This window comes from Sunxiuqinia sp., assembly GCF_055140945.1.
This window is the reverse complement of sequence record NZ_JBSQYS010000035.1, coordinates 1-51,329: the sequence shown is the minus strand read 5'-3', so window position 1 is coordinate 51,329 and position 51,329 is coordinate 1. Positions and strand designations below refer to the sequence as shown.

The 51,329-nt window shown below is 42.2% G+C and carries 58 protein-coding genes; 7 read left to right on the top strand and 51 right to left on the bottom strand.

Annotated elements, in window-relative coordinates:
- Positions 1-202: 202 nt before the first annotated feature.
- The 38 genes from ACTB00_RS15265 to ACTB00_RS15080 form a co-directional block, all read right to left on the bottom strand.
- Positions 203-1,372, bottom strand: a complete 1,170-nt coding sequence (locus ACTB00_RS15265) for an ATP-binding protein (protein ID WP_463300782.1) — start codon at positions 1,370-1,372, stop codon at positions 203-205.
- A gap of 143 nt (positions 1,373-1,515) precedes the next feature.
- Positions 1,516-3,228, bottom strand: a complete 1,713-nt coding sequence (locus ACTB00_RS15260) for an SWIM zinc finger family protein (protein ID WP_463300781.1) — start codon at positions 3,226-3,228, stop codon at positions 1,516-1,518.
- A gap of 5 nt (positions 3,229-3,233) precedes the next feature.
- Complete coding sequence (locus tag ACTB00_RS15255) at positions 3,234-3,407, bottom strand: winged helix-turn-helix domain-containing protein (RefSeq protein ID WP_463300783.1); 174 nt, start codon at positions 3,405-3,407, stop codon at positions 3,234-3,236.
- The gene (locus ACTB00_RS15250) at positions 3,349-3,573 is read right to left on the bottom strand and encodes a hypothetical protein (protein ID WP_463300784.1); all 225 of its coding nucleotides are present in this window, start codon (positions 3,571-3,573) and stop codon (positions 3,349-3,351) included. The genes ACTB00_RS15255 and ACTB00_RS15250 overlap by 59 nt, the downstream gene beginning before the upstream one ends.
- 810 nt (positions 3,574-4,383) lie before the next feature.
- Positions 4,384-4,803 (bottom strand): DsrE family protein, encoded by a 420-nt coding sequence (locus tag ACTB00_RS15245; protein ID WP_463300780.1) that lies wholly within the window; start codon positions 4,801-4,803, stop codon positions 4,384-4,386.
- On the bottom strand, positions 4,800-5,423 hold the full coding sequence (locus tag ACTB00_RS15240; protein WP_463300779.1) for a peroxiredoxin-like family protein: 624 nt from the start codon (positions 5,421-5,423) through the stop codon (positions 4,800-4,802). Before ACTB00_RS15240 ends, ACTB00_RS15245 begins: the two co-directional genes overlap by 4 nt.
- A gap of 20 nt (positions 5,424-5,443) precedes the next feature.
- Positions 5,444-6,010: a carboxymuconolactone decarboxylase family protein gene (locus ACTB00_RS15235; protein WP_463300778.1), complete on the bottom strand. Its 567-nt coding sequence runs from the start codon at positions 6,008-6,010 to the stop codon at positions 5,444-5,446.
- Positions 6,011-6,060: 50 nt separating this feature from the next.
- Positions 6,061-6,639: a TetR/AcrR family transcriptional regulator gene (locus tag ACTB00_RS15230; protein WP_463300777.1), complete on the bottom strand. Its 579-nt coding sequence runs from the start codon at positions 6,637-6,639 to the stop codon at positions 6,061-6,063.
- Positions 6,640-6,877: 238 nt separating this feature from the next.
- On the bottom strand, positions 6,878-7,393 hold the full coding sequence (locus ACTB00_RS15225) for a hypothetical protein (RefSeq protein WP_463300776.1): 516 nt from the start codon (positions 7,391-7,393) through the stop codon (positions 6,878-6,880).
- A gap of 96 nt (positions 7,394-7,489) precedes the next feature.
- Positions 7,490-7,684 (bottom strand): GDCCVxC domain-containing (seleno)protein, encoded by a 195-nt coding sequence (locus ACTB00_RS15220; RefSeq protein ID WP_463300775.1) that lies wholly within the window; start codon positions 7,682-7,684, stop codon positions 7,490-7,492.
- Positions 7,685-7,835: 151 nt separating this feature from the next.
- Positions 7,836-9,449 (bottom strand): glutamate synthase-related protein, encoded by a 1,614-nt coding sequence (locus ACTB00_RS15215; protein ID WP_463300774.1) that lies wholly within the window; start codon positions 9,447-9,449, stop codon positions 7,836-7,838.
- Between the two features lie 201 nt (positions 9,450-9,650).
- Positions 9,651-10,517, bottom strand: a complete 867-nt coding sequence (locus ACTB00_RS15210; RefSeq protein WP_463300773.1) for a hypothetical protein — start codon at positions 10,515-10,517, stop codon at positions 9,651-9,653.
- A gap of 216 nt (positions 10,518-10,733) precedes the next feature.
- Entirely contained in the window at positions 10,734-11,696 is a 963-nt protein-coding gene (locus ACTB00_RS15205) for an L-histidine N(alpha)-methyltransferase (RefSeq protein WP_463300772.1), read from the bottom strand.
- 134 nt (positions 11,697-11,830) lie between these two features.
- Entirely contained in the window at positions 11,831-13,129 is a 1,299-nt protein-coding gene (locus ACTB00_RS15200) for a sulfurtransferase (protein ID WP_463300771.1), read from the bottom strand.
- A gap of 71 nt (positions 13,130-13,200) precedes the next feature.
- Entirely contained in the window at positions 13,201-13,485 is a 285-nt protein-coding gene (locus ACTB00_RS15195) for a DUF427 domain-containing protein (protein WP_463300770.1), read from the bottom strand.
- Between the two features lie 42 nt (positions 13,486-13,527).
- A complete protein-coding gene (locus tag ACTB00_RS15190; protein WP_463300769.1) occupies positions 13,528-14,103 on the bottom strand; it encodes a peroxiredoxin family protein in 576 nt (191 codons plus the stop codon).
- A 50-nt stretch (positions 14,104-14,153) separates the two neighbouring features.
- The gene (locus tag ACTB00_RS15185) at positions 14,154-14,765 is read right to left on the bottom strand and encodes a LysE family transporter (protein ID WP_463300768.1); all 612 of its coding nucleotides are present in this window, start codon (positions 14,763-14,765) and stop codon (positions 14,154-14,156) included.
- A 9-nt stretch (positions 14,766-14,774) separates the two neighbouring features.
- Positions 14,775-15,491, bottom strand: coding sequence for a thioredoxin domain-containing protein (locus tag ACTB00_RS15180; RefSeq protein ID WP_463300767.1), 717 nt, complete (start codon positions 15,489-15,491; stop codon positions 14,775-14,777).
- A 107-nt stretch (positions 15,492-15,598) separates the two neighbouring features.
- Positions 15,599-16,660, bottom strand: a complete 1,062-nt coding sequence (locus ACTB00_RS15175; RefSeq protein ID WP_463300766.1) for a DUF6695 family protein — start codon at positions 16,658-16,660, stop codon at positions 15,599-15,601.
- Complete coding sequence (locus ACTB00_RS15170) at positions 16,657-17,382, bottom strand: NRDE family protein (RefSeq protein WP_463300765.1); 726 nt, start codon at positions 17,380-17,382, stop codon at positions 16,657-16,659. Before ACTB00_RS15170 ends, ACTB00_RS15175 begins: the two co-directional genes overlap by 4 nt.
- Positions 17,382-17,876, bottom strand: coding sequence for a DinB family protein (locus ACTB00_RS15165; RefSeq protein WP_463300764.1), 495 nt, complete (start codon positions 17,874-17,876; stop codon positions 17,382-17,384). The genes ACTB00_RS15170 and ACTB00_RS15165 overlap by 1 nt, the downstream gene beginning before the upstream one ends.
- A gap of 10 nt (positions 17,877-17,886) precedes the next feature.
- On the bottom strand, positions 17,887-18,447 hold the full coding sequence (locus ACTB00_RS15160) for a YceI family protein (RefSeq protein ID WP_463300763.1): 561 nt from the start codon (positions 18,445-18,447) through the stop codon (positions 17,887-17,889).
- Positions 18,448-18,492: 45 nt separating this feature from the next.
- Positions 18,493-18,969, bottom strand: a complete 477-nt coding sequence (locus ACTB00_RS15155) for an OB-fold protein (protein WP_463300762.1) — start codon at positions 18,967-18,969, stop codon at positions 18,493-18,495.
- A 146-nt stretch (positions 18,970-19,115) separates the two neighbouring features.
- On the bottom strand, positions 19,116-19,523 hold the full coding sequence (locus ACTB00_RS15150) for a TlpA family protein disulfide reductase (RefSeq protein ID WP_463300761.1): 408 nt from the start codon (positions 19,521-19,523) through the stop codon (positions 19,116-19,118).
- Between the two features lie 100 nt (positions 19,524-19,623).
- Positions 19,624-19,851, bottom strand: coding sequence for a hypothetical protein (locus ACTB00_RS15145; RefSeq protein WP_463300760.1), 228 nt, complete (start codon positions 19,849-19,851; stop codon positions 19,624-19,626).
- A gap of 131 nt (positions 19,852-19,982) precedes the next feature.
- Entirely contained in the window at positions 19,983-20,411 is a 429-nt protein-coding gene (locus ACTB00_RS15140) for an OB-fold protein (protein ID WP_463300759.1), read from the bottom strand.
- Positions 20,412-20,413: 2 nt separating this feature from the next.
- Entirely contained in the window at positions 20,414-21,031 is a 618-nt protein-coding gene (locus tag ACTB00_RS15135; protein WP_463300758.1) for a YceI family protein, read from the bottom strand.
- Positions 21,032-21,047: 16 nt separating this feature from the next.
- On the bottom strand, positions 21,048-21,938 hold the full coding sequence (locus ACTB00_RS15130; RefSeq protein WP_463300757.1) for a DUF5777 family beta-barrel protein: 891 nt from the start codon (positions 21,936-21,938) through the stop codon (positions 21,048-21,050).
- A 10-nt stretch (positions 21,939-21,948) separates the two neighbouring features.
- Positions 21,949-22,329, bottom strand: coding sequence for a hypothetical protein (locus ACTB00_RS15125; RefSeq protein ID WP_463300756.1), 381 nt, complete (start codon positions 22,327-22,329; stop codon positions 21,949-21,951).
- Positions 22,330-22,428: 99 nt separating this feature from the next.
- Positions 22,429-22,956 carry a DUF4833 domain-containing protein gene (locus tag ACTB00_RS15120; RefSeq protein ID WP_463300755.1) on the bottom strand — a complete coding sequence of 176 codons (528 nt, stop codon included), beginning with the start codon at positions 22,954-22,956 and terminating at the stop codon, positions 22,429-22,431.
- Positions 22,957-22,967: 11 nt separating this feature from the next.
- Positions 22,968-24,035 carry a DUF3179 domain-containing protein gene (locus ACTB00_RS15115; protein WP_463300754.1) on the bottom strand — a complete coding sequence of 356 codons (1,068 nt, stop codon included), beginning with the start codon at positions 24,033-24,035 and terminating at the stop codon, positions 22,968-22,970.
- 11 nt (positions 24,036-24,046) lie between these two features.
- Positions 24,047-25,078 carry a transporter gene (locus ACTB00_RS15110; protein WP_463300753.1) on the bottom strand — a complete coding sequence of 344 codons (1,032 nt, stop codon included), beginning with the start codon at positions 25,076-25,078 and terminating at the stop codon, positions 24,047-24,049.
- Positions 25,079-25,081: 3 nt separating this feature from the next.
- Positions 25,082-25,534, bottom strand: a complete 453-nt coding sequence (locus tag ACTB00_RS15105) for a thioredoxin family protein (RefSeq protein ID WP_463300752.1) — start codon at positions 25,532-25,534, stop codon at positions 25,082-25,084.
- Between the two features lie 251 nt (positions 25,535-25,785).
- Positions 25,786-26,049 (bottom strand): hypothetical protein, encoded by a 264-nt coding sequence (locus ACTB00_RS15100; RefSeq protein WP_463300751.1) that lies wholly within the window; start codon positions 26,047-26,049, stop codon positions 25,786-25,788.
- Between the two features lie 21 nt (positions 26,050-26,070).
- Positions 26,071-26,337 (bottom strand): hypothetical protein, encoded by a 267-nt coding sequence (locus tag ACTB00_RS15095; protein WP_463300750.1) that lies wholly within the window; start codon positions 26,335-26,337, stop codon positions 26,071-26,073.
- Positions 26,338-26,346: 9 nt separating this feature from the next.
- Positions 26,347-26,910, bottom strand: coding sequence for a sigma-70 family RNA polymerase sigma factor (locus tag ACTB00_RS15090; protein ID WP_463300749.1), 564 nt, complete (start codon positions 26,908-26,910; stop codon positions 26,347-26,349).
- An 83-nt stretch (positions 26,911-26,993) separates the two neighbouring features.
- A complete protein-coding gene (locus ACTB00_RS15085) occupies positions 26,994-27,158 on the bottom strand; it encodes a hypothetical protein (protein WP_463300748.1) in 165 nt (54 codons plus the stop codon).
- On the bottom strand, positions 27,143-27,904 hold the full coding sequence (locus ACTB00_RS15080; RefSeq protein ID WP_463300747.1) for an acyl-[acyl-carrier-protein] thioesterase: 762 nt from the start codon (positions 27,902-27,904) through the stop codon (positions 27,143-27,145). Before ACTB00_RS15080 ends, ACTB00_RS15085 begins: the two co-directional genes overlap by 16 nt.
- A 214-nt stretch (positions 27,905-28,118) precedes the next feature.
- Between ACTB00_RS15080 and ACTB00_RS15075 the strand changes: the two genes are divergently transcribed.
- Both ACTB00_RS15075 and ACTB00_RS15070 read left to right on the top strand, forming a co-directional pair.
- On the top strand, positions 28,119-28,433 hold the full coding sequence (locus ACTB00_RS15075) for a hypothetical protein (protein WP_463300746.1): 315 nt from the start codon (positions 28,119-28,121) through the stop codon (positions 28,431-28,433).
- A 109-nt stretch (positions 28,434-28,542) separates the two neighbouring features.
- Complete coding sequence (locus ACTB00_RS15070) at positions 28,543-28,920, top strand: hypothetical protein (RefSeq protein WP_463300745.1); 378 nt, start codon at positions 28,543-28,545, stop codon at positions 28,918-28,920.
- A 136-nt stretch (positions 28,921-29,056) separates the two neighbouring features.
- On the opposite strand, the gene dnaK is transcribed toward ACTB00_RS15070, so the two are convergent.
- On the bottom strand, positions 29,057-30,985 hold the full coding sequence (gene dnaK, locus ACTB00_RS15065; protein ID WP_463300744.1) for a molecular chaperone DnaK: 1,929 nt from the start codon (positions 30,983-30,985) through the stop codon (positions 29,057-29,059).
- A 278-nt stretch (positions 30,986-31,263) separates the two neighbouring features.
- Here dnaK and panB point away from each other — a divergent pair, with 278 nt between their 5' ends.
- On the top strand, positions 31,264-32,082 hold the full coding sequence (gene panB / locus ACTB00_RS15060; RefSeq protein ID WP_463300743.1) for a 3-methyl-2-oxobutanoate hydroxymethyltransferase: 819 nt from the start codon (positions 31,264-31,266) through the stop codon (positions 32,080-32,082).
- A 70-nt stretch (positions 32,083-32,152) separates the two neighbouring features.
- A complete protein-coding gene (locus tag ACTB00_RS15055; RefSeq protein ID WP_463300742.1) occupies positions 32,153-32,851 on the top strand; it encodes an RluA family pseudouridine synthase in 699 nt (232 codons plus the stop codon).
- 3 nt (positions 32,852-32,854) lie between these two features.
- Here ACTB00_RS15055 and ACTB00_RS15050 read toward each other — a convergent pair whose 3' ends face one another.
- A complete protein-coding gene (locus tag ACTB00_RS15050) occupies positions 32,855-33,346 on the bottom strand; it encodes a cytidine deaminase (protein ID WP_463300741.1) in 492 nt (163 codons plus the stop codon).
- Between the two features lie 93 nt (positions 33,347-33,439).
- On the opposite strand from ACTB00_RS15050, the gene ACTB00_RS15045 reads away from it, so the two are divergent.
- Positions 33,440-34,381: a glucosaminidase domain-containing protein gene (locus ACTB00_RS15045; protein ID WP_463300740.1), complete on the top strand. Its 942-nt coding sequence runs from the start codon at positions 33,440-33,442 to the stop codon at positions 34,379-34,381.
- Between the two features lie 49 nt (positions 34,382-34,430).
- Here ACTB00_RS15045 and ACTB00_RS15040 read toward each other — a convergent pair whose 3' ends face one another.
- The 8 genes from ACTB00_RS15040 to ACTB00_RS15005 all read right to left on the bottom strand — a co-directional run bounded on the left by ACTB00_RS15040 (position 34,431) and on the right by ACTB00_RS15005 (position 46,318).
- Positions 34,431-35,378, bottom strand: coding sequence for a bifunctional methionine sulfoxide reductase B/A protein (locus ACTB00_RS15040; RefSeq protein WP_463300739.1), 948 nt, complete (start codon positions 35,376-35,378; stop codon positions 34,431-34,433).
- 241 nt (positions 35,379-35,619) lie between these two features.
- The gene (locus ACTB00_RS15035) at positions 35,620-37,098 is read right to left on the bottom strand and encodes a sensor histidine kinase (protein ID WP_463300738.1); all 1,479 of its coding nucleotides are present in this window, start codon (positions 37,096-37,098) and stop codon (positions 35,620-35,622) included.
- A 16-nt stretch (positions 37,099-37,114) separates the two neighbouring features.
- On the bottom strand, positions 37,115-37,810 hold the full coding sequence (locus tag ACTB00_RS15030; RefSeq protein WP_463300737.1) for a response regulator transcription factor: 696 nt from the start codon (positions 37,808-37,810) through the stop codon (positions 37,115-37,117).
- Between the two features lie 192 nt (positions 37,811-38,002).
- Positions 38,003-39,727 carry a hypothetical protein gene (locus ACTB00_RS15025; protein ID WP_463300736.1) on the bottom strand — a complete coding sequence of 575 codons (1,725 nt, stop codon included), beginning with the start codon at positions 39,725-39,727 and terminating at the stop codon, positions 38,003-38,005.
- Positions 39,728-39,729: 2 nt separating this feature from the next.
- Positions 39,730-40,896: a DUF4249 domain-containing protein gene (locus ACTB00_RS15020; protein ID WP_463300735.1), complete on the bottom strand. Its 1,167-nt coding sequence runs from the start codon at positions 40,894-40,896 to the stop codon at positions 39,730-39,732.
- Complete coding sequence (locus ACTB00_RS15015; protein ID WP_463300734.1) at positions 40,883-43,660, bottom strand: TonB-dependent receptor plug domain-containing protein; 2,778 nt, start codon at positions 43,658-43,660, stop codon at positions 40,883-40,885. Before ACTB00_RS15015 ends, ACTB00_RS15020 begins: the two co-directional genes overlap by 14 nt.
- 1 nt (position 43,661) lies before the next feature.
- The gene (locus tag ACTB00_RS15010; protein WP_463300733.1) at positions 43,662-44,369 is read right to left on the bottom strand and encodes a hypothetical protein; all 708 of its coding nucleotides are present in this window, start codon (positions 44,367-44,369) and stop codon (positions 43,662-43,664) included.
- A 299-nt stretch (positions 44,370-44,668) separates the two neighbouring features.
- Entirely contained in the window at positions 44,669-46,318 is a 1,650-nt protein-coding gene (locus tag ACTB00_RS15005; protein ID WP_463300732.1) for an AMP-binding protein, read from the bottom strand.
- Between the two features lie 239 nt (positions 46,319-46,557).
- Between ACTB00_RS15005 and ACTB00_RS15000 the strand changes: the two genes are divergently transcribed.
- Positions 46,558-47,205 (top strand): HD domain-containing protein, encoded by a 648-nt coding sequence (locus ACTB00_RS15000; RefSeq protein ID WP_463300731.1) that lies wholly within the window; start codon positions 46,558-46,560, stop codon positions 47,203-47,205.
- An 18-nt stretch (positions 47,206-47,223) separates the two neighbouring features.
- Entirely contained in the window at positions 47,224-47,613 is a 390-nt protein-coding gene (locus tag ACTB00_RS14995; RefSeq protein ID WP_463300730.1) for a VOC family protein, read from the top strand.
- A 17-nt stretch (positions 47,614-47,630) separates the two neighbouring features.
- Here the strand turns inward: ACTB00_RS14995 and ACTB00_RS14990 are convergent, their stop codons facing one another.
- The 3 genes from ACTB00_RS14990 to ACTB00_RS14980 form a co-directional block, all read right to left on the bottom strand.
- Positions 47,631-48,215, bottom strand: coding sequence for a DUF3109 family protein (locus tag ACTB00_RS14990; protein ID WP_463300729.1), 585 nt, complete (start codon positions 48,213-48,215; stop codon positions 47,631-47,633).
- A gap of 63 nt (positions 48,216-48,278) precedes the next feature.
- The gene (gpmI, locus tag ACTB00_RS14985; protein ID WP_463300728.1) at positions 48,279-49,811 is read right to left on the bottom strand and encodes a 2,3-bisphosphoglycerate-independent phosphoglycerate mutase; all 1,533 of its coding nucleotides are present in this window, start codon (positions 49,809-49,811) and stop codon (positions 48,279-48,281) included.
- A gap of 206 nt (positions 49,812-50,017) precedes the next feature.
- The coding region (locus tag ACTB00_RS14980) for a fructose-bisphosphatase class III (RefSeq protein WP_463300727.1) at positions 50,018-51,329 on the bottom strand (1,312 nt) is incomplete at its 5' end.

The window sequence follows — 51,329 nt, the reverse complement described above, 5'->3', positions numbered from 1 at the left end:
AACTTAATTGGCTTTGCGGCGTGTAATCAATCATATCTGCAGGGGTTTTGAACCCAATTTATATAAAACCGTACATTTACGCCAATCATCAGCCTTGAAAATATGAACAAATAAATGTTGATAATCAGTGTATTATATCTAAGATTTGAGAAAATCAGCAAACCCTACATTAAAGGATTATGGTACAAATAGGTTACAAATGTCAGTACGTTAAACCAAACTGCCAAAGCGGAATCGTGTTCAAATATCCCAGTTCAATGTCGTCTTTTACGACATAAGCTTTATCAATACCCTGGATTTGCTTTAATCCTTTATTTTTTCCACCTACTTCAAATGTGTAATCGTCAATGACAAAATCAGCGACTGGGGATTTGACTACGTCATACTTAACTCTAAGCTGATTCAGAAAAAACGTCTCCCTTATATTTCCTCTATTTGAATGATCGTTTGCCAAGCTGTATATCAAATTCGTATTGTCGAGATAAATTTTATCCACCTTACCCAACCCCCTTATTCCGCCGGTAGAATCCCTCAGTTGTGCGATCATTCCGGCTTCTTCAACAAACAGGCAATAATCAGTGATGTTATTCCGGCTGGCGGAAAGTGCAGTTGCGATACTTGACATATTGGGCTTAAACGGCACACTTTTAGCAATAATGGCCAGTAATTGCTTCAACTTTCGACCAGTGGACACATTCATGCCAGCATACAACGGGATATCGGTCTCCAAAGTCTGATTAACAACTTGTTGTAACCTCATATCAAAGTCTTCCTCCAATGCAAAAGGATAGTACCCTCTTTTTAGATAATCTTCAAAAAACGGTAGTGGATGTTTTACTTCCGGCAGTAAAGCTTTATGGCTCAGAATTTCTTCTAAAGAATACGCTGGGACAGCTATTTGATGAAACAATTGCAAATACTCCCTGAAAGACAAACCTTGCATGTGGTACATGACCGCTCTGCGGCTTAAATCCGAGACTCCTTTGTTGATATCCAATACCGAAGAACCGGTAAATACAAGATGAAGTTCGGGATGATAATCATAGATCAGTTTGAGTTCCTTAGCCCAGTCTTTGTATTTGTGAATTTCATCAATAAACAGGTATTTCCCGCCTTGTTTCACAAAACTACCAGCTAAATCAGTCAGCCTGTTGTCGGCAAAATAGAAATCCTCGGCAGTTACATAAAGCGTCTCAGCAGGATTCAGGTTCTTTTTAATATGCTGCAAAACCAGTGTAGTTTTTCCAACTCCCCTTGGGCCGGTAAGTCCAATCATACGACTTCTCCAGTTTATTTCGGCATAGCTGTAGCGGAAGAAACTGGTATCTGTCTCTCTTAGAAGCTTCTGAAACTGTTCATACAATTTGTCCATAGTCGTTTTATTTACTACAAAAGTAATCAATTTGCACTAACCAAGTGCAATTATTTACATAAAACGCACTATGGAAGTGCAAATCATGATGCAGCTCGATTCTTCATACTTCATTCATACTTTCTCATCTAATAGTAATAGCATTAATCCCAACTCAATTTTCTAAATTCTTCTTTCATGGCCGGACGATTTTTATATTTATCCAGCAAGGATTCTTTTAACCCATTGGCAGCAGGTAATCCACCTTTCAGTCTAGCCATTTGTTTCAAGTATTGCACCAACTCGACATAAACATTCCGCCCTGTACGTTCAGCCTGAATTTCAATCGCTGCTCTATAATATTCCACTAATTCAGCGGGATATTTCTCTTTAAGGTGGTTGGTATATCTCATAATGGTATGAATGCTATTTGAAGAACGGACGATTTCAAACAGTTCATCAATCATTTGTTCTTCAATATAAATCTGTGCTAAATCATCTAAGGATATTCCGCTGCAGTACCCTCGTTTTGTGTTTTTCAATTCAGCAATTAGCTTATTTCTCTTCCCTGGCCAACCCTCTTTGGGGCTTGTTTGCTTATAGATTTTAAAATAATTTATACTTGAGGTGTTTTCAACAAAGAGTTCCCTCGCCAATTTATGATATTTAAAGGTTTCTTTTTGTTGCCTGTACAGTTCAAGCAATTGGTCTTTCCATTGATGAACTGTGCCGGGAGCATCATCCTGTTGTGCTACTTTGATGCCATCAAGTATTAGCTTCTCTGCTTTGTCAGGATTGTTTTCCGACAATGCTTGCTGTACTCTAATTTGACGAAAATCTTCGAAGTGCAGGTAGGTGTCAATAATATTGTCCGCTTCTGCTGTTCTGCCTTCCGATTGTAAAAGGTCTATCTTGTGTCCAAGATAGCTTTGTAAATAATATTTTTTACTCCAACCATCTTCCTTGTCCAACTGAATAATTTGATCATCAATAAATTCGTAAGCAATATCCAGTTGTTTTAACGATGCAGCTGTTTCAAAAAATAATGGTTCCAAACGATCTCCAACACCATAATTTCTGTAGTCAGAATTTTGCACCTGTTCATGCAGCCAATCGAAAATTCGTTCCTTTAATTCATCTGATATTTTGTTGTTAAGAATATTTCCAATGACCTGGAACGACTCGTAGATAGCTCCACCACATTCACCGGAAGAATCATCCATCTGTTGAATGGCCTTTACACTTTCCATTGCAATAGCAGCCGAAATACAAAACGCTTCGTTCATATTACCTTTTGAGTAATAATCATCAGCCTTTATTTGAAATTGGGCAACATCGTTCATGGCTTTATAGCTGCTGCGATAATCAATAAAGCCTCGGTCATCATAATTGTCAAATATTCCATTTATCTGGCTTTGATAATATGGAATGTTATCGGAATTCTGAACCGAAACAGGTTTCGAAAAAGCAAGCTTAATTTGATGCCTGAAATCCTGATTTTTCATCCCATAATCGAGCATGAAATTTCTTAAGTCGTTGGACTTGGCATCCGTTATTAATTGTTCCCAACTTTCCTCCTGTGGTTTTTGGTCAGATGAAATGTAAATGCTGTTTTTCTCGCTTATAGCCAGAGCAACAGCCGCAATATGCTTACATATAGCACCATCATACGGACAATCACAATAATAATTAGTTACATTATTGTGATTGTCTGCTTTAAGCTCCACTTCATAGTTGCCGTAGTTGCCTTCAACTTCGGCGTACCAGCTTCCATTACTACCCTTGTTCAGCTGCAAAATATTTCCATCGTCGAAATAATTCTGTCCTCGTTGCAGTATTTTAGAGGGTATATGATTGATTAACTCCTGTATTGTCATTTTGTTCAATTACTTGCCAATGTCCACCTTTTGCAGGACCTATTCTTTTTAGTTTGCCTTCTTTTTTTTAGTTTGTTAAGGTTGTATTCTACGCCTCGCCTTGACAATTTGGTCACTTCTTCAATTTGTTTTGCTGTAATCTTGGGATTTTCTCTGATTAAAGAAATGATTTTCTCCACAGTTTCTTCCACAGTTTTCCCCGACACTTTCTTCGTCCGACATCTTAAAATCAACCACAACAGAATCAAATTCGATCTGGTATTCCGGCACCGTTGAATTATAAGCTCTCCAGTTCTCTTCTATTTTGTCAAAACCAAAACCTGCATTCTCAGCGAGTTTAACCATGCGGAACAATTTCCCAAACCGATTTGGGTAGCTCGCTTTTTGCAGCTTTTACTTCAAAATCTTCCCATTCGAGGGATGTGAGTTTTTGTATGAGTTCTTCTTTGGCCATCTACTTAAAGCCTTTTTCTTAATAAAATCTAGCGTTGGAAATTGTAGCATCCATTTTCCTTGAGAATTGTCGTGACATGACAAAAGTAAACGATTTTTATAATTTTTCCTGTACTTCTCCCGTTTCCAAATTTCTCAGTTAATTCTTTTTTTACCAATTCTGAAAGCATCCGTTTTACAGTCAGGTTCGGATATAAAGTTGCCCCCACCGCAGGTCTTTGGTGCGAATTGATTCGTTTAAATTCGATTATCAAAAAACGCATAAAATTGTCAAAGCTCAGCTTAATTGAACGCTTAGGAACCCCATGAAGTGAAGGGGATGAAATGGACAAAAGGAAACGGAAAAAATAATGAATGGAAAAAATTGGATGTGTTGATGTGGCGCTTCAAAAAGTTTTAACCGGAGTTTACGCAAGTTAAGTCTTTTTGAAATTGGCATTAAGTGCTGGGTGAAGTCAACTCTTTCAATTTTGAAATGAATGGCTTTATGCCGTAGTCTTTTGGCTGATTTCAGAACCGGAGCTTAAATTTCCTGAGTGGACAATTAAGGTTCCTAATCAGGCAATAAATCGGGACATCGAACCGACTCATCCACAACCACAAAACCGCTCTGAAAATAGATTGTAAAGATCGCTGCCAACAAAGTTATCATCAGAAAAATGGATATGGTGTGATTTCGGGCTCTGTTTTCTGATAAAACGATCAAAAAGTCAATACTTTTGCCCCACTCTTCAGGTAATCAGAAAGTGGTATGCCCATACCTTTGATGTCGAAATCCAACTTTTTCAGGTCGTCGGTTACTCCATAGGCGTTGGCGCAAACAATGCAGGCTTCAATCACAACGCCATCGGTTTGCATGGCCTTCAGTTTTTCCTGAATTTTCAGGTTTTCAGCCGTTAGCTTGGCCGATGGCCCCCAAATGATCAGGGTCACTTCGCTAAACCAGCCGGCAGTTTTTGCGGCATGGGTGTACATTAAGGCAACGCGTTCGGCAACATACGGATCATCGCTTGTCCAAACGATGACGAGTTTATCCGACGTTGCTTGCGGATCGTCTGTTTGTGCTATTGAGTTGCCAAAGGTGAGTACAATAATTGTTAGCAGAATCAGGATTGATTTCATTTCGATTGATTTGATGGTTTAACGTCTAAATTTAATAAAACGGCAAGCAAAAGTTTGGCACTTAGCCTGGTTTTATAATTTGGATTAATATACTCAAACAGAATGGTTCCCGACTGGTCAACCACAAAAACAGAAGGAACAGGCAGGAAGCCTTGGTTTTGCCCGTCGGATACGTCACGTAGCATGCCCGAGTATTTTTCAGGTGATTTAAAAGCAAGGCCCATCGCTTTAGTGAATTTGCCGGAGGCATCCGAGTATAGGCTATAATTCAGCTGCTTTTTCTCGTCTGTCACCTTTAGATTCTCTGGCGAATCGGGGCTAATTCCGATCAGTTGATACCCCAAATTGATAATCTCAGCTTCCACTTCTCGTATTTCCGAAAGGTGGGCATTGCAATAAGGGCACCATCCACCACGATAAAATAGCAGGATGGTGGGTTTCTCTTCAATAATTTGTGCCACCTGGTGTGTTGAGCCGTCCGGTGCTTTTAATGCAATATCCGGGATTGTTTCACCATTCAATAAGGGGGAAATGTCTTCGTCCTTTTCAGGTAATTGCGCGAAAGCCGGAATGCTTACGATTGTGGCAAACAGAAGAATGAGAAGGAATTGTTTTTTCATCATTGCGAATTTAAAGGATGTTACTCTTGGTTTATGCTGGAAGCTTCCCATTCGAATGCTTCAATTTGTTCATCAAGAGGCGTATGCGCAAGATGATTTACATAGTTGCTGATCACTTTCTGTCCGATTCCGACCACCAACTCAAGAACATGCTTCCGGGTATATCCGGCAGCAAGGAAAGCTTTAACATCCTCGTCTGAAGCCCATCCTCTTTTCTCAACCAGAAGGGTTGTGAACTGGCGAAGCGCTTCGAGTTTTGCATCGTTCAGCGGTGTATTGTTCCGTAAGGCTTCAACCATTTCATCCGACAGTTTAAACATTTTGGCAACCATCGAATGGATGGCCATACAGTAATGACAGCTATTGTTGTAACTTACGGTTAGCCAAACGATGTTCTTTTCAACCGGATCAAATGAAGTTTCGTTGAAGAGTTGGTGCATTTGGGAATAGGCTTTCAATACTTCGGGCGATTCGGCCATGATTCCATATAAATTGGGGATAAAACCGTTTTGTTTAAGGGCTCCCTCCAGAATTGCTTTTGATCCCTCAGGGGCTGTTTCAATGGTGTGTAATTTGAATGTTGTCATAATTGTTACTTTTTAATTCTAAGCGCACGCTTAGAAAATGATTAAAAAATTTATTTGATTTGTGCCAGTGCAATAGAAACAAAATCATTTAACTGGCTGCTGTTCATTGTTTTTGATGCGACGGAAATTCCCTGCATCACACCCAGAAAAAAATTGGCTTGTTGTTTTACATTATTGTCCCTGGAAATTTCATTTTTTTTGATGGCATTTCGAATGACATTCTCAAGCATTTCTCGAATGAAATCGTAATATCGATTTATTTCCAGTTCAATATCCTTGTCTTTACTTCCGAGTTCGCCGGCAGTATTCACAATTAAGCAACCTTTTGCCGACAGACCAGCCTCGCTTACCGTAACTGATTTCATTAGAAAGTCTTTTAACTCGGCTAAACCAGCATCATGCCGCAATAAAACCTGAAAACGGTATTTCTTCACAAACTCTCTATAGCTGTGAATGGACTGAATGAACAAGTTCTTTTTATTCTTAAATGAAGCGTAAATAGAAAACTGGTTGATACCCATTTCCTTTTCGAGCATCCGCACCGAAGTGGCTTCGTAACCGTTTATCCAGAATATATTCATGGCTTTTTCAAGCACCAAATCATTGTCGTATGTTTTATTCCTGGGCATATTGATTCTAAATAGGATACAAAACTAAGCAACTGCTTAGTTAATTGCAAGTCATTCGTTAGAAACATTCAGGGTGTTCTGTTTTGACGGGCTTTTCATGCACTTCCATGAACAATTAATTCTTGGGGATGTCTATGAATGCAGTTTTAAAAAAGAAACTAACGGACAGCCAGACTTTTCAACTGCCCGTTAGCTTTTTGGAGCATCTAAAGCATGCGTTAATTCATTGAAAAAGAGCTTACTTGGTAAACGTATAATCCGTGGATCCTGCGGTATGGCATGAAAGGCACATGCCTCCCATTAAATCGGCTCCACGCATTTTCATTCCAGATGACCCGTCAGTTGCGATGGAGCCGTCAGCATTCAGCATAAACCACTCCCAGTCGCCACCACTTGGGTTGAAATCATTCCCACGTTTAACCATTGCCGTAAATTCGTTGACTGAAAGGTCTGGGTTTTTGGAATGTTTGACGATGATTGTTCCCACAGGAAATTTACCACTGACAGGATTTTGCCCGTTTTTGTAATAAATTTCACGGGTTACAGTTTCATCATTTCCGCCATGTGCGCCTCCCAAGGCTGGATCTGGTCCCTGATGGGTAGCTTCAAGCTCCCAACTCATAAAGTTACTGAACGAACTATCCGTTGCAATAAACTCTTCTTTGATCTCGTCATCGTCGTCATCGCCGCACGATTGTAACGATACCATTATTGCAACTGCCATTAAAACTTTAACAAATACTGAATTTTTCATACGCGTCTAATTTTAGTGATAAGCCAATTAGTCGCAGTATTTTCTCGAACCTGACAAAAAAAAGATAAAAAAATCTGATTTGTTTTGAGGAAAATCTCATTCTTTCTGCTTCGATGGGCATTTCACCGTTCCATACGAACAATACACACAGCAATCACCGGGATTGGGGCGCAATATGGCCTGGCAGTTTTCACACTCATAAAAAAACTGACAGCCGTCGGTGGGCATTTCTTCGGTTTTTTGGTGTCCACAATTGGGGCAGCTTAGGGTTGAAAATAGTGTAGTTTTCATAATCGTTTTGAAGAAGTTAATTCCTACAACATCTTCGAAAGCTCTTCTCTTGTTGAGATCTTGTTGAGATCACCGTGAATTTTCGCAATGTTTTTTGAAATTCTTATATTTTTCAACGTTTTTCCGAGCCATCTGCGGGAACATTCCTTTCCTATTTTAATATCCCGCCATATTCAATACCGGTTAAATAGTGCATGTCGCGGTTAAAGGTTACCAAATCGTCGCGGTTAAATTTGCGAAAATCATCATGCCCACATGCCCGTGCCACCACTTTCATCAGTTCGTTAACGGCCAGCAAAAAGGTACTGAGCTGTTTTGCCGAAGTTTCAATGATGATGCGTTGGCGGAGGTTTTCTTTTTGCGTGGCGATCCCCACCGGACAATTGTTTGTATGACAGGCACGCATTCCGAGGCACCCAATGGCCTGTAATGCAGAATTGGACACGGCCACGGCATCGGCGCCCAGCATCAGTGCTTTGGCAAAATCTTCAGCGGTGCGCAATCCGCCGGTGATGATAAGCGCCACATCTTTTGCGCCTACTTTGTCGAGGTGTTTGCGCGCCCGGGCCAGTGCCGGAATGGTTGGAATATTGATGTTATCGCGCAGGATTTTTGGCGCTGCCCCGGTTCCGCCGCCGCGCCCGTCGAGGATGATGTAGTCGGCTCCGGCTTCGAGCGCAAAATCAATATCTTTCTCGATGTGACTGGCGGCTATTTTAAACCCTACCGGAATTCCGCCGGTTTGCTGCCTTACTTCATTGGCGAAATCAGCAAAATCTTTGGCAGTAAACAAATCGGGAAAAGCCGCCGGACTGATAGCGGGTTCACCCTTTTTCAACCCCCTGACTTCAGCAATTTCACGGCTAACTTTATTTCCCGGAAGATGTCCGCCAGTTCCGGTTTTTGCGCCTTGTCCGCCCTTAAAATGAAAGGCCTGTGCTTTTTTCACCTTGTCCCAGCTAAATCCAAATTTCCCCGATGCCAGTTCGTAAAAATAGCGGGAGTTGTTTTCCTGCTCTTCGGGCAACATGCCGCCTTCGCCGCTGCAAATACCGGTTCCAGCCATTTCTGCTCCTTTCGATAAAGCAATTTTTGCCTCGCGCGACAACGCTCCAAAACTCATGTCAGAAACAAATATTGGAATTTCGAGGGCAAGCGGCTTTCTGGCATTTTTACCAATAGTAACTTTTGTGTCCACAACCATCTCGTCGGTTAACGGGCGTTTCCATAACTGAGCCGGGAGGAATTGAATGTCTTCCCATTTGGGAAGCGTATTTCGGTCAATGCCCATGGAAGCCGAAAAACCATGATGTCCAATATTTTTCAGGGCATTTTTTGAAAGTTCCTTGATGTAAGCAGTATAAGGTTCAGTCGGTTCGGGATGGGTGTCGGCATAAAGTCCCTGGTATTTTTGGCGGTTAAAAGGTTGCGGGTGTTTTTTGAGGAAAGCATCGATTTCAGCTTCATCCACCCAGACAAAACCGTCTTCAGTTTTTGTGGTGAATTTGTGAAGGGCCTCTTTGTCGTTGTATTCTGAAACGCCGGTATCGAGCCGGTAATCCCAGCCGTGAAGCCCGCAAATAAGATTGTGGCCTTCCACATGTCCGTCAGCCATTAGTGCGCCACGGTGGAGGCAACGGCCATACAATACTGAGTTATTTCCGTCATAACGGACAACCACCAGGTCAAGATCTTTCACAATGGCATGAGCTGGTTGCCGGTCATGAAGGTTTTTTACTTCGAAGAGTTTAATTGGATTTTTCATAGTATGAATATTTGCCCGCTGATTTCGCTGATTTTCGCAAAGGTTTTAATTGAAATCTGTATTCTTTTCTGTGTTTTTCTGCGTCATCCTCCGGAAATTTTTTTTTCTCCCGCTGATCTCGCGGATTTTCGCAGATATTTTATTTGTACTCTTTATTCTTATCTGCGTTCATCTGCGCAATCTGCGGGACATTTTCTAATTTCATTTCATCTTTTTCAACAAAATCTCAATTCCCGTTTCAAAAAAGTCTTTCACCAAGTTATATTGATTTACGGCAGACTGTTCTTTGATGATTTCTGAAGTTCCCAACACGGCTCCGTTCCAGTTTGGCATCATCCACTTTCCGGCAGGTAGTTTTACCAGATTGGGTTCAATGTCAAGCGGATTTTCAGACCAGAAACTGAGGTAAAAATAGGGTTCGGGAACCATGCTGTCAGGAATGGCCAGACCAAGTCCGATGGTTTTTACCGCTGCGTTTTTTTCATTCCGGCCAATAGTGGCAAAAGTCCCAGTGTCGAAATGGTGGGGCCAGATGCGAACCGGTTCAACATCTGAAAAACGGGCAGCCAGTTCATTGATGATCAGCCGGGAATTGTGGCGGTAGCGGATGTTTTCAGAAACGGCATCATCACTTGCCAGGGCAAAATATTTACCCTCTTTTAATCCTCCGGTTGGCAACTCGTAAGGCTGTTCGGTTTTTAACTGCGAAACATCAATTTCTTGGTTTTGAAGGACTGATTTAAACTCCTGAAAAGCTTCCTGAAAGGTTTTTCCTTCAATCGAGATTTCAGGTTTTGAAATGTTGTTTTCATCCAAAATCTGCACCGTTTGGTTTCTCAGTTTCACTCCAATTGTCCATCCGGCAGGATGAGCATTTCCGAGAAGCATCTCTTTTTCAGGAATATATTGCATGTTGATGTTGCTTCCATCGGGTTTTTTGGGGATGAGGTATCGGCCTGTCAGCGCAATAAACTGCGCGGCCAGGTGCTGTTGAAGAAGTTCGTTTTCCAAATCCTGATTAAAAGGAATGGAAAGCAATTGCCAGTTGTTGCTTGTTTTTTGTATCATAATCTAAAATTTTGCTCGCAAAGGCGCAAAGTTTTTTTCTCCCGCTGATTTCGCTGATTTTCGCAGAGTCTTTAATTGTTCAATTTCTTCTTTTTCCGCGTTCATCTGCGTGATCCGCGGGAATGTTCTTTTTTTTCGCTGATTTCCGCAGAAGGTTTAATTTGTTATCCTCATTCTTTTTCTGCGTTCATCTGCGCTATCCGCAGGAATATTCTTTTATTTTTTCTCCCACAACGAATCCACAAAGTAATTCCGTTGGTCGGTGAAATTTTGCACCACCTTAAAACCGTGATTTAACGCCAGTTTCTCAATGGTTTGAAAGTCGTACTTCCTTGAGCGTTCCATGAAAATGGCTTCCCACTTTGCAAAACGGAAGGATTTTTCGAGTGCACCCAGCTGAACGGTTTGTTCGGTATTCGAAATCAGGAAACTTTTTACTTCACCGGTTTGCGGATTGTAGGTCGTTTGCTGTTCGAACTTTTTAATATCGAAATCGGCATTCAATTCACGGTTGAGCCGAACCAGGTGGTTCAGATTGAAACGGCGCGTGTGCCCGTGCGGGTCGTTGTAGGCATCCATGATTATGCCGGGCGATTTCTTCAGGTCGAAGCCAATGAGAACTTTGTCGCCGGTATTAGAATATACTGCAAGCTGGCTCAAAAAATCTGTGGTTTCTTCATCTGAAAAATTTCCAATGTTCGACCCCAGAAATAGAATGATTTTCGGAATGGCAGCATGTCCGTTCAGGCTTTTTAGCTTTCGGAAATAATCGCCGGTTTTTGCTTCAACTTGTAACGCGGGCAACTCGGTTTTCAGGCTTTGTACCAGTTCGTGGTTGGCCTTTGCACTGATATCAATGGGATTGTATTGAAAATTGATAGCTTTCTCAACCAGGTACTTCAGCAGGATTTTGGTTTTCAGACCGTCGCCCGAGCCCAATTCGACAAGGTTAAACAACTTGTTTCCACGACAGATTGCCTGTTTGATTTCCTCTTTTTGCGATGAAAATATTTCATGCTCGCAATCGGTGAGGTAGTATTCGGGCATATTCATGATATCCTGAAAAATGCGGCTTCCCTCGTCGTCGTAAAAATATTTCGATAAGAGGTATTTGGGGTTTGAGGAAAGCCCTTGTATTGTATCGGTGCCCAATTGTGAGAGCAGTAGTTTTTGTTCCATGATTTTATATTTCTCGCAAAGGCGCAAAGTTTTTGTTTTTTCCTCCCGCAGATTTCGCTGATTTTCGCAGAGTCTTTATTCTTTTCTTTTTCTGCATTCATTTGCGCTATCGGCGGGACATTTTTTCTTTTTTCTTAGCTTGGCGTGAGGTTTTCTTCCGGCACACCGGTTTCATACGGGTTTTTCGGGTCGTTGCTCCACTCAAACCAACCACCATCGTACACAGAAACACGCGGCCAGCCCATTAGCCAGGCATTAAACCAGGCCTCACTGCCGCGCCAACCTGTTCCACAGTAAAATGCCAGGTGCTTATCGGGCGTGATTCCGTTGTTTATCCAAATTTCTGCTGTTTCGTGAAACTCACGGGTAGTATGGTCCACATTACGGTAATTTTCCATGTGGTAGGCATCCGAGCCGCAATCAGCAAACACGGCTCCTGGAATCCGGCCTTTTGCTTCGATATAATTGTATCCGCTCACTTCTCCAATGTACTCTGGGTAACTGCGTACACATACCAGCTCGGCATTGGGAGCAGCAATCATTTCTTTGGCTTCGGGTGTGTCCACGGCCAGTTCGGGTTTTTGCGGAATGGAAGCGCCAAAATCGGCAGCCTTCTTTTTTATTTCATCAGTAAACGAAGTTTCAAAACCGGCATCTAACCACGATTGAAAACCACCATTCAGTATCCGTACGTCTTTCACTCCGGCATATAACATGATGAAGGCGTTGCGGATGGCGCCAATATCTCCGGCAGCGCTGCCCGGAAATTGGTCGTCGTTGTCGGGATCCATGTATTTTCCATATAAGATCACAGTCGTATCAGCAGTGATTCCGTGTTCTTCCAGCGCTTTTTTTAATTCTTCGGGCGAGCGGCGATTCCAGGTGTCTTCGGCTTCCAGAGCATTGGTGTCGATATCGATTGCCCCTGGAATATGGCCGCTTAGGTATGCGTCGCGATTTCGGTAATGTGCGTGGGCAACAACAAAGTTGTCATTTTCATATTCAGTAGGTTTTCTTCCCGAAATCAATTGGTTTACCCATTCCGCTGAAACCAGTTTTTTGTACCGTTCAAGTTTCTGCATGGGTAAGTCGGGATTGACAGCCCATTCATCCACAAAATGATTATAAACAAAAACCTTTTCATAGCCCGATTTTAAAAAGCGTTCGGCTACTTCTTGCGTTTCTTCGGACGAATAGCCATAAACGACAATTTCATTTTCGGGCAGAATATTTTTGCGACGGACAATTTCTATCCAGTCGATGTACTTTAGCCATTTTACAGGCAGGCTTTTTGCTCCTGCAATGTGGCCGCCACGTGTTTCGTTATTAAGTTTCCAGCCGTTGTAGGCCTCCACTGGGCGGACATCGATGATTTTTACTCCTGATGTTGTTAGATGTCTGAAGAGTTCTGCTGTTGTTTTTTCGGTAACCATAAAGAATCTGTTTTTATAAGTTTTTATAAAATTGGCTTCTCTTTTGTTCCAGTAGATTTTTAAAGATTTCTTTACTCTTCCACTACCTTAACGCCTTTCCAAAATGCAACACGCCCCCCGATACTGCTGGCTAAGCCTGAAGGTGTTGGATAATACCATACGGCATCGGGGTTTTCTTTTCCATCCACTTCCAGGTTATAATACGAGGCGGTTCCTTTCCAATGACAAACAGTTTGGGTGTCACTTTCGTTTAGAAACTCTTTTTTTACTGATTCAATTGGGAAATAGGCATTCCCTTCGACGTTTACAATGTCATTGCTTTCGGCAATCACTTTACCGTTCCATATTGCTTTCATAATCTCATTTTAATGTTCTGAATTCAAAGTAAATCAAGCGGCTCATTTTGTGAGCTCAAGAGCCCTAACGATCTCATCAACAGTGGAGCGTTTTTTATAATCGGAATCAAAATGCCGCCACACGATTTTTCCTTTGCGATCAATCACATAGGTTGCTGGAATGGGGAGTTGTTGACTATCATCCGAATGGGCTTCTTTTAGTTTTGCTCCCAACAGTGTATTGTAAATAATTTTGGAAAGGCTGCCGGGCTGAAATGTGACATCATACGCATCGGCTATCTGATAGTCTTTATCGTAGAGCAGTGAAAAACGAACACCTGTTTTCACCGCTGTTTTCTGCAAGTATTCCGGTTTTTCGGGCGAAACGGCGACAACCGTGGCTCCTTTTTCCATCAGCTGTTGCAGGTTTTCCTGAATTTCACCTAAGTGCTTGTTGCAAAACGGACACCACTGGCCGCGATAAAAAATAAGCACTACCGGGCCTTTTTTCAATTCTTCTGAGAGCTGAAACGTTCTTCCGTCGGCATCTGTTGCCTGGAAATCGGGGGCTTGCTGTCCCACTGTCAACCCGTTTGCTTCTTTTGCTTTTCTGTAATTTTGTGCTGCTAGATTTGTCATGGTAAAAAATATTATTAAATTGATAATGCCTGTTTTCATCCTGATTGCCCTTAAATTTTAATGAGTTGAATAACTGCTACCGTCATCAACACAAGACCGATGACGCGGTTAATATTGGATGATAGTTTATGTGCGCGGCTTACAACTCTTAATGCGAGGAAAGCATAAATTTTAAGAATGGCCATTTTTGCCAGCCAAACTCCGGCCAGGAAAAACAAAATTTCGGGTAACGATGAGGGTAGAAGTTGTTTTGCTGAAAGAACGGTAGCGGCGAGAAGCCAGAACAGCAATACCTGGATACTGACGATATTTAGCAAGGCTCCTTTCAGAAAGCCAACGGATTTTCCCTGTTCTTTTTTAAGTTTTCCTTGGTTCTTTTTGAACCAGAAAAACAAACCGAACACCAGTAAAACGGCAAAAACAAAATACCGTACCATCGGATTTCCCTCAAAAAACTCTGAGAACCAAGCCCCGGCTACAAGCGATGAAAGCGCAAAAATCACTTCAACTACCGACGCACCGTGTGCAATTGCCGTTGCTTTTTGCGAGCCATTTTTCAATGCTGTATCAACCACCGAAAGGTTCACAAGTCCCAATGGCACTGCCCCAATGGTAGTGGCTGCCAGCGCTATCAAAAAGTAGATTACTCCGGTGTCGTTCATGATGGATTTTTATAAGATGCTGTTCAATGTCTTTTCAAGTTCGTCGCGCGAGGTCAGTCCGTTTTTGGTGTAAACCGCTTTGCCGTTGTTGTATAGCGCCAAATAGGGTACTCCCTGTATTTTCATCTCTTTCACCAGTTTTTTACTGGCATCCACGTTCACCTTCACAATATTAATCTTGCCGTAGTATTTTGCTTTTAGTTCGTCAACCATGGGCATCATCTGTCGGCAGGGACCACACCATGGTGCGTAAAAATCAATAAACACCGGCTTTCCCGATTCGATCAACCGTGCCAACTCTTCGTAGTCCATTTTGTTTTCGGTGTCGGGTTTGGCATCGGGATCAATTAAAACCGGAAGGTTTTGTAATTCCCAGTCCATGATTCCGTGTTCGAGGTTGTAAACGTTTTTGTAGCCGTTTTCAACAAGCGTTTTAGCTGCTTTTTCGCTGCGCCAGCCGGTGTTGCAATACAAATAAATGGGTTCGTCTTTGGGCAGCATCAGTAAGTCTTTTTTAAATCCGAACGAATAAAAGCTGAGCTGCCCGGAGTTGGCAATGTGTCCGTTTTTGAACTCCGAAAGGGTGCGCACATCAAGTAAAACTCCACCTGGGGTTTCTGCGAGTTGGTTGAATTCAGCGGGGCTTACCTGCTTTATTTTTGGGGGTTGTGCGAATGATAAAAATGTGCTTATCGCAAATGATATTGACATGACGGTTCGTTTCATTAGGAGACTATTTTTTGTTTTTAGAATAGACGTAGAAAAACGAAATCCTGACAGGAACCAGGATTTGAAATTTTGTTGGCGGTTGGCGAAAAGCCCATTTGGGCAGGTTAAGGTACTAAGGAGAGCGTGGCGGCTGACTTCTTCTCTGGTTTGAAATACGCTTTGCTCAGAAGACTCTCGCGGTGGCGTTTTTTCTGAAAGTCGAAACTTTCGGTTCTTTCGAATTCAATGATATGTCCATCTTGCCTAATCCTAACTTTCCGGCAATGGCTTAAGTGTTCAAACCGGAAAGCTTGATCCATGCGAAAGGCTTGCTGATTGCTGATTCTAAACCTGCCCCGGCATTCCAGTTTCCCTTCGGGCGAAAACCGTGTAATTTCAAACTTCTTATCATTGGCCACGACAATACTGAACCAGGATCCGGCACCTTCGCCTGCCAGCCATTTGGCTGTGAGAGGTAAATGCACTGGCCGTTTTGGTTCGGGCAAAGTGGTTTTCAACAGCCGTTTGTCCGAGATCGGCTGAGGTGAAAAAGCAGGGAAGGGGAGTAGCTTTGGAAGAATGGCCCGGTTTCGAAATGACTTCACATTGTTCATTGGAGTTGGGGTTAATGGGACGCGAAAATTCAGTTTAAAAGCTGCCAGCCATGACGGTTTTCCGGCGCGAATGGCGGTATTGACAAATCGCGAACAGTTACTTCCGTTCAACGTGAATGGCCCATACCGGATCGGGCTTATTTGTTGCAACTGATTGGCTTTGGCAAATGCCTTGGCAAAATCGACCCGGCCATACGAAGCGTGAATCGCACCCTCGCCATGACACTCCGGATTCTGCTGCAATTCGGTCAGGATCTCCTTAAAATTTACGATTTGTTTTCCATTGGCCGAGACACAAGCCTTGGTGTGGATTCTGAGTCCGTCATCAGTGGCTGCACTGCGGACACGCCCATGTTGAAACGGGGTGTGATACCGGCCAAAATCGAAATAATGACAATGCTGTGTCTTCCGGTCAACCAAAACCAGAGCGGCGTGCCCAACCCGATAGAAATGGTTTTTGTTGATTCCGATTCGCAACAAAAGATCGTCGTACCAGGCGCCCGGCTGTTTGCACCAGGTTTCGGGCCAGGCGATGGCGATGGCAAATCCGGGATGTTTTTTCTGAATGTTCATGTCGTCACTTCTTTGCTAAACTGCTGTTGCAGATCATAGTAGGCCATCCTGAATTTTCCTTTTTCAGGCACGACCTGGGTGATGCTTACCGTTTTCAAGCCGCCTTCGCGCTCCATAACCACGTCGATGTCCGAGTCGTTGGTGTGGCTTCCTGAATGAAATTCAAAAATTTGTTTCGGAGAAATTGGTCCATTTTGGTTTGCCAATAACCGTTTAAACCACTGGCGGCGCAATTTTCGGTGCTCCTCATCGTACAAGGTTACCGACGACCAAATGGCCGGTTCATCCGGGGGCAGATCCCTCAGATGCTTGCCATGGCCATCCCAGATAAATTCACTCAGGTGGCTGATGCTGCCGGATTGTATTTCAAGGGTAATGATTGTGAAAGGTTCAACATTTCTCAGGTTTTTTACCTGGAAAAAATCGGCTGGAGTTAAAACTGATGACGCCAGTTCGATCAACACAGTTCCGCGGCTTTGGGCATAGCGCGTTTTTTTCTGATGGGCTACAAAAGCTCCGTTCAGCAAACAGCAAAGCCGTCCACGATCGTTGGACGCGATCCATGACCCGCCAGCTTGCTCATCCTTGGGAAAACATACATTCATGCCATTGACTTGGTAAATCTGAGGCGGAATGGTGGGCCGAAATGATTTTTCATCCCTGTTCGAAGTCAGAATAAAACCATCAGTATTTGTTGGTGGTATGTAAGTTACAGTGCACATTAGTTTTCGCGGTATCGAATGGTTGAATAAGCCACGCCAAAGTTCTCACTGGTCAACCCGCTCAATCCGAGCATCATTAAGCCAGCTTTAATGATGGCCTGGTGGTGAATGCTGTGCTCAATGCAGTAGGCCAATTCGCGACCAACTGAACTCATAATGGTGTTTTGCGTGGAGCCATCGGCCGTAAAATCACCCTCGAATTTCACGGCAAGCGTTTCGTCGAGGGTGTCAATTCCTTGCAACAAGCGGTCGATGGTTTGAATGGCAAATTGCTGATCCTTTTCAATCCGGATATCGCGCTGGCGTTTGTCGTAACTGATGGTTCCGGAAAATGAACCAGACACCAGCAACAAGTAAAACTCCAGAATATGCCGGATGTGCTGCCCTACGGATGAGCCAGACAAAATTTCGTTTTGCCGGGTATAATTTTCGTTGTTTATGGCCTGAAGCATCTCTTTGAGTTGCTCCAGGTTTTCTTTGGCTACGGCTTTCATATGTTTATTTTTAGTTCTTGGAATAGGCCGTTTGGACGGTTACTTCTATCGTCTTGGCAATGTTCGACGAGGGTTTCCCTTTTACGAATTCAATCCCATAATCGGCTAAGGTCACGTCGAACGAGCTTTGTGTTTCTACCTCACCACCTTTTACGGTCACCGACCCCATTTCATGAACGGGCTTCGTGACCCCTTTAATGGTCAATTCTCCCTCGACATGGGCTTCATAGGAACCATCGCTTCCGAAATCTATTTGATCGATATTGGTGATTTTCCCCGTTAGTTTGGCTTTAGGAAATTCCTTGGTGTTCAGGAAATCTTTGCCGTTGAAATGCTTTTGCATCAGGGCTTTTTCGAATTCGAAACCCTGCATCGGAACAGAAAACACGACCTCGCCGGTTGAGGTGTTTAGGGTACTCACCGCTGTGGTGTTGTTTGCTTCAATGTCTTCGGCCGGTGTGGTTGAGAAGAATTTAATGTGCGATTTTGAACTCACCAGTTTTGACTGACCTGTGGCCGAAATGGTTGCAAATAAGGCAACTGCTATTGTTAATAAGACTAATTTTTTCATGACTTCTAAATTTTGTTATAATGAATATTTTACTTTTTATGATTTTTATTTTGTTACGATATCACTTTTTTCAAGGATTACATTTTCGTACAGTTCCAGGTCATCGTCATAGGCAGCGCCCGAGCGGATGACGCCCTTAATGGTAACGCTTTGTCCTACCTGTAATTTTTCGGCATTGGCGCTGGTTTCGGGTAAGAAGCTGGCACTAACACCGGCTTTGTCGGCTGCACTTTTTAGCAGGACTACTTTTTGGCCGTCGAAATTTTCTGATATTTTGCTAACTTCCCCGCTTACTTCCAGAACTTTCGAATCGCCATCGGCAGCCAGGTACTTCGTGTTTGCCGCGGCTGCATCAGCTAAATATTCGGCTACGAGTTGCGAACTGGTCAGGTTAAAATCCGACTTGGCAGATTGTACGTCGCGGTGCGGCATGTTGAACAAGTAGAGGACAACTGCCCCGGCAATTACAATCCCTGCAACTACCGTGATTATCCCTGCCCGGATGATTTTTTTCTTTTTCATTTTGAATTTCTTATTTGTTGATGATTTGAACAAACAGTCGTAACAAACGCAAATCCTGACAAGTATTTTGATTTTTTTTTCTACTGGTTTTCAAATAAAAAGGCGGAACTAAGTAGCTCCGCCCTGCTGTTTAAATTATTCAATGCTTATTCCGCTCCCCGCTTTGCCGTGGCAATCGCTTCGGCCAGTTCTTCATTGGGTTTGGCAACGCTAACTTGGTTAATTAATTCTTTGCTTTCCGCATCAAAAAAATAAACCACGCCGGTTCCTTTATGGTCGGCCATCACTTTGGCGAGCCCAACTTTTTCCAATGCTTCTGCTGATTTCTTTTTGCTTTCGTCATCAGTCAGGTCATTGGCGATAAAATGAATGGCCATATCTTCGTTATTGGCCTTAAAGGTTTCCATGGCGCGCATCCCATTTTTCTGACAGGTCGGACACCATTCGGCTTTGTTGACCACAGCGATAACGTTTGAGTCTGTCCCGGCAAAAGCAGAAACGCTGACCAGTGCGATAAGAATAAAACTTGCAAAAATTGATTTTACTGTTTTCATGATTTTGAATTTTTAGTGATTCAAAAGAACAGTCGGGCAACATGGTTATTCCTGACAGGAGTTGGTCAGAAAAATAATCTCCAGTGCTGTATGGGACAATTTAATACAGGAAAGCCAAGCCTTTTCCTGGTTTTTTCTTGAGAACTTGCTTCTGTGTCATCATGCTGATTTCCCCATTGAAGTACTTCAACGATTCATCGAACATAAATTTCCGGAAGATGTCTTGGTTTTGCTGTTGCCTTGTTTGCTCAAGCGCTTCGAAGTAGCGCGCTTTATCTTCGGCCAAAACCGGGGTGATCGGGTGTTTATGATAATGTTGAACGTTCAACGTACTTATCTTTTATTTCCTGTAAGCGTTTCATGTATCAAAAATAAATATAAAATTAGCTTAAAGGAATAATACGAAGGACTTTTGTTTCAACGAATTAAATTTGAGCGGGCAATGGGGGAGCGAATGAATTATTGAACGATCACCGCCCGGCTGATGACCACGTCGTTTAGCATGCCATCGCATTTTCCCCGGATGGTGATGGTTTCTCCGGCTGCTGTCTGGTTTGTTAGTTGTTGATTGGCTGCGACAAAACTGCTGTCGAGGTAGACGCTGACACCGAAAAGCTCGTCTTCCAGGATGATTGCGGTGCCCTGTTCGCCTGTTTGTACAGCAACAACCTCTCCGAGCACTTCAACAACTTTGCCCGAATACTTGGCATTGGCGGCTGCTTCGTCCTCTGTAAAATCTTTCAGAAGTTGTGTCGAGCTGAGTTTAAATTCCGGCTTCGTGTTTTCCAGGTTTTCGTGTGGTTTCAAAAATACGTACCAGTATGCTCCTGCTCCGGCAACAACCGCAAGCACGATGAATATCAAACTAATTTTATAAGCAGGTTTCATATCTATCTGTTGTAAGGTTCGTAATTCACATTCACTGCTACCTTCACTTCTTTGGCGATCTTGTCGCGGACCAAAGCCGGAATTTTAATTTCAAAATCTTCGGCTGATACAACAAAGTCGCAGGTCCCGGCAATCTTGCCGTTTTGGGGATACAAAACTGCCTTTGTGCTGATTTTCTTGGTCACACCATGCAAGGTGAGTTCTCCTTCAACGTTGGCTTCCTGCGCTTCTTCTTTGGACAGGTCAATGGCTGACCAGTTCAGGATTTGGCCTTTGAAAACTGCTTTTGGGTATTTCGACGATTCAATAAAATTCTCGTTGAAATGTTCCTCCATGAGGGCATTCTTAAACTTGAAGGATTTCATCAGAGCCGCAAAGTTCAGCTCCCCGTTGGTGGTTTTTAAAAACGAGGTGACTTGATTATTCTCAGCATGGATTGTTTCCAGCGGGGTAGACGAATCGAAAATAACCGTTCCTGTTTTGGTAAAATATATTTCTTGTCCGAATAACCCGGTTGTGAATAAGATTACAAAAATTGATAGTACAAGCTTTTTCGTTACGCACAAATTACTCACCCTCTTTGGGCCTGGGTTTTGCGTTCTCTTAATCGTCGTTTTCATAATTGGGTTGTCTTAATTAATAGCTACTGGCCTTTTTATCAAAGGAGAACACCCTGGAAACGTTGAAGCCAAAATGGATTCCACCATCATCCCAGTTGTGGTTGTCCTGTCCCCAAATAAAACCACCTTCGCGCATGGCCAGCGAGTTGGTGAGCATCAACTGAAAAACGTGCCCGCCAGTTTCAATATCAACGCCAAACGAAAGTGCATTTGGATAATCGACAGAAGCATCATCGGAGCGGAACGCGTAAAAATATTCGGCATTGATCGCCACCCGGTTAGAGATTTTGTAGCGTCCACTGGCTCCCAAAGCATATAAATCATTGTCGTCCCGGGTGGTTGGAGTCAGATTTTTGTGGACAAGGGTTGGCGATAATTGCAGGCTCAACTGATCGTTGAATTTCCGCGCGATCAGTAACTGGTGCACGTAAGTCAGCCTGGACGAGAACAGATTATCCCGCTCCAGATTTGTCCATTTCGTTGTGAAGATTTCGGTCGATCCCATGTACGATAAAAAGACGGGGACACTGTTCGATCCGGCTGTCTGGCGCAAGAGTTTTAACTTGACAAATCCGTCATAAGTCTTTAGCAGGTTGCTGCGGCCCACGCCAGCCATTAACCAATCTTTCAGGCCGTATTCGAGGCTCAGGTGGATGGTGGCCTGGTCGAGACCAAAAAATTCGTAGGCGCCGCCATTCAGTTCCCCAAACCGGTGCGAAATACGAAAATCAAGATGTTTGGCTTTCATTTGCTCCACCGAATGACCATTAATGACGCGGGTGGCCTTGAATGCGGCGCTTTCGTAGATCTTTCCTACCGATGTTTCTGCGTCCAGTAACTCATCCAGGTCTTGCCCCGTCGAAGCAAAAGGGACCAGAAAAATCATATAAAGGATTATTTTCTTCATGTGGTTTTATTTAGTTGTCTGCAGCTCCTTCGTTAATCCAGGCTTTTATTTTTTCGATGGAACAATCGTCCAGTTTGGCACCAACCTGGGGCATGGGCGTGAAACCCGGTGAATGACTAATTGCGCCGACCAACTTCCCGTTGTTGATCTGAATCATTAGTTCGCTGTATGTTTCCAGATTGATCCCCGATCCAAAAGTGTTGGCGTTGCTGACTGAATGGCAGCTGTAACAACTGGCCGTTAGAATGGGCTTGACGGTTTGAGAATAGGCCACGTTGCTGGTGTCGCAGTCTTGCTTGTCTCCATACAATTCTTCTTCGTTATTGTATTCGCAACTGACTAGAAAAAATGAGAAAGCCAGCAGCCCCAGCCATGAGGTAAATTGCTTCATTGTTTCAATTTTAGGTGACTAAAAAATATCTCTTTCGGATGAGATTTGTATTACAGTCGGATGACCTTCGAAAACCTGACAATTTTTTTGCGATTTATTTCAGGGATGGATCAATTCAGCATAGTGTTTGTTGGTTTCAGGACTGATCACGTGCAACTCCACCCGCGAGATTTTCGGTAGCAGGAAGGTACCTCCATCAAATTGAATAAAGATCCGCTCAACTTCAACGGTTGCTCCGTTAACCAAAGTAAAAACATGGTAGCGTCCATCAGCGGTTTTTTGGAGCGTCATTACTTTTGAAAAGGCGGCAAAGCGGAAGAGGGCCTGATCATCCGTAATGTTCAGAAAACTCAACCCATAGGAAAGTTTCCGCTGAATTCTTGTCAGAGGTTCGACCGCTCCGTCTTTGGTGTGCCTGATCCAGAAAATATCGATGGGGTTTTTCTGATCCAACTGACCTTCATCGGTCACACGTACTTCGTAATAGATTTCATCGGCATCGCGGCTTCGTTCAATTTTGAATAAGGCCTCCTTTTTGCTGGTTTCGTTGCCGCCTGCTGCTTCAAATGCCTGCACGATGAATATCAAGACCAGGACGATCGCATGTTTTCGTGGAAAATAGTTCATGGTTAACGCGATTAGAAAATAGTGATCTCGGGGTAAAAAGCGGCAAACGAAAACCAATAGCCCATCATTTGAAGCACCGGTGTCAGTGTTTGTCCGGTTCGCAGACCATCTACGGCGCGCCCAAACACATCCCATTTGTTTCCTTCATTGTCTTGCAAAAGGCCATTAACACTCGCTTGTAACGCTTGAAACTCGAGGACCGTACCATCCGGAAGTTTTCGATCGAAGGCAACCATCAGGTTATTGGTTTTGCTTCCGGCCACCACCAGTTGGGTACCTTCAAACGTGTCGTTGATGACTTCCAGTTGGTCGGGAAAATTTTCGAAACGATAGGCTTTGGCCTTTTCACCAATCACGACTCCCAGCACCCGTTCTTTGGCATCGAGACGGCCATCGGTGCGGCTTACCGGAAAGAGCAGATTGCCGGATGTTTTGTAGTTTCCGTAGGGATAATTGCCATAGTTCCGGTTGTGCCCCGTATTGGTTGAAACCACTTTGGTTGAAGGGTACAGTTGTTTCCAGGTTTTCCAGCTTGTTTCAACCAGGTTGTAAGTGTTTGCTGATGTTCCAATCAGCTCACCGTTCACCGATTTCAGCAAAAGTTGCGACCAGTTGCTGTTGGTTGACCGGTCGTAGGGGATGATGTTCGAGTTGTAAAGCAGGCCGGAAACCCCAACGGTGGTTTTTGTTCCGGCAACGTTCCGGTCCCAGCCAATACCCGTTCCGGTGAGCGGACAATAGATGACCGCTATGGAATGGTTGGCTGTTTCGTCGTTAATAATTTCGTGCCAATCGAGAATGTCGTGGGGATAGGCACGCACATCGCTGCCATCGGCAAATCCCAATACCAGGTCGTTGTCGGTTAAAAATGTGGCTTCCTGTGCCGTAATGAATTGGGGAGCCGAAAGTGCCGGAATACCGTCTCGTCCCGGTCCACCGTCGCGTACTTCATTTTTAGGAATCAACCACTCACCGGAATCTGCTGATCCCGGAGGATTGGTTCCTGCACTCATTTCATCTTCACCGCAAGCTGTTGCCAAAAAGGCAACGGTCAATAAATAAATCAGTATTGTTTTCATCTGTTTCTTTTTTAATTGGTAAACATTGACTTTTTCTTCAGCGGCAGGTTGAAAAGTACTGCTGCTGTTAATTTATATGAGGTGGTTAGTTGTGTGCCATCCAGTTTCCGGTAAAGCGGAATGTCTCCGGAAAGCCTGAGCGACAAATCGGGAGAGAAACGGATATTGACTCCTGGAATGGCATAAACCCACTGCCCGCCCGAAGAGGGGAAAACCCCACCATCAATCATGTCTTCCGTTTGTTTCCGGTAGCGGAAAAAGGTGAAGACATCGACCGGGCGTTTGACAAACAGGCTGTAATTCAATCCCAGGTTGAATTGAAATTCGTTGCCAAATTGATAAGTCTGGCTGTCGTTATAGTTCCTGTTTTTTCCCGAATACCGAAAAGTTGTCACCGCTACCAGCCCGAGATTGGGATTTTTCAAGAAACGATTTTTCTGAAACGAGCTCCAGAAAATGCCATCCAGCGAGCCGGATCCGGGTTGCATATCGGCAGCCATGTCCAAGCCCTGGTTGTTTGTAAAATCAGTTTTTGCAGTTGGTATTTTTGGACCGGCACCAACCACCCAGTCAATATCCGATCCTTTTTCAGGATTGATCAGGCGGTACTTGGCCAGTAAAACCACATCGCCCAGTCCTTGCGCTGCCGTAAAGTCTTCGGTTCCGCCAAAAGCCTGGATGTTTCTTTCCTGCCGGATAAATGGCAAAACACCCGTGAGTGAAAAGCGGTTGGTTAGCCCGTAGTTCACTTCAATAATGGATGAGTGGGTTATCCGGCTGCGGGTTTGGTCGTCGAGTTGTTCCGAGATGTCGACCAAATCATTCAAAGCATTGTAATCATAGGTGACCAAAATCTGCAGGGCCTGGTTTTCGGCCGCACCCAATCCCAAACTACCGCCAAGTGGAACGCCTCCTGAACAACAGGTTTGCGCATGCAATAAAACAGGGGCAGCCATCATCCAAAAAAACGCCAAAACCAACACTGCTGTTCGAACCCTTCGGCTTTGAGATCCCTCAATAGTTGCTGCCCCTTTTGTCTTCATGGCTTACTTGTTCAGTATTTGTTCCCCGATTTCAATCAACTGTTTTGGGTTTCGGTAACCAGCGGTTTGAGCGATCAGATTGCCCTTGCTGTCCAGAAAAATCAGGCTTGGATAACCTTTGATCCGGTACTTCCGGGCCAGTTCAATGCCTTCGCCTTTTTCACCGTCCACCGTCACATTGATGAAGTTGGCGTTGTAGAATTCGGCCACTTCGGCGTTGGGAAAAGTTTTTGCTTTCAATAGTTTACACGGGGCACACCAACTGGCCGAAATATCCAGAAAAATGGTTTTGCCTTCTTCTTTTGCCCGTTGCAAGGCTTCAGACCAACTTCCCTGGTGGAAAGCGATTCCGGTATCATTTTGGACTTCGGAGTCATTTTGAAATGGATTGGCCTGGATGAGGATCGTTACCAATAATCCCAACAATAAAATAGCTACTGTATTCATCTTCTTCATGATTTCATTTTTTTGTGATTCATGAAAACAGTCGGGCAAGCAGGCAATTCCTGACAAGGGATTGTTCAGAAAAGAATGGTTATACCGTTGGCAGGTATTTGATTGATTTGTATCGAGCCGAAGTTAATACTGGTAACCTTGCATTTCCTTTTCACTGGCTTCAAGCCCCAGTGCCAAGACAATGCGATTTACAAAATTAATTCAGTTTAACCTTCCCGTGGCTTCTTCTGGTGGAATAACCTGGATTCGGCTCATCGTCTGTTTTGGGTTGATGGTTCGTGTACCTGGCTTGCCACAACAGTTTCCGTACAATTGGATTTACTGGCAAGTACGGCCGAATAGAGTGAAACAAAAAAGGGAACAAAAAAAGTAAGTGTGAACTGGAAAGGATTTACATTTTCAATGGAGAAAAGAAATAAATCGGGGTTGTTGATCAGGTTAAGAATAATACCGACCAGCAATGCCACACGCAGTGCCCGTTTCACATCCGATTGTTTTAGTTTGAAAATTTTCATACCAGTAGAAGTCTAAAAATTTTAGTGCTTGTTTCCATTCAGTTTCAGGTTAATTTGCTCTTTTAGCTTATCCATGTTTTCTTCTTGTTCCAGCTTTTCGTGGTACGCCTGAATTCCTTTTTCCAAAAACTCACTTTGTTTTTCATATCGCGTGCAGGCATCGCACATCATTTTATGCGCCTTCAGTTGCATCTTTTCAGTAACTGAAAGTTTAAAATGAAACCGCTTTTCCATTAGTTCCGTGGCTTTCAGACACGAAAGAAATAATCTATTCATTAATTTTTTCATCTGTTTGATTTAAATAAACCATTTTGTCTCTACACAATCCCTGAGTTGAAGTTTCGCCCGGTGGATGATCTGCCAAAAATTAGACGGGGTGATCCCGAGCTCCTGACAAATCTCCTCTCCTTTTTTCTCCATCAGGTATTTCAGTTTTACCGAAGTACTCCATTGGTCGGGCAGGGCATCCAGACAATGCTGAAGGACTTTGCGAAATTCCGGATCATCCAGCACCTGCTCATCCTGCTCATCAATCCATTCTTTGGGCTTACGGGTCTCCTGCCATTCGCCACCAGCTTCAAAGAACATCGAGAACAATTGGTTGTCGAAGCTCGAAGGCTGGTTCACCTTTTTTCGGTAGTGGTCAATAATTTTGTGATTGAGTATGCTGAACAGCCAGGTTTTAGGCGAGCTGTCTCCTTTGAAACTTCCAGCTTTTTCAACGGCAGCCAAAAAGGTGTCTTGCACCAAATCCTGTGCCAGCTCCGTATTGGATACTTTATGCAAAGCCCAGGAATAGAGGTCTTGCGTATAGCAATCAACCCAGAGGGAAAGTTCATTTCTCGTTTTTTCTTTCTTCATGCTGAGGGGAATAATATTCTTTAAAGATATAAAAATACTTCCTCACGCAATTAAATACAAAAGCGGTCCTGCTGGTGTCTACATTAAAGATTAAGGATATCCTCATTGTCTTCAATTTCAGAAAGGAGACAGGGAGAAGAAAAATATAAACGGGTTGGTTCCTTAATTGGTTCTACAACTACTTTCTTAATCTCTTCCTTCTCCATTGGAGATTCATTGGTTTCGGGTTTGTTTATTTCTTTTTCCATTTTCTTTCCTTCCATTTGGTTTTTGCTGTGGCACAGTTAGTATTGTTGCTTTGTGACTTTATCGTGTGAGAAAACGAATTTTCACAAACATCAGTCTTTGAATAAGATAGAATTGTGTCACCATAATGAGCTTCTGCAATAAAGCGCCCGTCGATATAATGTAAATCATAATTGTCGGTAATTTCTTTTGGCATGGACTCAATCATCCATTGCAAGTACCTGATATTATTCACATGCAGATTCGTATCAACATCAAATCGATTTATTTTAAATTCGTTGGCATATTCTCCTGAGTCAATTGCCTGAATTTTCCTTGAAATATCGTGGTCAATAGATTCTTCATGATCGCTACCCCATTTCTCTTTTATGTCATCGAATATCTGAACAGGCCTTTTCCTTTTAATGTCAAAGAATACCCAAAGTCCCTTGGCTCTTCCAATGACGCATCCTTGACCGTCATAGATGATATTTTCTCTGATACCTTTAATTTTGGAGTAGCTTGACAACCATGTTCTGATCGTAATTTTTTCTTTGTACTTAGGATAACGGTCCATTTCCATCACCCCGGAGAGTAGTACCCAGCCAACATTTTGTTTTTCCAGATCATACAAACTATGATCGATTGAGTAACAATGGTCTGCAGCTGCTTCTTCGAGTAGCGTTAAGACGGTCGTTGGAGAAGCTTCTCCGAACTTATTCATTTCAAAATATCTTAGCTGAAATTGTTTTTCAAAATAATTCTGCATCTCTGACCATTTTAATAATCTAACAATAGTGGGACAAAGCTAACGAAAATCTTCTATAAAAAGATATGCGTGTCTTTTTATAGAAATAATTTGTACCTTTACTCTGTCACAAACAGAAAACATAGCAAGTCGTCATAACCATCCAATCACTGGCTTCTAAGGTTAGTCAAAACAAGGCTGTTTTAACAAGGCTGGAAATAACAAAAAGTTCTACATGAGAAAGGAGACAACGATGGAAATAGAATTTAGTCCGATACCCCCTGACTATTACGACATGTTTTTAGAAGAAAAGGAAAAGGAATTCAGCAAAGTATTCTATTTCGGAACTGGAAACGATGTTGAAGAGGCCAAAGGTAAAATTACAGGCTTGGTGAAAACAGATGGATTCAAAAAATATTTGACATTCGATTCAGGCGACAAAGCCCGGGTTGATCGTATTATCACCGTCAATGGGATACCGGGACCTGCCTACGATGAATATGACGCTTACGCGCTGGCTTGTTTGAACTGCAATGTGCAGGCCGATTAATTACATTCCTCACTGATTACGTGACTATAAAAAGAGCACGAAAACCGATTCAGTGAATGCTCGAATTGTCCAAAGGAACTGTTGTCCAATAATCAAGGATCAAGATAAAATGAAAAAAACATACGCGCGTATTTTGGCCGTCCTGCTTTCAGCATTTGCGCTGTTAACGCTTTTTCTGAGTGGTTCAGTCATTTTTGATTTGTTTGATATCAGGGCTAAAGAGGGAAACTATGTACTTCTTGTTGTTTGGGCGAATTTTATCTGTAGTTTGCTTTATTTGGCAGCAGCGTATGGCCTTGTTAAACTGAAAAGATGGTCGTATAAGATCTTAATTGTTGCTGTCGCCGTTTTATTCATCGCCTTTATCGGCCTGCTTATCCATATTAGCCGAGGCGGTTTGTATGAAACCAAAACCATCGGAGCGATGGTCTTCAGAATTAGCGTCACCCTGGTATTTATAATCCCAATGAAAAAGTGCTGTACGTGAGTTTTGGTAATTTGTATTTTACGGAAAACAAGCGCTATGATTTGGCTGACACTATAATCCACAACACACAAAAAACGCAGTAAGTGAGAAACTTACTGCGTTTTATTAATCCTTGGTTATTCTTGATTATCGTGCCCTATTTGACTTCCTCAAAGTCAACATCAGTTACTTCGCCATCTTGGTCATTTCCTGACGACTTACTGCTTCCACCTTGGCCTCCGGCATTCGCTTGAGGTCCTCCTTGTGGCTGGCCTTCGGCTTGCGCCTGTGCATTATACATCTCCTGAGAAGCGGCTTGAAATACTTCGTTTAACTCTGCTGTTGCAGCATCAATAGCAGCCAAATCTTCAGCCTTGTGTGCTTCTTTCAGCTTGTTCAATGCATCTTCAATTGGTTGTTTTTTGTCTGCTGGCAATTTGTCACCCAACTCTTTCAATTGTTTGTCGGTTTGAAAAATCAAACCATCAGCCTGGTTCATTTTATCAACCTTTTCGCGAGCTTGCTTGTCGGCATCTGCATTCGCTTCAGCTTCAGCTTTCATCTTTTGAATTTCATCATCACTCAAACCTGAGGAAGCCTCAATACGGATTGATTGCGATTTGCCGGTAGCTTTGTCTTTTGCGTGAACATGCAAAATACCATTGGCATCAATATCAAATGATACTTCAATTTGAGGTACGCCACGTGGGGATGGTGGTATTCCATCCAGGTGGAATCGTCCGATGGTTTTGTTTCCGTTGGCCATTGGGCGTTCACCTTGCAACACATGAATCTCAACTGAAGGTTGATTGTCTGCCGCAGTTGTGAATGATTCTGATTTTTTGGTAGGAATCGTTGTATTGGCTTCAATCAATTTAGTCATTACACCACCCATGGTTTCAATACCCAATGACAGAGGAGTAACATCAAGCAACAATACATCCTTTACCTCGCCGGTTAGTACACCACCTTGAATGGCAGCACCAACAGCAACAACTTCGTCAGGATTTACTCCTTTTGAGGGTGCTTTGCCAAAGAAAGCTTGTACTTTTTCCTGAATAGCCGGGATACGAGTCGATCCACCAACCAATAAAATTTCATCAATGTCAGAAGCTGACAAACCAGCATTTTTCAACGCTTTTTTACAGGGCTCCATTGTGGCATTAATCAAGCTGTCTGCCAACTGTTCAAATTTTGAACGAGTCAATGTTTTTACCAAGTGTTTTGGTACTCCGTCAACCGGCATAATGTATGGCAAGTTGATTTCAGTTTGTGTTGAACTTGACAATTCAATTTTTGCTTTCTCAGCAGCTTCCTTCAAACGTTGAAGTGCCATTGGGTCTTTGCGCAAGTCAAGACCTTCATCGTTTTTGAATTCATCAGCTAACCAGTCGATCAATACCTGGTCAAAGTCGTCACCACCAAGGTGGGTATCACCATCGGTTGATTTTACTTCAAATACACCGTCACCTAATTCAAGGATTGAAATATCGAATGTACCACCACCAAGGTCGAACACAGCGACTTTCATATCTTTGTCTTGTTTGTCAAGACCATATGCCAACGAGGCCGCTGTAGGTTCGTTAATAATACGGCGTACTTGAAGACCTGCGATTTCTCCGGCTTCTTTAGTTGCCTGACGTTGTGAGTCGCTAAAGTAAGCAGGAACTGTAATAACAGCTTCAGTTACTTCCTGTCCCAGGTAGTCTTCAGCAGTTTTCTTCATTTTTTGAAGAATCATCGCTGAAATTTCCTGAGGTGAATACTTACGATCGTCAATTTGTACACGAGGCGTATTATTGTCTCCTTTTACAACTTTATAAGGAACACGATTAACCTCTTTCGTTACTTTATCAAAAGTTTCTCCCATGAATCGTTTGATTGAAGCAACCGTTTTTGTTGGATTGGTAATTGCCTGACGTTTTGCAGGGTCACCAATTTTACGTTCACCATTCTCAATAAAAGCAACGATTGATGGCGTTGTTCTTTTTCCTTCGCTGTTAGGAATAACAACCGGCTCATTTCCTTCCATTACGGAAACACATGAGTTTGTTGTTCCTAAGTCAATTCCAATTATTTTTCCCATTGTAATTGTATTTAATTTTTATGATTTCAGATTTCTCAATTGTTTTAACGGTCAGCAAAAGATCAATGACTGTGCCAATGAAAAAACAGTTGAATTAGGTGCAATATTGACACGATGTTCTGACTGAATGAAAATCTGCCTGACATATTTGGTGACAAAAAGACATAGAAAAGGGTGCGTCGTCTCGGTAATCGTTATGCTCAATCAGGTTTTTTTAAGAACTCATCGTGTCAATGCATAAATTCTTACTTTTGTAAACGAATTGAATACTCATTGTTATGTCAGTACATAAAAAAGCGATAAAACGTGTAACCACTCACGTCCTTTCTGAAATGAAATTGAAAGGCGAAAAAATATCGATGCTAACCAGCTATGATTACAGTATGGCCAAACTTGTTGATGAAGCAGGTATTGATGTCATCCTTGTAGGTGATTCCGCATCAAATGTGATGTCGGGAAATGAAACGACACTACCAATTACCCTTGATCAGATGATTTATCATGGAACTTCGGTTGTGAAGGCAGCTAATCGCGCATTGGTTGTCGTAGATATGCCATTTGGAACCTATCAGGGAAATAGCAAAGAAGCGTTAAGTTCGGCTATTCGAATCATGAAAGAGACTGCAGCGGATGCTGTTAAACTTGAAGGAGGTAAGGAAGTTATTGAATCAATCGATCGGATCTTGTCAGCGGGGATTCCAGTGATGGGACACCTGGGGTTGATGCCACAATCGATTCATAAATATGGAACTTACACGGTTCGTGCGAAACAAGATGAAGAAGCAGCCAAACTTATTGCTGATGCCCAGTTGCTCGAAGCAGCCGGCTGTTTTGCGATTGTTTTGGAGAAAATTCCAGCTGAGTTGGGTCAAAAGGTCGCCGAGTCGGTCAAAATTCCAATTATCGGAATTGGTGCCGGAAGTGGAGTTGATGGACAGGTTTTAGTAATTCATGATATGCTGGGAATTACGCAGGAATTTTCACCTCGCTTCCTGCGTCGTTATCACAACTTAGCTGCCGAAATAAAAGGTGCAGTTGGTAGTTATATTGAAGATGTAAAAGCTGTCAGCTTTCCAAACGAACGCGAACAGTACTAAACGTAGAGGGCAAAGTCACTGAGGAGAGTGAAACTAATGCTTGTCAAATTCAAAAATTGAAACTAATGCTATGCAAGTAATATACGAAGACAATCATATCATCGCTGTGAATAAAGCTTGTGGTGAAATTGTGCAGGGTGACAAAACTGGTGATGAAACGCTGATTGATCAGGTTAAAGCATACATCAAAGATAAATATAAAAAGCCTGGCGATGTATTTCTAGGATCGCCACACCGATTGGACAGGCCAACAAGTGGAGTGGTTATTTTTGCCCGTACAAGCAAGGCGCTTACTCGCTTAAGTGAAATGTTTAAAGACAAAGAGGCCATTAAAAAAACGTATTGGGCTGTGGTTGACACGCTACCGGAAAATATGGAAGATACACTCGAGCATTATCTTTGGAAAGATGAAGGCAAAAACAAAAGCTATGCTTCACCAACTCCAAAACCTAAAAAGGGAGCTAAACATTGTAAATTGGCCTATACGCATCGGGCGAGCCTTAATCGGTATCATTTATTGGAAGTTGACCTGCAAACCGGTCGTCATCATCAAATACGGGTACAGTTATCAAAAATAGGTAGCCACATTAAAGGAGACTTAAAATACGGTGCGGCCCGGAGCAATCAGGATGGAGGTATTCATTTGCACGCCCGGAAATTAGAGTTCATTCATCCGGTTCAAAAGAAAATGATAAAAATTGTTGCTCAACCGCCGAAAGGAGATGCTATTTGGAGTGAGTTAATTCAAATAAAAGAGTTGAAAGAATAAATCCTAACCGATTGATTTTAACGAATCACCATTAAAGCTTAGCGGTAACAGGCTTTTTGCATTTTCAAGGATTTCAATTCCGTTGGAACTGTCCAGAATAACGCGCATACTTTTACTATACCTGTGTTCGCATTCCACCATAACTTGTCGGCAAGCACCGCAGGGGCTAACGTTTTTGGCTGCGCTTCCATTTTGGTCAATAGCTGTAACCACGATCGTTTCAATCGCTAAGTCGGGATAATTGGCATTGGCCCAGAAAATTGCTGATCGCTCGGCGCAAGTTCCAAGGGGGGAAGACGCATTTTCCTGATTGTTTCCGGTGACGATTGTTTCATCTTCGAGCCGAAGGGCAGCTCCAACCAAATAATTTGAATAGGGTGCATAGGCCAGGGAAGCGGAGGCTCTTGCTTTTAAAATCAATTCCTGATCTTCGGGAGATAATTCACCTAGATTTTCGAATTGTGATATACTAATTTTAATTTCTTTCGTTTTCATATCGAGGCTTTGTCAAATTTACATTTTTTTAGGTAGTTATACCAACGCATAAAAGTCGGCTATTTTTTTATTTTTGTTTAAAATTTGATTTCTATGACCCGAAGGATTGCGCTAAGTATCTTTTTTCTTACTCTCACTTTAATTGGATTTAGTCAGCGGATAAATACCCGCGAAGAATACATTGAAAAATTTGCGCCGCTTGCCGTAAGCGAAATGATACGAACCGGAGTTCCCGCAAGCATCACTTTGGCCCAAGCTTGTTTGGAGTCTGGGGATGGAAACTCAGAGCTTAGTGTAAAAAGCAACAATCATTTCGGGATTAAGTGCAAAAGTAGCTGGAGAGGAAAGCGTGTTTATCACGACGATGACGCCAGAGGAGAATGCTTCCGGAAGTATAGTTCAGTAGAAGCATCTTTTGTCGATCATTCTGATTTTTTGACACTAAATTCGCGCTATGCAGGTCTTTTTACATTAAACCTGACTGATTACAAAGGCTGGGCTCGAGGCTTGAAAAAGGCCGGTTATGCCACGAATCCTCATTATGCCAATCTTTTGATTAAGATTATCGAAGACCATAAGCTTTTTTTGTACGACGAAGGTCTGGACAAGTCTCAAATAGCACGTATTCAACAATCCAATCAACCTGTCGACGGTCGAAATCTGATTAATCCATATCAAGCTCGAAAAGTTGTTTTAAGAAATGACCTACGATCGATTGTTGTGAAAAAGGGCGATACATTTCAGAAAATTGCTCAGGAGTTTGATTTAAAAGAGTGGGAGATTTATGCCTATAACGATTATCAAAAAGGTCAGCAACCCCAGGAAAACGAGATTTTATATGTGGAGCCAAAGCACAGGAAGGCAAAAAAATCCCATAAAACTCATCGTTTTGAGTCGGACGAGACGATGCATTTTATCTCTCAACGCTATGGCATAAAGTTGAAACGCTTATATCGGTTAAATCGATTGAAGCCGGGTGAGCGCCCCGAAGTTGGCTCTTTTGTGTACTTGCGTAAGAAAAAACCTCGTCGCTAGCTGTCTTGTCCGTATTCTGGCGTCATCTTCCCCAAATTTTTTAAAAGCATCACCGTAAAAATCGATTTACCCGCTTGTGGCAATAGGGGGTGCCGCCTTTATTCTCGTAATAATCCTGATGGTATGCTTCGGCTTGCCAGAAAGCAGCTGCCGGTGTTACGCGGGTAGCCACATCGTAGCCCTTCAATTCCAACATTTCAATTAGCTTTTCGGCGATCTGCTTCTGTTGTACTGTGCGAAAAAATACTTCTGACCGATACTGCGAACCCACATCAGGTCCCTGGCGGTTTACCTGCGTAGGGTCGTGAATTTCGAAAAACAGTTTTGCTAAGTTTTCATAATTCGTTTCCGACGGATCGAAAATCACACGAACCACCTCCGCATGGCCGGTACGTCGATAGCTTACATCCTCGTAAGACGGATTATTCTTATTCCCTCCCATGTAGCCAGACTCAACAGACGATACTCCCGGCTCCTGTTCCAGGTAATACTCGACTCCCCAAAAACAGCCTCCTGCAAAATATGCTGTGTCGCTTGTAGCTTTTCTCGAAGTACCTGCCGGAATAAATTCCAAGGAAATGGAATTGACGCAATGCCGGGTATTTTTGTTAGTAAATCCCTCGTTTAAAAAAACATGCCCTAAGTGAGCACCGCAGTTATTGCAGGTGATCTCTGTGCGCATGCCGTCAGGATCAGGTGTTCGTTTCACGGCGCCCTCGATTTCGTCATCAAAACCAGGCCATCCGCAACCTGAATCAAACTTGTCTGATGAGTGATACAACTCGGCACGACATCGTTTGCAAACGTAGGTACCCTCTTCGTAAAACTTATCGTATTTTCCGGTAAACGGACGTTCTGTTCCCTTATGAATAATCACCATTTCTTCTTCAGCTGTTAATGGTCGGTAGTTCGGTGAATCTTGTTTCTGCTTCTGATTTTGGGCGCATCCTGTGAGTGCTATCAGGCTAAACAGCAATAAATACATCATTCGTTTCATAATCGTTTTCCTTTCAAATCTTGTTTTCTTCACTTATTGAACTCTATTTACTATTCAAACATCATTCCGAAAGTAGTATCGGTGTTCGGTCAAAGATCCATAGTAAATATCACCACAGGATCACAAAAAGTTCATTTTTGCATGTGTTTATAATTGTTTATTTTTTGCAACACATGGAACTCGCTTTAAATAATAATGCTTCTGTGTGTGAATATTTTTACATGTTCGTTTCATCAATAAACTAGGTAAGTTTAGCTACCGGAAGTTCAAAAACGAAGGTGGTTCCTTTTCCAAATTGGCTGAATACCTGAATCGTGGAGTTATGCAGTTCAACCATTTTTTTAACAATGGCCAGTCCCAATCCCGTACTTTGATGATCATCATGGGCTTTATAATAACGCTGGAATACATTTTCCAAGTCTTCTTGTTTAATTCCCCGCCCCGAGTCAGCAATACGCACTTCTACTTTTTGTGGGTTCTTCGTATCAATCTCAATATTGATAGTATCGCCTTCATTACAGAATTTCACGGCATTGTCAATCAGGTTTTGCAATACACGGTCAATCATGGAGATGTCAGCTTCAACCAACGGCACATCTTTGGCGATTACCGTATTAATGCTAATCCCCTCCTTTTGCGAGATGATCCGGTACTTGCTGGCAATATCATGCACCAACTCAGCAATAGAGAATGGCTCGGTATGGGGTTTTATTTGCTGTGCCTGCAACTTGGAAAGCTCAAACAAATCTTCAACCATCTTTTTCAACCGGGCACAACTGTTGTAAATCACCTCCAGATATTTCTCCTGTTCTTTGGGTTGAATGGTATCTTTTTTCAGCAGCAAAGTTTCGGCATATCCCTGGATGGAGGCTACCGGTGTTCGCAAATCATGCGATACATTGCTAATCAATTCCCGTCGCAGGTTATCCACCCCTTTCAGCTCCTGGATATTGCGCTCTATGGTATCTGCCATTTCATTAAAAACCAGTCCAATTCGATCCAGTTCCCCATCAGACTTTATATCAATCCGGGTATCCAAATGACCATCTCGAAATTCGTTTATTCCTTTGATGATCGGATTGAGCTTGTTGGTTATCATCCAAATAGCCAGCAGTCCAATCAATGCTGAAATAATCAAAATTGTGATGATTGAACGGATGGACAGTCCTAAAATGTAACTACCTAACAAGGCCTGAGAAGCCGAAACGTATTTCTGACTTGCTAACACAATGTAGATGTAGCCCGTCAGTTGATCATTTTCCATTACGCGGGCTGCTGAAAATATTTTGTGTTCTCCCGGATTGCGAGGATCATCGCCATAAATAATGCTGTGCGCAGGATCGTCCAAAAAGGATTTGACCGGCGCAAGGTTCACTTCTTCGAGTTTAACCACTTTGTCAGGAGCCACATACTGCAAAATTTTTCCTTCGGGATTTAGCAAATAAACCTCTACAATTGGGTTAATCACCATCATGGAGTGCATAATGTCTTTCACCCCATCTTCGCTAATGGTGCCATCTTTAATGAACGGATGAAGCATAGAAATGGTGTTTTCTGCCAGCTCACGGTTTAGCTGCTGGTTTACCTCAATGGAATACTTTCGTGCCGATTCCACCGAAACATACAAAACGATTGCAGTGAAAAAGAATAGCACCAGCAGGAAAATTGCTGAAACCTGTAAATACAGGCGATTGAATATTTTTGGCTTGGCAAATTGCATTTGACTATATTTTTACTCAGGCTTCCCTGAATTTATATCCTACTCCCCATGTGGTTAAAATGTATTCCGGCTTGCTCATGTCCTTTTCAATTTTTGAGCGAAGTCGGTTGATATGAGAGTTTACGGTATGCTCAAAACCTTCAAATTCGTATCCCCAGACTTTATTGAGCAGCTGCATGCGTGTATAGGTTTTCCCAGGATTGGAAGCCAGCAGAACCAATAAGTCAAACTCTTTTGGGGAAAGCTCAATACGCTCTCCGTTTATCTCAACAATACGCATGCCCACGTTAATGTACAATTGTTCGCAACGTATTTCAACCTCATCCTGATCTTCTCCCTGCGGCATGCGTTCTGTTCGTCTTAAAACAGCTTTCACCCGTGCTAATAACTCACGAATTCCGAATGGCTTAGAGATGTAGTCGTCGGCTCCCATTTCCAGTCCTAAAACTTTATCAATCTCCTCCGATTTGGAGGTAATCATTAAAATGGGTGTGTTGTTCTTTTCCATCCGTAGTCGCTTGCAAATTTCGAACCCGTCGAGCTCGGGCAGCCGAATATCTAACAGGATAAACCGGTAGTGGTTATTCATCGCTTTCATTAGTCCGTCTTTGCCATCGAATGCTTTATGCACTTCCATGTTCATGTCGGCTAAGTGAATGGAAATAAGTTCAGAGATATCCTTGTCATCCTCAATGATTAACGCCTTTTCCATAATCTTTTTCTTCTTAGAACAGGCGAAAGGTATGATGAGTTTATCACAGAAGTATCACAAAGTCATAAAATTACCGGGAATTGGCAAATGAATCGTATTCCAGAGCCCTTTTTAGAAAAAGACTTCAGGTCATTCTATGAAAAATCAACGGTTGTAACACCCAATGCATCTGTATAGGGACAAAGGAATGGACTAGTCAATCCGAATTTCTTTTGTAACCAAATTGACTGCTCCGTTTTGATCTACGGCGTGAACGACGATTGTGTAATCTCCTGAATTATCTCCGGTGCTAAACCGAATTTTGGCCGACCCAGTTTCATTAAACTGAACAGCAGGATTCCAATACAAACAATTCCGAAGATCAGGAATATGTTTGCCCGTCAAGTTCTTATCAGCGATTTTGCTACCATTTTCAGAAAGCATGCGGTAGTTGATAAAGCGTCCTGCTGACGGAAGATCGATACCCGCCAGATCTCCTTTTCGCGAGAAGAAACTTACAATGCCTCCATAGGTTACATTTCCCCGAACAAAAGGGGAGAGAATAACTTCAATTCGCTGTATTTTTTCGGGAGGTAGTGCAAGTACCTTTTCCACATCAAAAATAGATACCATATCCATTAAGATAAGCGGATCATAGATCCACATTTCAGGGTTTAAACCGACAATCTTTAATACTTTGTTATTGTCTTTCTTTCTAACCTTCACCTGAGGCACCAATTCACGAAAGTAGTCGGATAAAGAAGGGAGCTTTATATAGTCGTCCATTTTTAGCAAAAAGTCAGGATCGCCATAAAAAGTAGAATCCGACGAAAAAGCCGTTAATTGATTCGAGTCCGCTATTTCCTTGCTTCCTTGCGTGCTATATAAAGCCTGCATCTGACTGTTAAAATTGAGGTTTTGGTATAACTTATTGCTCTCACCTGATAGGTCTACAGGTACATATGGCAATGCAATCCTGGCCGTTGAGAAATCATTGTCTACCAAAATGAGCGGAATTAGCGAATCATTCTCAACTTTTGCAGAAATGAACAACTCATATTCGCCTTTCAAATATGATAAATCAAAGAAGAACCGACCTTCTTGATCTGCAATTACATTTAAATTTTCTGGTTGCTCATTAAAAATAGTCAAGGCAACCAGTGTATAAGGAAGAGGAATTGAGTCATTCGTATCCACTACTTTTCCGGATACGGACACCCCTCTGGTCTCTGGAATGAGTTCAGGAGTGTAGTTAAAGTTTGAACTCCGTTTTATTACAGGCTGCAAATGCCTTGCAGATCCTTTGGGCACAACCGATACAATCATCTTTTCCCGAAATTTCTCCGGATTTTCTGTCCGGACTTCCAGTTCAATTTCTTCTCGTTTGTCGAAAACAGGCCTGTGGGCGGGAATGTGAATATCAATTAACTTACTATTTGCCGGCGTTTCGAAGGTATCCCTCTCCTTGATCACTTCATCATCCGTTGGTTCCAATAGCGTGGAACGAAGCGGGTTAATGATTGTAATCATTTTATAGAAGTAGTTGTGTGGTGAAAAATCGCGCATCCACCGAGTATAGGCACGTAAATAATAATTGCCGGTGAGTGTCCATCGTGGAATAGGAATTACTCCCTGAATATCATCAGGTCTGTAATCGTACTTTTTCTGGGAAATGCTTTCTCCATCGGGTGTTATGATTTCAACATATAAAATATTACTCCATTCGGTATCGCGCAACTCAGCCGATGATAGATCAAAAGTTGAAAACAGGATCTTCTCTCCAACACAGTAAACATCTCTGTCTGTAATCACATGTGGCTTTTCAACCAGTTTATTCAAAAGAGTGCGTGATTGAGCCGAGGCCTCATTTGTACTGATACAAATTACAGCAAAGATCGCTAGCACTAGAAACAGGTATTTCAATTCGATTCTTTTCATGACTACTCCCAATAGGATGGTTTTTCTGTTGTACCTCCATGCATGGTGCAAATAAAACACCCTGAACTAGCATAGCCCCATTCCAATTTCAAGTTTTCATCAGGAACCTGCGCAAAATAAGCCGGAAAATCATCTTCTTCTGGGAGTTCTTCCAGATCTTTTTCAAGCGTCACCGCACAAATTGGCAATTCATAAAAATGCAAGTCTTCAATACCATGTATTTGAACTCGCTTTGACGATACCGAGGACACGCTAAAGTAGCCTAAGGCAGTTTCCAGTGAATCTTTTGCATTAAAAATATTTCCTGGCACACTAACAGGCTGCTTTCCGAACATATCGACCGATTCCTGATTATTTTTTCTTAAATTTTCCCAATAACTCCAAGCTTCTTCAGTTAAAGAATATTGCTTAACCAACAAACTGTATTGATGTTTAAGCCTCTGAGTATGATCATTCACAAAATGTAATGGAAGCATTTCGTAACTATTATCCTTGAGACCCCTAGTCGAAAGTAAAAAAAGCTTTTTTATATCTTCAGTCCTATAGCATGTGTAGAAAGAATAATCTTCACCATAATTATGCCAGCCCTCCTCATCAAGATACCTTGTGATAGGGAAGCTAGAGTGGTACTCCCATGTTTCTTGCAGCTTCCACCGAAAAAAGCGCCCATAGCTATCTCCCGCTTCCAAATCGATATAGAATTGGGCTCCTTCTTCATTAATATTGGGATCGTTTGTTGGTCGGGACTCCAATTCATAATAGACGGATTTGACTGGCGGGCAGGGCAACATTTTCTCAAACCTGCTGACATATTGTTCACCATCAGGCAAATCGATTAACAGCCGAAATTCAGAACCGGTTGTTAAATATTGGTCACCAATGATTGTCCGATAGTCACCATTGCCATTTGATTCGCTAAAATTGAACTGATTCCCTTGCTTATCTTCAACTCTAACAATACAGCCTGACACAGGCTGAAAAACTGGAGTTTCAGGATCAGCCGACCAAGAAATGACAACCTTCTGTTCATTCCCATCATTCGTGATTGTTGCATCCACGACCAGCCTTGGCTCAAAATCATTTCCAGCATCGAGGTAATATCGCTCGACGCATGAGGACATGTAAATTCCAATTAGCACAATAAAAATGAATGTTTTAGTTATTCGCATAATTTCCAAGTTTCCAGTTCCATGAAATTGTAAAAATAGGCACTCCAATGACAGCGTATTGATACCCACTCAGAAGACCATCTTCCGAAGTAAAGAAAACAGAGTTTGCATTGCTTCGGCCAGTCAGGTTATAAATACTTATTTGCCAATAGCTATGCATCAACTTTTTGGATTTCAAATTTCCTTCCAGCTTGATTGAAGCATCCATCCTAAAGTAATCGGGTATTCGGTAGGCATTTCTGTCTGAATAATCAACAAATGGCTGATGTTCGATAAAATAAACACCTTTGGGCAATGTAATTGGTCGTCCCGTGTTGTAAACGGTATTCAGCGAGAATGAGATGCGCCGTAATAACTTGTAGTTTAATACCAAGTTTGCGACATGGGGCTTGTCAAAATTAGACGGATAGGTCTTTCCTTGATTGATATCCTGAAAACTATTTGGGCCATCCACCGTAATTAATGATCTTGAATAGGTATATGAGGCCCACCCATTGAGTCTCCCTGTTGGTTTACTCAGCATAAACTCTGCTCCATAAGCTTCCTGGGCACCCTGTAGAATAGTTGTTTCAACATACGGAGTGGATAAAAAATCAACTCCATCCTTGTATTCAACGACATCTTTCGCCCGTTTGTAATATACCTCCCCGCTAAACGACAAGCCTGTCCTTGGAAAATCGTGAAAATATCCCGCTGAATATTGAAATGAGCTTGGTGGACTAATATGTGAATCAGCCATCTTCCACTGATCATTAGGAGCGAGGGAAACCGTATTGCTGAGCATAAACAAGTACTGGGTCATTTGTGTAATGGATAGTTTCATCGAGTTATTCCTCGTAAACTTGAAATCGAGGGCCGCTCTCAATTCTGGATTATGGTAGTTTACGATATGCTCATTTTTTTCAAAAGTGTTGATTTGATCGACATTAAAATCGTTCAGTTCTGTTCCCTGAAAATACTGTCTAACAGTTTTAGGACCGAGTTCAGAAAACATGCTGTACCTGAGCCCCAAATATAAACTTAGTCGTGGTCCGATGGTAATGTTATCGTCAATGAAGAAGGCGGTTTCTAACCCTTTCTCGTTCCCCAGATCTACAGCTAACTTCAATGACTCATTTCCAAATGGCTTTACCTGTCCCCTGTCTAATTCGTACAATATTAGATTAGCACCAGCTTCCAGCTGATGATTTTCATGAGGAATCCAATTAACCTTCGCTTTAATCTCATAGTGATTGAGTGAATAAGCATGTGTATATGATTCGGTTGCCAATCGTTTTTCCGTCGTTGAGAAATTATAGTTTGAAGCAACTACTGCAAGTGTCGATTTTAAGGCAGGCGAAAATCGGTGTGCATAGTTAAACGATCCACCCTGATTCCCGTACTGGTAGTCGGTATGAGCATTTAAATCAAATTGATCGTGGCTGTTATAAGCAAATATAGAAATTTGATTATTGTCGTTCAGTTGAAAATCCAGCGCTCCGGCAAAATCATAAAAAGACGCTCGACTATTTCTTAAGTCAGGATCATCCAATCGCTCTAGCAGCCAGTCTGAGTAGGTTGAACGGCCACTCAGCATCATCGAAATCTTGTCCTCTACAATCGGCATTTCAATTTCAGCATTAGCGGAAATCGGACTTATACCTCCTTGTGTGAAAAACTTCTTTTTGTTTCCTTTTCTGCTTTTAACATCGAAAACGGAAGACAAGCGCCCTCCGAATTCAGCAGGTACCTGACCTTTATAAATCGAGAAATTCTCAATGATTCCAGAATTAATCGACGAGAAAAATCCAAAAAGATGAGAGCTGTTATAAATAGGAATATCATTGATGTAAAACATATTTTGATCAGCACCTCCTCCTCGCACATTTACTCCAGCTGATCCTTCGCCCACACTAACAATTCCGGGCAACAACTGAGCTATTTTTAAAATGTCTTTCTCACCCATGAGCGTTGGTAGTTCTTTCATTGTTTTTACTGAAACACTCTCCATTCCAAGTTTGGATCCTCGGGTTTCTTCTTCTTCTCCTGCTACAATAATCTCTTCTATCGTCTGCGACTGTGGTTCCATACTTAAGCTGAAGTCTCCTTTCGAACGAACATCCAAATTCCCCTTCACCTGTTTCATCCCGATATTTTGAAAGACGACCGGATAAACTCCCGGCTTCAATACCAACTTCAGGAAACCGTCACCTTCCGTAGCAGCACCTTTTTTTAGTTTAGGAATATACATCGTTGCTCCAACCAAGGATTCTCCTGACTCCATATCAGTCAGATGTCCCCGAACAACTACCGGTTTTCCATTTTTCGCTTTCTCCTTGCTTCCTACCACAATCGTTTCAATCATATCCGGATGGCGTCCTTGTAAATACTTCTCCTCAATTTCGGTTGTTGGATTCTGTTGGGCGGATAGGTGCTCATTTTCCAAGCTTTCATATTCAGGTATTGGCGCGAGGTAGTCTTTTTCAGGCAACAGAAAAACACTTCCCGGAGTCCTGTAGGTAAAGCCCAATTTGGTGTTACCTAGCAAATGCTTCATCAGTACATCGATTGGCAGTTCCTGAGCCTTAATTGAAACAATAAGATCATCGACCCATTCGTCCTTAAAAAAGAAATGAACATCATTGTCCTTTTCAATTTCCCTGACCAGGTCGATGAAGGGAATACGGTTATAATCACTTTTAATTTGAATTTGTTCTAGTTGTTGAGCTAACAAATTTAAAGGGAACAAAAATAAAATCAGGATTAGTTTGGCTGGTTGCTTCATGTTAATATTCAATACGTTCGACAAAGGCAGTCAATTGTTTTAGCTCTTCGTCTGAGAGGTCTCTAAAATTGATCCCATTGGATTTAATATATTTCCTGATTGCTCGTTTTTCCTGTTTGGAAAAGATCTGCAAAAAAGTCCTTTTCTTTTGAAATGGATATACTTTGTTTCCGTAAATCAGGTAATGTTCTTTTAACTCTTCCGAAAATTCATTTCCAACAACTTCGCCCAAAGTACGAAAATGTAATTCCTTTTTTATCGCGGAATAGCAAGCAATCTGTCCCTCGTAAATAACTTTCAAAAAAGGTTGATTCAATTCAGGATGGGATACATTTTTAACAAATAAGAAACTATTGCCCCGTACGGAATCAATGGTTTCTGTATTTAAGATAATTTGATGGGGGAGCTCATTATAATCTTTATAGTATAAAATGAACGCTTGTTTGTATAGATTGTATTTGAGTTGTTTATTACGATAAGCAACTCCTTCTATAACAATATCTGCCGTAAATCGATCCTGGTTGCGCCAAAAGGGATGCCCTTGAATTGGGTGAATTTCACTTGAATATTTCTTCCCACTGTAAAGTGCCATATCCAGACCATACATCTGGTCGAATGCTGCATGCAGCGAATCAACTTGCTCAGACTGCGCAAGAATAGTGAAAGTCATGCTAGCTAGCAGCAAAAAAGAACTAATTTTTTTTCGCATAGGAATGCATTAATTTTCATTTTTTGTATGAAAAAATACAACTGATTATTTTTATCGACTCCGAGTTTCAGATTCCCCCCAGAACACTAAAGCTTCAGTTAAGCCGAAAACCCCCTTTTAATGGTCGCCATAAAATACGGCGCAGCATTTAAAATGTATTAGAATATATCCTCTTTAAGTAAGCCTGCTAAACTACATAATATATCCCCAAGAACAAAAAAATAGTTCAAACAAAAATTCCCGATATTTTTTACAACATCGGGAATTTTTGGGAATCTTGTTCGGCAAATGCTTTTTCGCTAGTCATACAAGAAACGTTTAATTTTTAGAGTAGGTGTTTTCTCAAAAGGAACAGGCTGCAACACAACCTGCTGAACCCGGGAGAACTTATTCACTTCTTCATTCACTTTTTGTTGAATCTCATTTAATATGTCATCAACCCGTGAGTTCATTTTGCTAACAGCTTCATCTCGCAACGACTTCATATTCCGAACTCGCTGTTCAATTTCTTCCATGTTTAAATGAACCATGGCCACCAACCGGCCTTTTTGCTCAACAACAAGCGACTCGAGAACATACTCCATCCGGTTTATGACCGATTCTATTTCTTCCGGATAAATATTTTCCCCGCTGGCACCAACAATCATATTTTTGATACGCCCTTTGATGTATAAAAATCCGGAACGATCAAACTTTCCTAAATCACCGGTACGGAACCAGCCATCATCCGAAAATACATCCTTGGTTAGATCAGGCTGTTTGTAATAACCTTTCATCACATTAGCTCCTCTTGCCTGAACTTCGCCTTCGCCGGTTACAGGGTCTGCATTTGCTATTCGCAATTCCACGCCTTCAAGTGGCACTCCGGTTGACAAATAGCGAACATTTTCGCCCACAGCGCCAGCCAACAATGGCGATGTTTCGGTTAAGCCATAGCCAATCGCCAATGGGAATTTTGCATCCATCAAAAAGCGTTCAACTTGATTATCGAGCTTTGCGCCGCCAATACCAAAAAACTTTAATTCGCCACCAAACGTATCCAACAACTTTTTACCCGCTATGCGGCTCAATATTTTTTGGAAAGGACGAATTTTATATAGATTTCGTGTGATTGATTTACTATTTATTTGAGGTAATATTTTGCCCTTATAAATCTTCTCAATGATCAGCGGCACCACCAACATAACAGTGGGTTTCACTTCGGACAGCGCTGGCATTAAAACAGAGGCTGTCGGGGGTTTCTTCATGTAAAAAACCGATGCCCCATATGTCAATGGAAAAATCAGTCCCAATGTGTTTTCGAAAGTATGTGAAAGCGGAAGAACGGATAAAAACCGGTCGTTAGAATCGATATGTTGAAATGTGATACTTTGCTTAGCTGTCCATACTATATTTCGATGGGTCAGCATGACTCCTTTTGAGGTTCCGGTTGTTCCGGACGTGTATATGATCGAAAGTAAATCTTCCTCTTCAACCGGCTCATAATGAAACTGCTGGTCTTGCTCAATTTTAGCATTCGGGTAATCCTCAGCGTGTTGTTCTTTCAGTGTTTCAATATGGATGATCTTTAGCATTGGATACTCCTCGGTATTCAATTTATTGATCAGGTTTTCAGAAACGAAAACGACCTCCACATCAGCATGTTGCAGGATATTGCTTACTTCTTTTGTATGAAAATCGGGCAGGATAGGAACGACAACGCCGCCAACAGCTGCAATAGCCAGATAAGCCACCCCCCAGTTAGGCATATTTGTACTTAGAACAGCAACTTTTGTTCCCTTTTCAACGCCAAGTTCCCTCAAATAAATTCCTAATTTCTCGACCTCATCCTGAAGTTGACGATACGTTTTCTTTTCGTCTCCCACAAACGAGAGTGAGTTGTGATCAGCATATTCCTTAAAACTGGCCTGCAACATGGCAGGCATCGTTAATTTTCTTTCTTCTTCCATTTTAAAATATTCGCAATCAACTTCCTCTATAACAACCAGAACAATAATAAAGATTAGCAAAACTAATCAATTCTGAAATACGTTTTCAAATTTTAACATGTTTTAGCACCTGAGAAACCAGTCCATCTTATTTATTAAGTCTATTTTTTTTATCAAAAAGATCTAATCCTATTTTACGGGGATCATCCGAGTCAATTAAGGTAGTAATTCGATAGATATTATATAGCTTTGGTTCGCCTATGGAGACGGAAAATGTAATACAGGAAACAGCCCGATACATTCGACAGCAATTTGAACATGATGCCAGTGGACATGACTGGTGGCACATTTATCGGGTATGGCAGTTATCGAAGTCGATTTCGGAGCGTGAGGGAGGTGATTTGTTTATTATTGAGATCGCTGCACTTCTGCATGATTTGGATGACTGGAAACTCTCGGTAGAAAATGGAACAAAAGCACCGGATTGGATGAGGCGGATTGGAATTGATCCTGACGCCAGCGATCAGATTCAGACTATTATCGGGGAAGTTTCGTTTAAAGGAGCAGGAGTTGAGACAAAGCCGAATAGCCTGGAAGCAAAAATCGTTCAGGATGCCGATCGGCTGGATGCTATGGGAGCAATTGGTATTGCGCGTACCTTTGCATACGGTGGTCATAAAAACCGATTGATCTATGATCCGGCGATAGAGCCAGAAATGCATCATTCGTTTTCGGACTATAAAAAGTCGGCCGCTCCTACGATAAACCATTTTTACGAAAAATTGTTGCTGTTGAAAGATCGGATGAATACCGATACAGGGAGAAAATTAGCTCTTCAGCGCCATCAATTTATGGAGGAATATTTGAGGCGTTTTTTCTTAGAATGGAATCTAAAAATCAATTCATAACACCTAAAATACAACCTAATGAGAATTTCACATTTGGCTATTTGGACATATAATCTTGAGGGAATGCGAAATTTTTACATTCACTATTTTGATGCGAGTTCCAGTGAAGCCTATTACAATCATTCACGCGATTTTAAATCCTATTTAATCAGGTTTGATGGGGATTGCTCAATCGAGCTGATGCAAATGCCTGGAATCCCAAAAACGAAGAACGATACCCGAAAGCAATATACAGGTCTGGTACATTTCGCTATTCAGACCGGATCGAAACAAAAGGTAGATAATCTAACTGAGCATTTGCGAAAAGATGGTTTCTCTGTTGTTGGAGAAGCACGCACTACCGGAGACGGGTTTTATGAATCTATTATTCTTGACCCTGATGGGAATCGTGTTGAAATTGTCGCTTAAACAAAAGCTTTTCTTTTTTATTCCGAGATTTGCTTCCAGGGCTTTTCCTTGGCAGCATATTCCAACTGCTCGTACCATTTTTCTCCATATTTTCGGATTAATGGTTCTTTCAGAAATTGATAAAGAGGCAATTTCTGCCCGATGCCGCACACGCGTCCCGGCTTGCAGATTTTTAATTCCTGATAATTAACAGCATCAAAGCGTTTGTATTCAGTAATTCTTATCGGAAACAAATGACAGGAAACCGGTTTCCGGAAATCAATTTTCCCATCAAAAAAAGCTTTTTCAATGGCGCACTTAACAATGCCACGTTCGTCTTTAAACGTGTAAGCACACTCCCGATTATTTACCAGCGGAGTAACCGTATCTCCGTCGGAATCAACCATGCTGGATCCCTGATGAGCAATCACTGCCTTCCCCTCCGGAGTCATATATTCCTCAATGATTGGATAGATCTTCTCCAGCTTCACAGCTTCCTCGTTTGTCAGTGGTGCTCCCGAATCTCCTTCAACACAACATGCACCTTTGCACTTCGCCAAATCGCAAAGAAAGTGCTCTTCCAGCACATCAAAACTCACTATCGCTTTACCAATCTCCAACATATCGCATAAAATAAAAGAAAGCCCTCCCGCATCATACGAGAGGGCTCAAAGATATCTAAAAAACTATCGTTTTATCAAAACTTTACCGGTCATTTCCGAAGGAATTTCCAAGCCCATTTCGGAAAGTAAGGTTGGCGCAACATCAGCTAAAATGCCACTTTCAATGGTCAGGTTTTTATCATCGCTCACATAAATACATGGAACCGGATTCAGCGAGTGTGCGGTATTGGCCGATCCATCAGGATTCACGGCATTGTCAGCATTCCCATGGTCAGCAATAATCAGTACGTTATAGTTGTTGGCACGTGCAGCTTCAACAACTTCTTTAGCACAAGCATCAACGGCGGCAACTGCTTTACTGATTGCTTCGTAGTCGCCGGTGTGTCCTACCATATCGCCATTGGCAAAGTTCAGGCAAACAAAGTCTACCTCGCCTTTTTGCAATTCAGGAACAATAGCGTCCTTAATTTTTGGAGCCGACATTTCGGGTTGAAGATCATAGGTTGCAACTTTTGGTGAAGGAATCAGAATTCTGCTTTCACCATCAAACTCGTCTTCGCGACCGCCGCTAAAGAAGAACGTTACGTGTGCATATTTTTCTGTTTCAGCAATTCGGATTTGCTTTAACCCGGCATTCGAAACAATTTCACCCATCGTGTTGGTGGGGTTTGCTTTTTCAAAAATAACATTCACGTTTTTAAAATCAGCTTTGTAAGTCGTCATGGTGTACCACTCCAGATTCATGGTGTGCATACCATATTCAGGCAAATCTTCCTGGGTGAACGCAATCGTTGTTTGACGCAAACGGTCGGTGCGGAAGTTGTAGCAGATCACCACATCACCTTCTTCAATCACCCCAACTGGGCTTCCATCTTCTTTTACCATGCAAATTGGCTTGATAAATTCATCAGTCACACCTGCATCGTATGATGCCTGGATTGAAGCTAACAAATCGGTTGACTTTTCACCTTCACCTTTGGTATATAAATCGTAAGCCAGTTTTAAGCGATCGTAGTTTTTATCACGATCCATGCCGTAGTAACGACCAATGATTGAAGCGAATTTAGCGTTGGTTCCTTTTAAGCCCTCCAGGGCAGTTTCCAGAAAACCATAACCTGAGCGCGGGTCGGTGTCGCGACCGTCAGTCAGACCGTGCACAAACACATCTTTCAATCCCATATCGGTTGCCATTTGGCTAAGTGCGATCATGTGTGTGCTCAGGGCATGAACTCCTCCGGGGCCAACCAGGCCAATAAGGTGCACTTTTTTATTGTTGTCTTTGGCGTAATTATATGCTTTGAGCAATTGTGGGTTTTCCCACATCGATTTATCCTTGATAGCCTTCGTTATTTTTACCATATCCTGGTACAAAACGCGTCCGGCACCAATATTTAAATGGCCAACTTCAGAGTTTCCCATCTGTCCCTCGGGTAAACCAACGTTTTCGCCGGAAGTAAGCAATTGTGAATTTGGATATTCTTTTTGCAATGAGTCGATAAATGGAGTTGGAGTCGTTGCCACAACATCATTTTTTGATCCGTCGCCGATTCCCCAGCCATCCAGAATCATCAGTAAAGTCTTTTGTATGTCAGCCATAATTTATAATCGTTTTAAATAGTTTACTTAATGCGGCACAAAAATATCCTTTTTTGAGGTGGATCGGAAATTAACGGCAATCACTTTAGAAGAATTAACAAATATTAAATAAGTCTGTTAGCTGTGCACAGCTATCAGACTTATTATTTTGTTTTTGAGATTGACCGGAGCCAAAAACTTATCCCGCAGCGTATTCGAACAAATTCTTACGCACTTTTTACCTTTACCATACCTTTTTGGTATGCTTCCAACAATCGATTTAAATCTGCAATTTGGCTTTTGATATGAACCCCGTCGTCTGTATCGCCTACCATGATACGATCAGTTGATCGCTCAATCATACTTCGGATTGAAACAATATCGTGTTCCTCCTGAATGGCATTTCGTCTGGATTCGAACGGAGCATGTTCGGCAAGAATTAAGCTATACGAATCATAGATCAGGGTGTACCCGGCAATTCCGGTTACTTTTTGATAGGGTTTCGACATTCCGCCATCAATAACAAAAAGCCTTCCTTCTGCTTTTACCGGGCTTTCTCCTTTGCCAACTTTTACAGGCACATGCCCGTTGATGATATGCGATTTTTCAGGGTCGAGTCCAAACTCTTCTAAAATTCGGACACAGGTTTCTTTATCGTCGCGTAACTTGTAGTATTTATTGCTCTCTTCATATTGGGCTTCTTTGTCATTCAGGAAATAGCGTTCGAACGTGGCCATTTTCTTTTTACCAAACAATGGTGAATCAGCCCCGCACCACAAGTACCACATATAATCCCGGTCTTTGTTCCTTTTTTCGGGGCGCTCACGATTATAATATGCCCGTCGCGAAACTAAATCAAATTGCTCGCACAATGCTTTCCCTTTGTATTTTTTATCGTGAAGGGTTACTTCCTTGAAATCGCCATTAGCATCGAGTGGAATACACCCGTGGTACAATAAATTTGAGTTGTAAGTCAGAAATGTGCTCCCCTTCGAAAACAGTGTTTTTACATGTCGTTGCAAACGTTCGCAATTTAAAAACGAAAAGCGAAGTTTTTCGGCCAGCTCCTTTTCTTCCGCAGATAATTCATATGGATTGTTGGGATCAATGGTCGGGAAATTCGTATCGGTTAGCTTTAACTCACGCCCATCAATAGTAATGGTGCCTTTTTCGTAATCAATTTTATTCAGCAAGAGACGGTCCTCCATATGCATTTCCGGACATCGTTGCACAATTTCGCCAATAAGCTTCTCCTCAATAATCATAACGGCCTTGTGCATTTTGCTGATAAGCTTGACATGGGTCGATCCGATGTTTTCAGGAGGTGTATTAACGGGAATGAATGCTTCGCAGGGATCTCCCTCATAGACCCTCATTGCAAAGGTGGCCAATGGCAACAGATTAATACCATAGGAATCTTCCAGCGTATCCAGGTTGTCGTACCGGGCACTCACCCGGATTACCCCGGCAATACTCGCCCGAATACCAGAGGCTGCTGCCATCCAAAAAATATCATGATTACCCCACTGAATATCGACC

Coding starts and splice junctions, on each gene's coding strand:
- ACTB00_RS15265 (WP_463300782.1), bottom strand. CDS start 1,372: ATGGACAAATTGTATGAACAGTTTCAGAAGCTTCTAAGAGAGACAGAT.
- ACTB00_RS15260 (WP_463300781.1), bottom strand. CDS start 3,228: ATGACAATACAGGAGTTAATCAATCATATACCCTCTAAAATACTGCAA.
- ACTB00_RS15250 (WP_463300784.1), bottom strand. CDS start 3,573: ATGGTTAAACTCGCTGAGAATGCAGGTTTTGGTTTTGACAAAATAGAA.
- ACTB00_RS15245 (WP_463300780.1), bottom strand. CDS start 4,803: ATGAAATCAATCCTGATTCTGCTAACAATTATTGTACTCACCTTTGGC.
- ACTB00_RS15240 (WP_463300779.1), bottom strand. CDS start 5,423: ATGAAAAAACAATTCCTTCTCATTCTTCTGTTTGCCACAATCGTAAGC.
- ACTB00_RS15235 (WP_463300778.1), bottom strand. CDS start 6,010: ATGACAACATTCAAATTACACACCATTGAAACAGCCCCTGAGGGATCA.
- ACTB00_RS15230 (WP_463300777.1), bottom strand. CDS start 6,639: ATGCCCAGGAATAAAACATACGACAATGATTTGGTGCTTGAAAAAGCC.
- ACTB00_RS15225 (WP_463300776.1), bottom strand. CDS start 7,393: ATGAAAAATTCAGTATTTGTTAAAGTTTTAATGGCAGTTGCAATAATG.
- ACTB00_RS15220 (WP_463300775.1), bottom strand. CDS start 7,684: ATGAAAACTACACTATTTTCAACCCTAAGCTGCCCCAATTGTGGACAC.
- ACTB00_RS15215 (WP_463300774.1), bottom strand. CDS start 9,449: ATGAAAAATCCAATTAAACTCTTCGAAGTAAAAAACCTTCATGACCGG.
- ACTB00_RS15210 (WP_463300773.1), bottom strand. CDS start 10,517: ATGATACAAAAAACAAGCAACAACTGGCAATTGCTTTCCATTCCTTTT.
- ACTB00_RS15205 (WP_463300772.1), bottom strand. CDS start 11,696: ATGGAACAAAAACTACTGCTCTCACAATTGGGCACCGATACAATACAA.
- ACTB00_RS15200 (WP_463300771.1), bottom strand. CDS start 13,129: ATGGTTACCGAAAAAACAACAGCAGAACTCTTCAGACATCTAACAACA.
- ACTB00_RS15195 (WP_463300770.1), bottom strand. CDS start 13,485: ATGAAAGCAATATGGAACGGTAAAGTGATTGCCGAAAGCAATGACATT.
- ACTB00_RS15190 (WP_463300769.1), bottom strand. CDS start 14,103: ATGACAAATCTAGCAGCACAAAATTACAGAAAAGCAAAAGAAGCAAAC.
- ACTB00_RS15185 (WP_463300768.1), bottom strand. CDS start 14,765: ATGAACGACACCGGAGTAATCTACTTTTTGATAGCGCTGGCAGCCACT.
- ACTB00_RS15180 (WP_463300767.1), bottom strand. CDS start 15,491: ATGAAACGAACCGTCATGTCAATATCATTTGCGATAAGCACATTTTTA.
- ACTB00_RS15175 (WP_463300766.1), bottom strand. CDS start 16,660: ATGAACATTCAGAAAAAACATCCCGGATTTGCCATCGCCATCGCCTGG.
- ACTB00_RS15170 (WP_463300765.1), bottom strand. CDS start 17,382: ATGTGCACTGTAACTTACATACCACCAACAAATACTGATGGTTTTATT.
- ACTB00_RS15165 (WP_463300764.1), bottom strand. CDS start 17,876: ATGAAAGCCGTAGCCAAAGAAAACCTGGAGCAACTCAAAGAGATGCTT.
- ACTB00_RS15160 (WP_463300763.1), bottom strand. CDS start 18,447: ATGAAAAAATTAGTCTTATTAACAATAGCAGTTGCCTTATTTGCAACC.
- ACTB00_RS15155 (WP_463300762.1), bottom strand. CDS start 18,969: ATGAAAAAGAAAAAAATCATCCGGGCAGGGATAATCACGGTAGTTGCA.
- ACTB00_RS15150 (WP_463300761.1), bottom strand. CDS start 19,523: ATGAAAACAGTAAAATCAATTTTTGCAAGTTTTATTCTTATCGCACTG.
- ACTB00_RS15140 (WP_463300759.1), bottom strand. CDS start 20,411: ATGAAACCTGCTTATAAAATTAGTTTGATATTCATCGTGCTTGCGGTT.
- ACTB00_RS15135 (WP_463300758.1), bottom strand. CDS start 21,031: ATGAAAACGACGATTAAGAGAACGCAAAACCCAGGCCCAAAGAGGGTG.
- ACTB00_RS15130 (WP_463300757.1), bottom strand. CDS start 21,938: ATGAAGAAAATAATCCTTTATATGATTTTTCTGGTCCCTTTTGCTTCG.
- ACTB00_RS15125 (WP_463300756.1), bottom strand. CDS start 22,329: ATGAAGCAATTTACCTCATGGCTGGGGCTGCTGGCTTTCTCATTTTTT.
- ACTB00_RS15120 (WP_463300755.1), bottom strand. CDS start 22,956: ATGAACTATTTTCCACGAAAACATGCGATCGTCCTGGTCTTGATATTC.
- ACTB00_RS15115 (WP_463300754.1), bottom strand. CDS start 24,035: ATGAAAACAATACTGATTTATTTATTGACCGTTGCCTTTTTGGCAACA.
- ACTB00_RS15110 (WP_463300753.1), bottom strand. CDS start 25,078: ATGAAGACAAAAGGGGCAGCAACTATTGAGGGATCTCAAAGCCGAAGG.
- ACTB00_RS15105 (WP_463300752.1), bottom strand. CDS start 25,534: ATGAAGAAGATGAATACAGTAGCTATTTTATTGTTGGGATTATTGGTA.
- ACTB00_RS15100 (WP_463300751.1), bottom strand. CDS start 26,049: ATGAAAATTTTCAAACTAAAACAATCGGATGTGAAACGGGCACTGCGT.
- ACTB00_RS15095 (WP_463300750.1), bottom strand. CDS start 26,337: ATGAAAAAATTAATGAATAGATTATTTCTTTCGTGTCTGAAAGCCACG.
- ACTB00_RS15090 (WP_463300749.1), bottom strand. CDS start 26,910: ATGAAGAAAGAAAAAACGAGAAATGAACTTTCCCTCTGGGTTGATTGC.
- ACTB00_RS15085 (WP_463300748.1), bottom strand. CDS start 27,158: ATGGAAAAAGAAATAAACAAACCCGAAACCAATGAATCTCCAATGGAG.
- ACTB00_RS15080 (WP_463300747.1), bottom strand. CDS start 27,904: ATGCAGAATTATTTTGAAAAACAATTTCAGCTAAGATATTTTGAAATG.
- ACTB00_RS15075 (WP_463300746.1), top strand. CDS start 28,119: ATGAGAAAGGAGACAACGATGGAAATAGAATTTAGTCCGATACCCCCT.
- ACTB00_RS15070 (WP_463300745.1), top strand. CDS start 28,543: ATGAAAAAAACATACGCGCGTATTTTGGCCGTCCTGCTTTCAGCATTT.
- dnaK (WP_463300744.1), bottom strand. CDS start 30,985: ATGGGAAAAATAATTGGAATTGACTTAGGAACAACAAACTCATGTGTT.
- panB (WP_463300743.1), top strand. CDS start 31,264: ATGTCAGTACATAAAAAAGCGATAAAACGTGTAACCACTCACGTCCTT.
- ACTB00_RS15055 (WP_463300742.1), top strand. CDS start 32,153: ATGCAAGTAATATACGAAGACAATCATATCATCGCTGTGAATAAAGCT.
- ACTB00_RS15050 (WP_463300741.1), bottom strand. CDS start 33,346: ATGAAAACGAAAGAAATTAAAATTAGTATATCACAATTCGAAAATCTA.
- ACTB00_RS15045 (WP_463300740.1), top strand. CDS start 33,440: ATGACCCGAAGGATTGCGCTAAGTATCTTTTTTCTTACTCTCACTTTA.
- ACTB00_RS15040 (WP_463300739.1), bottom strand. CDS start 35,378: ATGAAACGAATGATGTATTTATTGCTGTTTAGCCTGATAGCACTCACA.
- ACTB00_RS15035 (WP_463300738.1), bottom strand. CDS start 37,098: ATGCAATTTGCCAAGCCAAAAATATTCAATCGCCTGTATTTACAGGTT.
- ACTB00_RS15030 (WP_463300737.1), bottom strand. CDS start 37,810: ATGGAAAAGGCGTTAATCATTGAGGATGACAAGGATATCTCTGAACTT.
- ACTB00_RS15025 (WP_463300736.1), bottom strand. CDS start 39,727: ATGAAAAGAATCGAATTGAAATACCTGTTTCTAGTGCTAGCGATCTTT.
- ACTB00_RS15020 (WP_463300735.1), bottom strand. CDS start 40,896: ATGCGAATAACTAAAACATTCATTTTTATTGTGCTAATTGGAATTTAC.
- ACTB00_RS15015 (WP_463300734.1), bottom strand. CDS start 43,660: ATGAAGCAACCAGCCAAACTAATCCTGATTTTATTTTTGTTCCCTTTA.
- ACTB00_RS15010 (WP_463300733.1), bottom strand. CDS start 44,369: ATGCGAAAAAAAATTAGTTCTTTTTTGCTGCTAGCTAGCATGACTTTC.
- ACTB00_RS15005 (WP_463300732.1), bottom strand. CDS start 46,318: ATGGAAGAAGAAAGAAAATTAACGATGCCTGCCATGTTGCAGGCCAGT.
- ACTB00_RS15000 (WP_463300731.1), top strand. CDS start 46,558: ATGGAGACGGAAAATGTAATACAGGAAACAGCCCGATACATTCGACAG.
- ACTB00_RS14995 (WP_463300730.1), top strand. CDS start 47,224: ATGAGAATTTCACATTTGGCTATTTGGACATATAATCTTGAGGGAATG.
- ACTB00_RS14990 (WP_463300729.1), bottom strand. CDS start 48,215: ATGTTGGAGATTGGTAAAGCGATAGTGAGTTTTGATGTGCTGGAAGAG.
- gpmI (WP_463300728.1), bottom strand. CDS start 49,811: ATGGCTGACATACAAAAGACTTTACTGATGATTCTGGATGGCTGGGGA.